This is a genomic window from Pseudomonas sp. P7758, assembly GCF_013386485.1.
In the GTDB taxonomy this organism is placed as follows: Bacteria; Pseudomonadota; Gammaproteobacteria; order Pseudomonadales; family Pseudomonadaceae; genus Aquipseudomonas.
On record NZ_JACARS010000101.1, the window covers coordinates 1 to 43,693 of the forward strand.

Below are 43,693 nucleotides of genomic sequence, written 5' to 3' on the forward strand. Positions count from 1 at the left end.
GGTTTAGCCGCGCCGGGCCATGGATGGCCCGTGCGGCGGCCCGCGGAGCAATGCCGGAGTGAGGGAACGCCGAGCCACAGCGAGGCGCCGACAGGCGGGGCAGAGCGTTTTGGTTACTTTTGCGCTTTTCAAAAGTGACCCGCTGTAAGAGCGGAACCCATAGTCGCCATTACAAAAATAACGGATATGCCCCCGATTCATCGCGCCCACCCCGGCCTGCGCTTCTGCACAAACGCCTGAGTCCCCTCAACCCCTTCCTCACCACAAACCGCCTCGGCAAACCACTCGGCAGCCTGGTCCAACAACGGCCCCAACGCCTGCTCACCACTGGCCAGCAGCAACGCCTTGGTCCGCGCATTAGCCCCCGGAGCACACCGCAAAACCTGCCCCAACACCTCATCCAGCCGCTCCGCCAACGCCTGCGGATCGTGCTCCACAAAATGCACCAACCCCAACCGCAGCGCCTCAACCCCATCAAACCGCGCCGCCGTCAAAGCCAGCCGCCGCGCTTGGGTCAGCCCGATACGCTTCACCACAAACGGCGCAATCTGCGCCGGCAATAACCCGAGGCCGGTCTCCGGCAACCCAAACTGCGCCTGATGATCCGCAATCGCCACATCACTGACACACACCAACCCAAACCCACCGCCCAGCACGGCACCCTCAAGCACCACAATCACCACCTGCGGCAGCGCCTCCACTTCCTGCAACAGCGTACCGAACGCCCGGTTCAACGCCTGCAAGCCGCCCGCGGCTCCCGCGCGAGCCATGTCCTTCACATCGCCACCGGCCGAAAAATGCCCACCCGCGCCGCTGATAACCAACGCCCGCACGCTCTTGTCCCCAGCCACATCGGCCAGTACCGCACGCAGTTCGTTGACCATTTCCAGGCTCATGGCATTGCGGCTGTCCGGCCGATTGAGGGTCACATGCAGCACCCCGTTATGCGGTTCCAGCAACAACGTGTTCACGACTTCTTCCCCGGCAGGGTGCCCATCAATTTGCAGATGATCCCCAGCATGATCTCGTCCGCCCCACCACCAATCGACACCAGCCGCACATCGCGATAAGCCCGGGCCACCGGGTTGTCCCACATGAACCCCATGCCGCCCCAATATTGCAGGCAACTGTCGCTGACTTCGCGCCCCAGGCGCCCGGCCTTGAGCTTGGCCATGGAGGCCAGGCGCGTCACGTCCTGGCCCTTGATGTACTGCTCGGTGGCCTGGTATACCAGCGCCCGCAGGCATTCGATTTCGGTGGACAGTTCGGCCAGGCGGAAGTGGATCACCTGGTTGTCGATCAGCGCCTTGCCGAAGGTCTTGCGTTCCTTGCAGTAATCGATGGTGCTGTCGATGCAGTACTCCAGGCCCTTGACCATATTGGCCGCGCCGAACAGCCGCTCTTCCTGGAACTGCAGCATCTGCATCATGAATCCCGCACCTTCATGGCCGATGCGGTTGCGCTGGGGGATGCGCACGTCGTCGAAAAACACCTGGGCGGTTTCCGAGCTGTGCATGCCGAGCTTTTCCAAGGGCGGGCTGACGCTGATGCCGGGGGTGTTCATCGGCACCATGATCAGCGACTTGTTGATGTGCGGCTTGTCGTCCGAGGTGTTGGCCAGCAGGCAGATGAAGTCGGCGCTCGGTGAGTTGGTGATCCACATCTTGCTGCCGTTGATCACGTAGTCAGTGCCGTCCTTGCGGGCATGGGTTTTCAGCCCGGCCACGTCGGAGCCGGCGCCGGTTTCCGAAACGCCGATGCAGCCCACCTGTTCGCCGCTGATGGCCGGGCGCAGGAATTCTTCGCGCAATTCATCGGAGCCGAAGCGGGCGAGGGCCGGGGTGCACATGTCGGTCTGCACGCCGATGGACATCGGGATGCCGCCGCAGCGAATGCTGCCGAACTCTTCGGCGGCGACGATCGAGTAGCTGTAGTCGAGGCCCATGCCACCGAATTTTTCCGGCTTGGAGATACCCAGCAAACCGAGGTCGCCGGCCTTGCGGAAGATCTCGTGGATCGGAAAGCGTCCGGCCTTTTCCCACTCATCCACATGCGGGTTGATCTCGCGCTCGACAAAGCCACGGACGGTGCGACGCAGTGCTTCGTGTTCCTGGGTGAAGATCATTTTTATTGTTCTCCCTATGGGGACGCGGGGCGTCCCGGGCTGCATTCCCACGCGGAGCGTGGGAACAATCATCAAAACCGCGCTGCACCAAAGCTGTTGGGCTGTAGTTGCCGCACCTCGGCCTCGTGGCAGATGTCCAGCAGAAACCCGAGCAAGGTCCGTGTATCCCGTGGGTCAATCAGCCCGTCGTCCCACAGGTTCGCGCTGCCATAAAGGGCGGTGGACTGGCTGTCGAGTTTCTGTGCGGTGACCTGTTCGAGCATGTCGAGCACCTTGGGGTCGGGCACCAGGCCGTCTTTCAGTTGCTTGGCTTCGGTGACGATCCGCAGCACCTTGCCCGCCTGGGCGCCGCCCATCACGGCGGTGCGACTGTTGGGCCAGGCGAAGATAAAACGCGGGTCGAGCCCACGGCCGCACATCGCATAGTTGCCGGCACCGTAGGAGCCGCCGACGACGATGGTCAGTTTCGGCACCCGCGCATTGGCCACCGCCTGGATCATCTTCGCGCCGTGCTTGATCACGCCTTGCTGTTCCGACTCGGTGCCCACCATGAAGCCGGTGGTGTTGTGGAAGAACAGCAGCGGTGTCTGGCTCTGGTCGCACAGCTGGATAAATTGCCCGGCCTTGCTCGCACCCTTCGGGGTGATCGGCCCGTTGTTGCCGATAAAGCCACAGGCGCGGCCCTGGATATGCAGGTGGCCGCAGACGGTGTGCGGGTCGAACTCGCCCTTGAATTCGAGGAAGTTGGAAGCGTCCGCCAACCGCGCGAGGATTTCGCGCACGTCGTAGGGCTTTTTCGGATCGTCGGGGATCAGCCCCAACAGCTCGTCAATCGGGTACAGCGGCTCGCTGTAAGCGCGCTTTGGCACAGGCGGCAAGCGGTCATCCCACGGCAACAGGCTGACAATCTCACGCACGATGCGCACGCCGTCAGCGTCGTTTTCCGCCAGGTATTCAGCGGTGCCGGCGGTTTGCGCATGCATCTCGGCGCCGCCCAGTTCTTCATCGGTGGCGACTTCGCCGGTGGCGGCCTTGAGCAGCGGCGGGCCGGCCAGGAACAGCTTGGCCTTGCCACGCACCACCACCACGTAATCCGAAAGACCCGGCTGATAAGCGCCGCCCGCCGTGGCCGAGCCATGCACCACGGTGATCTGCGGCAGGCCCATGGCCGACATCCGCGCCTGGTTGGCGAAGCTGCGGGCGCCTTCGACGAAAATCTCGGCGGCGTAGTTGAGGTTGGCGCCGCCGCTTTCTGCCAGCGTCACCACCGGCAGTTTGTTTTCCATGGCGATCTGTTGCAGGCGCAGGGATTTTTTCAGGCCCGAGGGGGAAATGGTCCCGCCCTTGATCGCGCTGTTGTTGGCCACCACCAGCATGCGCACGCCGCTGACGTAGCCGATGCCGGCGATCAACCCGCCCCCAGCGGCGCTGCCGTCTTTGTCATCGTGCAGTTTGTAGCCGGCCAGGCTCGCCAGTTCAAGGAACGGCGCGCCGGGGTCGAGCAATAAATTCAGGCGTTCCCGTGGCAGCAGTTGCCCGCGCTTGTCAAACCTGGCCTTGGCTTCGGCGGCCTTGCCCAGCAGGTTTTGCTCCAGCTGGCGCAATTGATTGACGCCCGTGAGCATCGCTTCGCGGTTCTGCGCGAATTGCGGGCTGTGGGCGTCGAGTTGCGAGTCGATCACCGGCATGGCTTATTTCTCCTCCTTGAGCACGTCCGGCAAGTAAGCCCGGTGGAAACCATTAAAGGACACGCTCGGCGGTTGCGCCTTGTGCAGCGGCCAGGCGCGGCTGCCCAGGCTGGCGGCGCCGTCGATGCGCAAGGTGCTGCCGCTGACGAACGCGGCGGCGGGGCTGAGCAAGAACACAATCGCCGCGCTGACTTCCGATTCGGTGCCGATGCGCTTGAGCGGTACATGCTCGCGCAAGGTCGGGATCACCGCCTTGAATGCGCCTTCGTAGGTGTCCATGCCGCTGGAGGCAATCCAGCCCGGCGCCACGGCGTTGACCCGCACCCCGGCGTAACCCCATTCAACGGCGGCGGTCTTGGTGAGGTTGTCCATGCCCGAACGTGCCGCACCGGAGTGGCCCATGCCGGGCATGCCGCCCCACATGTCGGCGAGCATGTTGACGATGGACCCGCCGTGCTTGCTCATGCTCTGGTTGAACACTTCCCGGGCCATCAGGAAACCGCCCACCAGGTTGGTGCGCAACACGGTTTCAAAGCCCTTCTGGTTGATCGACGCGAGCGGCGAGGGGTACTGGCCGCCGGCGTTGTTCACCAGGCCATGAATCGGGCCGTGCTCCTGCAGGACCTGGCCGACCAGCGCCTTGACCGCTTCTTCATCACGAATATCGCAGGCCTGCCAGCTGGCGCGACCGCCGTCCTCACTGATCTCCGCCGCCACCGTTTGCAGTTTTTCCGGCTTGCGCCCCACCAGAATCACATGGGCGCCGAGGGCTGCCAGCTCGTGGGCGGTGCAACGGCCAATGCCACTGCCGCCGCCGGTAACGATGATGGTCTGCCCCTGGAACAGGTCTTCTTTGAAGATCGAGTCGAAGGCCACGGCGTGGGTCCTTTAAGTGAATTGATCGGCAATGTGCTGCGGCACGGCAATCGGGATTTCCAGCAACTGTTGGGCGAAGGCCTTGCCTTGGGGATCGATGCGCAGGCTGGCAATCCCGCCGCCACCCAGGGCGTTTTCCAGCAGGAAGTTCAGGCTGTGGCTGCCGGGCAAATACCAGCGCTCGACGCGGCCGTGGATCGGGTCGAGCACGTGGCTCATCCAGTCGACGATCACTTCGGGCGTCAGCGCCTCGGCGATCCACGGCAGGTACTCGGGCTCGCGGGCGATCACCCCGATGTTGCTGTGGTTGCCCTTGTCGCCGGAGCGGGCCACGGCCAGCTTGACCAGCGGCACGTTGGCGTCGGCGCGGCCTTGGGGTTTGGGCGGGTCGATCAATGCGATCGAGGTGTTCAGCGGTTTGGCGACGGGCAATTCGCAGGCATGCCGTTCGCCAAGGAAGTCGACCTGCAATTGGCAGGCGCTTTTATCGATCAGGAATGAAAACAACCGAATCAGCGGGTACACCGTGGGTCGCCCGCCGACGATCCCGGTGAGCCCCGGCGCCATGCCGGTGGCCGCCTGGGCAATCTCCCGGGCGAACACCACCAGCGCCTGTTTGCTGGGGTGACGCACCGCCAGTTTCACCACCACTTCGCGGCAGTCCTGGCGTTGGGCATGGGGGCCGTAGGTGGCTTCGCTGCCCAGCAGTTCGATGTTGATGTCGGTGTAGGGCGCCCAGCCGCGCTGGCTGAACAGCTCTGAGGTCTTGTTGATGATCGCCTGGCTGACCCGTTCGGCCTTGGCCACCGCGTCGATCCCGGCGATCAGGCAACTGGCGGTGCAGCGAAAACCATCCGGGTAGGTGGCGCTGATCTTGTACTGGTCGGTGGGCGGCAGGCCTTTGGCGCCGTGCAGGTGCACGCGGTTTTTGCCTTGTTGCCGGAGCTTGACCTGGCTGAAGTCGCAGATCACGTCGGGCAACAGGTAGGCGCGCGGGTCGCCGATTTCATACAGCAGTTGCTCGGCGACGCTCAGTTCGCTGATCAGTCCGCCGGTGCCCTCGACCTTGCTGACGGTGAACTGGCCGTCGGCACTGACCTCCACAATCGGGAAACCGATGTGTTCGTAGTCCGGCACCTCCCGCCAATCGGTGAAGTTGCCGCCGGTGCACTGCGCGCCGCATTCGATGATATGCCCGGCCAATGCCGCCTGGGCCAGGCGGTCGTAGTCCTGCCAGGACCAGTTGAATTCATGCACCAGCGCCGCGCTGACCACTGCGCTGTCGACCACACGGCCGGTGATGACGATATCGGCGCCCAGCTTCAACGCCTGCACGATACCGGGCGCGCCGAGGTAGGCGTTGGTGGATACGCACATCGGCGGCAAGGGCGCGCCGCTGAACATGTCGGTGACGCCGTGCAGTTGCTTGAACTGCGGTAGCAGGTCATCCCCCAGCAGTACGGCGATCTTCAACGGGATTCGGGCCTGGTCGCAGGCCGCCTGCAACGCGGCGGCGCAGGCCTGGGGGTTGATCCCGCCGGCGTTGCTGATCACGCGGATGCCCTGGCGCTGGATATCCGCCAGCAGCGGCGTCAGCACCTCGACGAAATCCGTGGCATAGCCGGCCTGGGGATCTTTCATTCGCGCTCCGGCGAGGATCGACAGGGTGACTTCCGCCAGGTAGTCGAACACCAGGTAATCCAGCGTGCCGCCGTGCACCAACTGCGCAGCGGCGGTGCAGGTGTCGCCCCAGAAGGCGCTGGCGCAGCCGATGCGTACCGTCTTGTTCATGGGGCGTCCTTCCTCTGGTTTGCTGATACCAACACTACCAAGCAAGCGCTTGGTTTGTAAACTCTGGTCATAACTTTGCCCCAAGCGCTTGCTTGGTTGGCTGCCACGGCCTAAATTGCCGCCCAAGACGTAACCAGAAGTTAAGGAGAGCAGCATGGATGAGCAAAAAGCCCTGCGGGTGATGCGCACCATGGTCGACGCCGGCCAATTGACCGACCCCGACAGTGCCCGTGGCAAGCTGCTGCAAACCGCGGCCCACCTGTTTCGCAACAAGGGTTTTGAGCGCACCACCGTGCGTGACCTGGCCGGCGCGGTCGGGATCCAGTCCGGCAGCATCTTTCATCACTTCAAGAGCAAGGACGAAATCCTGCGGGCGGTGATGGAGGAAACCATCCACTACAACACCGCCCTGATGCGCGCTTCCCTGGCCGAGGCGAGCAACGTGCGCGAGCGGGTGCTGGCGCTGATTCGTTGCGAATTGCAGTCGATCATGGGCGGCAGTGGCGAGGCCATGGCGGTGCTGGTGTATGAATGGCGTTCCCTGTCGGCCGAGGGCCAGGCCCAGGTGCTGGCCTTGCGCGATATCTACGAAGAGATCTGGTTGCAGGTGCTGGGGGAGGCGAAAAACGCCGGTTACATCAAAGGCGATGTGTTTATCACGCGGCGTTTCCTGACGGGCGCCTTGTCCTGGACCACCACCTGGTTTCGCGCCCAGGGCAGCATGACCCTCGATCAACTGGCCGACGAAGCCTTGCTGATGGTGTTGAAAGCTGACTAGCCCTTTCGCGCAAGCTATTAATTGTGTGGCAGAAAGTTGTCTCGATAGACAAAAACGCCTAGCTTAGCGGGATCAAAGTTTTCGACGGTGTGTGCCTTGATGTTTTCGCCTTGGCGATTGGCTGCAGGACTCTCAATATGGGCACTTGGCGCACTGTGGCTGATGCCTGCCTCGGCCGCCCAACTGGTGAGGGTCGGTGCTGCGCATTTCCCGCCATACACCGTGCGCCCGGAGCAGGGTGCCGACACCGGGTTGCTGCCGCAACTGGTGGAAGCCTTGAACGCCCTGCAAACCGACTACCAGTTTGTGCTGGTACCCACCTCGATTCCCCGGCGTTTTCGCGACTTCCAGCAAGGTCGGGTGGACATGGCGATCTTCGAAAACCCCAAGTGGGGCTGGCAGGATATTGCCCACACCGATGTCGACATGGGCCTGGAGGATGCGGAAATCTTCGTGGCCCAACAGGAGCCCGGTCGCGACCAATCGTATTTCGCCGACCTGACCGGCAAGCGCCTGGCGGTGTTCAGCGGCTATCACTACGCGTTCGCCAATTTCAACCCCGACCCCAAGTACATGGCGGAGCACTTCAACGCCACCTTGACCTATTCCCACGACAGCAACCTGCTGATGGTCGCCCGGGGCCGGGCCGACATTGCCCTGGTGACGCGTTCCTACCTCAGCGATTTCCTGGTGCGCAATTCCGATACGGCGGCGCAGTTCCTGGTGTCCGAGCGGATCGACCAGGTGTACCACCACTATGCGTTGCTGCGGCCCAAGGCGCCGATCTCGGGGCCGGCGTTCGCCGGGCTGCTCAAGCAGCTGAGGGACAACGGCCAGTTGCTGAAGATCTTCGAGCCTTACCGCATCGATGTGATGCCGGTACCGTGATCGTCTAAATTTTTGCCCTCGGCTCACGTCACTTGTTGAACTGTCGACGATTCGTGAGCCCATCCCATGTCCAATCTGAATGACCTGTCAGTGCTGCCCTTGCCGGCGGGACCCGCCCTGAATGCTGATGAAACTGATAGCCGCCTGAGCCTCACCCTTGAGGGCCAGCCGCTGATTCGCCTGCGCCTTGAGCGGGGTGATGAGGTGCAGGTGCATTTGCAGGAGCCCGCCAGTGTGCCGGCTGCCCGTGCCTTGTGGGCTGCGTGTTATTGGCTGTTTGCCAGGGAGCCCGGGCGTCAGCGACTGGTCTGGTGTCTTGAGCATGCGCCGGAAGATGCCTTGCGCAGTGGGTTGCTGGTGGCGACCGGGGTTGCCGGGCAGTTTCATTGCGAGCGCACGTTGTTCTGGCAGTTGCCGCAACCGTGGCTGGGGCAATCTCTCACGGGGACTTATCCGCAGCAGATGATCATCAGCGGCGGCAAGCGTCATCCTGCCCGTGCGCCGAAGCCGCGGGGCGAGGTGTATCGGCGGTTTGATGCGCGGCTGGGGGCGTGGATTTCACTGCGTACGGTGGAGATTGATGTTGATCTGGCGCGCTTCAATCGTTGGCAGAACAGTGCGCGGGTGGCGAATTTCTGGCAGGAAACCGGCAGCCTGGAACAGCATCGGGAGTATCTGGACAAGCTGGAAGCGGATCCCCATGCGTTGACGTTGATTGGCTGTTTCGATGATGAGCCGTTTGCTTATTTCGAGGCGTATTGGGCGAAGGAGGATCGGATTGCGCCGTTTTATGACGCGGCGGATTACGATCGCGGGATTCATATGCTGGTGGGCGAAGAGCACCACCGTGGTCCGCACAAGGTAGCGAGCTGGTTGTCGGCGCTGGTGCATTACTTGTTTCTCGATGATCCGCGTACGCAGCGTGTGGTGGCTGAGCCTCGGGCGGATAACGGGAAGATGATTGGGCATATGCAGAATCAGTGTTTCCACTGTGAGAAGGAGTTTGATTTTCCTCATAAGCGGGCGGCGTTGATGATTCTGGGGCGGGAACGGTTTTTTGAGCGGTGTGGGTTGGTTTGACTGAGCAAAAAATCTGAGTGCACGAAGATCAAATGTGGGAGCGGGCTTGCTCGCGAAAGCGCAGTGTCAGTCAATGCATGTGTGACTGACCCACCGCTTTCGCGAGCAAGCCCGCTCCCACATGGGATGTGTGGCGCGTCAGGCCCGCCGCGCAAACGTGTCGCTATGGGTCCCGGAAACCTTCCGGCAATGCACCAGCGCATCGCGAATCATAAAGTTCACCAACGTCGGTGAAACCCCCAGCTCCTTGGCAATATCCTTCTGCGGCACCCCGTGCAGCCGGTACATCTCAAACGCATAACGCGTGCGCTGAGGCAACTCGGTCAAGGCGTCGGCAATGTTCTCCAGCGTCGAAAAGTTGATGTGCGAGGTCTCAGGTGAAGCGCCGTGAATAACCACATTCAAGCCTTCCTCTTCCGTGCCGGAATATTTCAGCTCCAGCGCCTGCTTGCGGTAGTGATCAATAGCCAGGTTGCGCACGATCTGGAACAGGTAACTGAGCTGCGCCTTGAACGATGACGTGATGGTGGGGGCCGATTGCAACCGGAAGTAGGCGTCTTGCACCACGTCTTCGGCGCGGGATCGGCAGCCGGTAATACGCGCTGCGATCTTGACCAGGATCAGTCGATTGTCGACGAAGGCCTGGAGTAGGGGTGAGTCGCACCTGCCTGTGGATACTTGTTCCGTCATGGAAATCACCTTGTTGCAAGAGAAGGTTGGGGGAGGGCGTCCTTGCTGAGGCCTCCTACACATCGGGCAACAAATTATGCTTAATGATAATGATTGTCAAATGAGAAGACGAACTAATCTTATGCTTTATCGAGAGGTGTGAACGGCGTCTCGCTGACTAATTATTTCCCGGTGCCATCCGTTCTCATGGGTGAAAGGCCAGTTAACAAACCGGCCAAGGATCAGCGCCTGGAGGAGGACAAAATGGGTTTTTATCGTGTGAGCGGGAGTGGTCTGAAATGAACACGCCGGCTCGATTACGCCTGTTTTGCCTGCCTTACTCCGGCGCCAGCGCCATGGTCTACAGCCGCTGGCGACGGGCGCTGCCGGAGTGGTTGCAGGTGCGGCCGCTGGAGTTGCCGGGGCGCGGCATGCGCATGGACGAGCCGTTGCAGCGCGATATCAAAAAACTGGCCGGGCAACTGGCTGATGAGATCCGCGCCGAGCTGGACGGCCCCTACGCCTTGTTCGGCCACAGCCTCGGCGGCCTGCTGGCCTTCGAGCTGGCCCATGCCCTGCGCGAACGGGGTGCGCCGCCGCCATTGGCGCTGTTTGCCTCGGGTACCGCCGGCCCGGCCTGTCGCGATGTCAGCGAATACGCCATCGAGAAAAACGACGAACAACTGATCGCCCGCCTGCGAGAACTCAAGGGCACGGGCGAAGACGTGCTGGCCAACGCCGAACTGATGCAGTTGATGCTGCCGATCCTGCGGGCCGACTTCCTGCTGTGCGGCAGTTTCGAATACGGCGAGCGTGAGCCGCTGAGCCTGCCCATCCATGTATTCGGCGGCAAGCAGGACACGGTGCGCGCCGATCAACTGCTGGACTGGCAGCAAGACACCGCCAGCGGTTTCTCCCTCGACATGTTCGACGGTCACCACTTCTTCCTGGTGCAGCACGAGAGTTCCGTACTGCGCTGTGTGCGGCGTTACGCCGACGAACACCTGGCCCGCTGGCGCAACGACGCCGCGCGGCAGATGGCCCGGGCGACCGGCTGAACAAGCCCCCGGCCACACATTCCCCGATTTCCCAGTAAGCCGATTTCAGGCAGGAACCCCATAATGGACGCCTTCGAACTTCCCCGCACCCTGGTTCAGTCCCTTCAACGCCGCGCCGCGCAAACCCCGGATCGACTGGCGTTGCGCTTCCTTGCCGAGACGGCCGAACAGAGCGTTGTCCTCAGTTACCGCGACCTCGACCTGCGCGCCCGCACCATCGCCGCCGCCTTGCAGGCCGACGCCGGGCTGGGCGATCGTGCGGTGCTGCTGTTCCCCAGCGGGCCGGATTACGTCGCGGCGTTCTTTGGTTGCCTGTACGCCGGGGTCATCGCGGTGCCGGCCTATCCGCCGGAGTCCGCCCGCCGCCATCATCAGGAGCGGCTGCTGTCGATCATTGCAGACGCCGAGCCGCGGTTGCTGCTGACCACGTCCAGCCTCGGTGATTCGCTGGCGCAACTCGAAGGCGCGCCGCAGTTGCTGTGCGTTGACAGTCTCCATGTTGAAATCGCGGGCAATTGGATCGCGCCCAACTTGCAGGACGATGACATCGCCTTCCTGCAATACACCTCCGGCTCCACTGCGTTGCCCAAGGGCGTGCAAGTGACCCACGGCAACCTGGTGGCCAACGAATTGCTGATCCGTCGCGGCTTCGGCATCGACCTGAACCCCGACGACGTGATCGTCAGCTGGTTGCCGCTGTACCACGACATGGGCCTGATCGGCGGGCTGCTGCAGCCGATCTTCAGCGGTGTGCCGTGCGTATTGATGTCGCCGGCGTACTTCCTTGGCCGGCCATTGCGCTGGCTCGAAGCGATCAGCGAATACGGCGGCACCATCAGCGGCGGGCCGGACTTCGCCTATCGCTTGTGCAGCGAGCGAGTCAGCGAATCGGCATTGGATCGCCTGGACCTGAGCAAATGGCGCGTGGCGTATTCCGGCTCCGAGCCGATCCGCCTCGACACCCTCGAACGCTTCGCCGAGAAGTTCGCCGCCTGCGGTTTTACTCCGAACAATTTCTTCGCCTCCTACGGCTTGGCGGAGGCCACCTTGTTCGTTGCCGGCGGCACCCGTGGCCACGGCATCCCGGCCCTGCGCCTGGACGAACAGGCTCTGGCCGCCAATCGCGCCGAGCCAGGGCAGGGCGCGGCGATCATGAGTTGCGGCACCAGCCAGCCCGAGCACGCGGTGCTGATTGTCGACCCCGCCACCCTGGCGACGCTCCCCGACAATGCCGTCGGTGAAATCTGGGCCACCGGCCCGAGCATCGCCCATGGTTATTGGCGCAACCCTGAAGCCACCGCCAAGACCTTCGTCCAGCACGAAGGCCGTACCTGGCTGCGGACCGGCGACCTCGGGTTTATCCGCGAAGGTGAAGTGTTCATCACCGGCCGGCTGAAAGACCTGCTGATCGTGCGGGGCCACAACCTGTATCCCCAAGACATCGAGCAAGCCATCGAGCGTGAAGTGGAAGTGGTGCGCAAGGGCCGGGTCGCCGCGTTCGCGGTGAATGACCAGGGCCTGGAAGGCATCGGTATTGCTGCCGAAATCAGCCGCAGCGTGCAGAAAATCCTGCCGCCGGAAGCACTGATCAAGGCGATTCGCCAGGCGGTGGCCGAAGCCTGCCAGGAAGCGCCGAGCGTGGTGGTGTTGCTCAACCCCGGTGGCTTGCCGAAAACGTCCAGCGGCAAGGTGCAGCGCTCGGCCTGCCGCACACGCCTGGCGGACGGCAGCCTCGACAGTTATGCGCAGTTCCCCGGCGTGCAGGCGCCGGTCGGCGATGCTGTCCTGCAATCCGAACTGCAAAACCAGATTGCCGCGATCTGGTGCGAGCAATTGCAGGTGACGCAGGTCGCCGCCGACGATCACTTCTTCCTGCTGGGGGGCAACTCCATCAGCGCCACCCAGGTCGTCGCCCGGCTGCGGGAAACCCTCGGCTTGGAACTGAACCTGCGCCTGTTGTTCGAAGCGCCCACCCTGGCCGCCTTCGCCACCAGCGTCGGGCAATTGCAGCAGGACGGCGGCGTGGCCCAAGGCGCAATCCATGGGTTGTCGCGACAGGAAGACCTGCCGCAATCCCTCGCGCAAAACCGCTTGTGGATCACCTGGCAACTCGACCCGCACAGCAGCGCCTACACCATTCCCGGCGCCTTGCGGTTGCGCGGCGAGCTGGATGAAGACGCGGTGCGCTCAAGCTTCCAGCAATTGATCCAGCGCCACGAAGCCCTGCGCACGCGCTTCTTCGAGCGCGATGGCCAAGCCTTACAGCGGGTCGACGCCAAGGCTGATTTCGACCTGCAAGTCATCGACCTCAGCGATTTGCCTGCCGCTGAGCGGGAAGCCCGCGCCAAGCAGATTCGTGAAGACGAAGCCCGCACCCAGTTCGACCTGGAGAAAGGCCCGCTGCTGTGGGTAACGCTGGTACGCCTGGATGACGAAGACCACCAACTGCTGGTGACGATGCACCACATCATCGCGGACGGCTGGTCGCTGAACGTGTTGATCGACGAATTCTCGCGACTGTACGCCGCTGCGTCCCAGGGCCAACCCCTGGAGCTGCCAGCGCTGGCCCTGCAATACGCCGACTACGGAAGTTGGCAGCGCCAGTGGCTGGCCGAAGGCGAGGGCCAGCGGCAACTGGCTTACTGGAAACAACAACTGGGCGACGAGCACCCAACCCTGAGCCTGGCCACCGATCACCCGCGTTCGGCGCAGCACCTGCGCAGTGCCTCGCGTCACAGTGTGCGTGTGAGCACGAGCCTCGGCGAAGCCATTCGCAAGACTGCCCAAAGCCACGAATCCACGCCGTTCATGCTGTTGCTCGCGGCGTTCCAGAGCCTGCTCTATCGCTACAGCGGCCAGCGCGATATCCGCATCGGCGTGCCCAACGCCAACCGTCCGCGCCAGGAAACCCAAGGCCTGATCGGGTTCTTTATCAACACCCTCGTACTGCGCGCCGAACTGGATGCGCGCCTGCCCTTCGCCGAGTTGCTGACGGCAACCCGCACCGCAGCGCTGGGCGCCCAGGCCCATCAGGACCTGCCTTTCGAACAACTGCTGGAAGCCTTCCCCCAAGCTCGGGAACAAGGCCTGTTCCAAGTGATGTTCAACCACCAGCAACGTGACCTCGGCGCCCTGCGCCGCTTGCCGGGCCTGCTTGCCGACGAGCTGGCATGGCACAGCCGCGAAGCCAAGTTCGACCTGCAACTTCACACTGAAGAAGACCGCAACGGGCGCCTGAGCCTGTCCTTCGACTACGCCGATGAGCTGTTCGACGCCGCCACCATCGAGCGCCTGGCCGGGCACTTCATCAACCTGCTGCAAGCCATCTGCGAACAGCCGCAACAGGCCATCGGCGACCTGAAGCTGTTGCACGCCGACGAGCAGCGCCAACAACAGCAGTGGAGCGCTGCGCCGTGCACACCGGCGCAGCGCTGGCTGCCGGAACAACTCAACCAACACGTCTCGGAACGCAGCGCAGTGGTGTGGCAGGACGGCAGCCTGACCTTCGCGCAATTGCACACCCAGGCCAACCGCCTGGCCCATTACCTGCGGGACAAGGGCGTCGGCCCGGACGTGTGCGTGGCCATCGCCGCCGAGCGTTCGCCGCAACTGCTGATCGGCCTGCTGGCAATCATCAAGGCCGGCGGCGCCTATGTGCCGCTGGACCCGGATTATCCCGCCGAACGCCTGGCCTACATGCTCAAGGACAGCGGCGTGCAACTGCTGCTGACCCAGACTTCACTGCTGGAACAACTGCCCACGGCGCAAGGCGTGTGCGTCATCGCCATGGACAGCCTCAAGCTCGAAAGTTGGCCGACCCACGCGCCGGGTTTGCACCTCAATGGCGACAACCTCGCCTATGTGATCTACACCTCCGGCTCCACCGGCCAGCCCAAGGGCGTGGGCAACACCCATGCCGCGCTGGCCGAGCGCTTGCAGTGGATGCAAGCCACCTACCAATTGGATGAAACCGATGTGCTGATGCAAAAGGCGCCCATCAGTTTCGACGTGTCGGTGTGGGAGTGTTTCTGGCCGCTGATCACCGGTTGCCGCCTGGTGCTGGCCGGCCCCGGCGAGCATCGCGATCCCCATCGCATCGCGCAGTTGGTGCAGGAACACGGCGTGACCACCCTGCACTTTGTGCCGCCGCTGTTGCAGCTGTTTGTCGACGAACCGTTGGCTGCCGAATGCACCAGCCTGCGTCGCCTGTTCTCCGGCGGTGAAGCGCTGCCTGCCGAGTTACGCAACCGGGTGCTGGCGCAGTTGCCGGCGGTGCAGTTGCACAATCGGTATGGCCCCACCGAAACCGCGATCAACGTGACGCACTGGCATTGCCAGGCCGAGGACGGCGAGCGTTCGCCGATTGGCCGGCCGCTGGGCAATGTGATTTGCCGGGTGCTGGATGATCAGTTCGAGCCGCTGCCGGCGGGTGTGCCGGGTGAGTTGTGCATCGGTGGCATCGGCCTGGCCCGGGGTTACCTCGGGCGTGCGGGGCTGACCGCCGAACGCTTTGTCGCCGACCCGTTGGGTGAGGCGGGCGCACGCCTGTATCGCACCGGTGACCGCGTGCGCTGGAGCACCGACGGTGTGCTGGAATACCTCGGGCGCCTGGATCAGCAGGTCAAACTGCGTGGCTTCCGTGTCGAGCCTGAAGAAATCGAAGCCCGCCTGCTGGCTCTCGACGGCATCGCCCAAGCGGTGGTGCTGGTACGGGAAACCGCAGCCGGTGCGCAGTTGATCGGTTACTACACCGCCAGCGAACCGTTGGATGAACAGGACGTAAAAACCGCCCTGGCCGCCGAGCTGCCGGAGTACATGGTCCCGGCGCAGTTGATGCGCCTGGACGCGATGCCCCTGAGCCCAAGCGGCAAACTGGATCGCCGCGCCTTGCCGGAACCGGTGTGGCAGGTACGTGAGCACGTCGAACCTGAAACAGCGCTGGAGCAGCAAATCGCCGCGATCTGGCGTGAAATCCTGGCGCTGCCACGCATCGGCCTGCGGGACGACTTCTTCGCCCTTGGCGGCCATTCGTTGCTGGCGACGCAAATCATCTCCCGCACCCGCCAGGCCTGTGACGTCGAACTGCCGTTACGCACGCTGTTCGACGCCAGCGAGCTGGGGGCTTTCGCCGAGCAGGTCCGGCTGATCCAGGCCGCCGGGCAACGTAACCAACAGCTGGCCATCGGCAAGGTCGACCGCAGCCAACCGGTGCCACTGTCCTATTCCCAGCAGCGCATGTGGTTCCTCTGGCAGATGGAGCCCGACAGCCCGGCGTATAACGTCGGCGGCATGGCGCGCTTTCGCGGGGTGCTGGACGTGGGCCGTTTCGAGGCGGCGTTGCAGGCCTTGATCATGCGTCATGAAACCCTGCGCACCACGTTCCCGAGCATCAATGGCGTGGCGCAACAGAAGGTTGCGGCGCAAACCGGCGTGCGCATGGATTGGCAGGATTTCTCGGCGTTCAGTGAGGCCGAGCGGCAACGGCGTGTGCAGCAACTGGCCGATCATGAAGCCCACACGCCGTTCAATCTGGAGACCGGTCCACTGCTGCGCGCCTGCCTGGTCAAGGCCGGCGAGCAGGAACATTACCTGGTGCTGACCCTGCACCATATCGTCACCGAAGGCTGGGCCATGGACATCTTTGCCCGTGAACTCAGCGCGCTGTACGAAGCGTTCATCGACGACCGCGAATCACCACTGGCGCCGCTGCCGGTGCAGTACCTCGACTACAGCGTGTGGCAGCGCCAGTGGCTGGAGTCCGGCGAACGCCAGCGCCAACTGGATTACTGGACCGCGCAACTGGGCACCGAACATCCGCTGCTGGAACTGCCGGCCGACCGTCCGCGGCCGCCGGTGCAAAGTCACCAGGGCGAGCTGTACCGTTTTGATTTGAGCGACGACCTCGCCGCCCGCGTGCGTGCCTTCAACGCCGAACGCGGCCTGACCCTGTTCATGACCATGACCGCCACCCTCGCGGTATTGCTCTACCGTTACAGCGGCCAGACCGACCTGCGCATCGGTGCGCCGGTGGCCAACCGGATTCGCCCGGAAAGCGAAGGGCTGATTGGCGCATTTCTCAACACCCAGGTGCTGCGTTGCCAGCTCAACGGGCAGATGAGTGTCGGCGAACTGTTTGACCAGGTTCGCCACACCGTGATCGAAGGCCAGTCCCATCAGGACCTGCCGTTCGACCATCTGGTGGAGGCCCTGCAACCAACCCGCAGCGCGGCGTACAACCCGCTGTTCCAGGTGATGTGCAACGTGCAGCGCTGGGAATTCCAGCAAAGCCGCACCCTGGCCGGGATGACCGTCGAATACCTGGCCAACGATGCCCGCGCCACCAAGTTCGACCTCAACCTGGAGGTCACCGACCTCGATCATCGCCTGGGTTGCTGCCTGACCTACAGCACCGACCTGTTCGACGAGCCGCGCATTGCGCGCATGGCGGCGCATTGGCAAAACCTGCTGGAAGCCTTGCTTGCCGATCCGCAACAGCGCCTGAGTGAGTTGCCGTTGCTGGAGGCTGGCGAACAGCGCGCCCTGCAAGACAGCCTCGGCATTGAAGCCGGCGAGCATCGCCTCGACCAGTGCATCCATCATCTGTTCAGCGAGCAGGCCCTGGCCCGTGCCGATGCACCGGCGTTGACCTTTGCCGGGCAGACCCTGAGCTACAGCGAACTCGACAGCCGCGCCAATCGCCTGGCCTGGATGCTCCGCGAGCGCGGCGTGGGCCCGCAGGTGCGGGTCGGCCTGGCGTTGCCGCGTTCGCTGGAAATGGTCGTCGGCCTGCTGGCAATCCTCAAGGCCGGCGGCGCCTATGTGCCGCTGGACCCGGAATACCCGCTGGACCGCCTGCACTACATGATCGAAGACAGTGGCATCGGCCTGTTGCTCAGCGATGCCGCGATGTTCGACGCATTGGGCGAACTGCCTGAGAGTGTCGGCCGCTGGTGCCTGGAAGATGACCTGCTGACCCTGGCGGACTACCCGGCAAGCGAGTTGCCTTTCATCAGCCTGCCGCAACATCAGGCCTACTTGATCTACACCTCCGGTTCCACCGGCAAGCCCAAGGGCGTGGTGGTGTCCCACGGCGAAATCGCCATGCATTGCCAGGCGGTGATCGAGCGCTTCGGCATGCGCCCGGATGACTGCGAGCTGCACTTCTATTCCATCAACTTTGACGCTGCCACCGAGCGTCTGCTGGTGCCGTTGCTCAGTGGTGCCCAGGTGGTGTTGCGGGCCCAGGGCCAGTGGGACGCGGAAGAAATCTGCGGGCTGATTCGTCGGCACCGCATCAATATCCTGGGCTTCACCCCAAGCTATGGCAGCCAGTTGGCGCAATGGCTGGCCACGCAAGACCAGACCCTGGCGGTGCGCATGTGCATCACCGGCGGTGAGGCCCTGACCGGCGAACACTTGCAGCGCATTCGTGCGGCATTCAAGCCGGCGCTGTTTTTCAACGCCTATGGCCCGACTGAAACCGTGGTGATGCCGTTGGCCAGCCTGGCCCCGGAAGCCCTGGAAGAGGGCGCCGGCAGCGTGCCGATCGGCAGCATCATCGGCGCGCGTGTGGCCTACATTCTGGATGCGGATCTGGCGCTGGTGCCGCAAGGCGCGACGGGTGAGTTGTACGTCGGCGGTGCCGGCCTGGCCCAGGGGTATCACCAGCGTCCGGGGATGACGGCGGAGCGGTTTGTCGCGGATCCGTTTGCCACGAACGGCGGTCGCCTGTATCGCACCGGCGACCTGGTGCGCCAGCGTGCCGATGGCCTGGTGGAATACCTAGGTCGTATCGACCATCAAGTGAAGATTCGCGGGTTCCGCATCGAGCTGGGGGAAATTGAAACCCGCCTGCTGGAACACCAGGCGGTGCGTGAAGCAGTGGTGTTGGCGCTGGATTCCCCGAGCGGCAAACAGTTGGTGGCCTACCTGATCAGCGACGAAGAACACGGTGCACTGCGTGAATCCCTCAAGGCGCATTTGAAAGGGCAGTTGCCGGACTACATGGTGCCCGCGCACCTGATCGTTCTCGACAGCATGCCGCTGACTGCCAACGGCAAACTCGACCGCCGCGCCTTGCCGCAGCCGGACCCCGAGGCGAATCGTCAACAGTACGTGGCGCCGCGCAACGAGCTGGAGCAAACCCTGGCGGTTATCTGGTGCGCGGTACTGAACGTGCAACAGGTAGGCCTTGACGACAACTTCTTCGAGTTGGGCGGTGACTCGATCCTGTCGATCCAGGTGGTCAGCCGGGCCCGGCAGGCAGGGATTCATTTCAGCCCGCGTGATTTGTTCCAGCACCAGACCGTGCAAACCCTGGCCGCCGTGGCAACCTGCAGCGAGCAGGTCAGCGCCGAACAAGGCGTGTTGACCGGCACGTCCGGGCTGACGCCGATCCAGCACTGGTTCTTCGACACCGACATCCCGGAGCGCCAACACTGGAACCAGGCATTGCTGCTGGAGCCGGTTCAGGCCCTGGAACCTCATCGCCTGGAGCAAGCGTTGCTGGCGGTGCTGGAACATCACGACGCCCTGCGCCTGAGCTTCACCCAGCGCGACGCCCAATGGCACGCCGAACACTTGGCTGTGCCGGAAGGCGGCCTGCTGTTGCAAGCCCAGGTAGCGGACATGGAGCAGTGCAGCGCGCTGTTCACCGACACCCAGCGCAGCCTCAACCTTGCCCATGGCCCGTTGTTGCGCGCGTTGCTGGTGGACGGCCCGCAAGGCCAGCGCCGGCTGCTGATCGCGATCCATCACCTGGTGGTGGACGGCGTTTCCTGGCGGGTATTGCTGGAAGATTTGCAAACCGTGTATCGCCAGTTGAGCGACGGCCAGCCGGTCAACCTGCCGGCCAAGACCAGCGCCTTGCGCGACTGGGCGGCGCGGTTGCAGGCGTATGCCGGCAGCGAATCCCTGCGTGAGGAGCTGCACGTGTGGCAGCAACAGTTGGCCGGCCCTGCCGTTGAATTGCCGGTGGATCGCCCACAGGGTTCGCTGCGCAATCGCGACGCGGATACCGTCAGCGTGCGCCTGGATGCCGAGCGCACCCGCCAGTTGTTGCAGCAGGCGCCAAGTGCCTACCGCACCCAGGTAAACGATTTGCTGCTGACCGCCCTGGCCCGTGTGCTGTGCCGCTGGAGTGGCCATGAATCCGCATTGATCCAGCTGGAAGGCCACGGCCGCGAACCGCTATTCGACGAGATCGACCTGACCCGCAGCGTCGGCTGGTTCACCAGCGCCTACCCGCTGCGCCTGACCCCGCTGCATATCGAAGAGGCCGCCGGGCAGGGCGCCTCGATCAAGGCGATCAAGGAGCAACTGCGCGGCGTGCCCCACAAGGGGTTGGGTTATGGCGTGCTGCGCTACCTGGCCGACGACCTGTGCCGCCAGACCATGGCCGCGTTGCCGACCGCCAGTATCACCTTCAACTACCTCGGCCAGTTCGACCAGAGCTTTGGCGCCGACGCACTGTTCCACCCGCTGGACGAGTCCGCCGGGATCGCCCACGACCAGGACGCGCCGTTGCCCAACGCGCTGAGTGTCGACAGCCAGGTGTACGGCGGTGAGCTGGTGCTGCGCTGGACCTTCAGCCGCGAGCGTCACCACAGCCAGACCATCGCTGAACTGGCGGACGCTTACCTGGCGGAACTGCAAAGCCTGATCGAACATTGCCTCAAGGCAGACGCGGGCGGCCTTACGCCGTCGGACTTCCCGCTGGCGCACCTGACCCAGGGGCAACTCGATGCGCTGCCGGTGCCGGCCAATGCCATCGAAGACGTGTACCCGCTGACCCCGATGCAGGAAGGCTTGCTGCTGCACACCCTGCTGGAACCGGGCACCGGCCTCTACTACATGCAGGACCGCTACCGCATCAACAGCGCCCTGGACCCCGAGCGTTTCGCCCAGGCCTGGCAGGCGGTGATCGCCCGTCATGAAGCCTTGCGCGCCTCGTTCTGCTGGAACGTCGGCGAAGACATGTTGCAGGTTATCCACAAGCCCGGCAGCACGCCGATCGAGTACCTCGACTGGAGCCAGGAGCCGGAAAGCGAGCAGGAACCGCGCCTGCAAGCGTTGCTGAAAAGCGAGCGTGAAGCCGGTTTCGATCTGCTTAACCAGGCGCCCTTCCACCTGCGGCTGATCCGCGTAGGCGAAGCCCGCTACTGGTTCATGATGAGCAACCACCACATCCTGATCGATGCGTGGTGCCGCTCGCTGCTGATGAACGATTTCTTCGACATCTACATGGCCCTCGGCGAAGGTCGCGAAGCGCAACTGGCGACGCCACCGCGTTACCGCGATTACATCGCCTGGCTGCAACGCCAGAACCTCGCCGAGGCGCGCCAGTGGTGGCAGCAGAACCTGCAAGGGTTTGAGCGCACCACACCGATTCCGAGCGACCGGCCGTTCCTGCGCGAGCATGCCGGCCACAGCGGCGGCATGGTGGTAGGCGACTGCTACACCCGCCTGGATGTGCGCGACGGCGCGCAATTGCGCGAGCTGGCCCAGGCTCATCAATTGACGGTGAACACCTTCGCCCAGGCGGCATGGGCCCTGGTGCTGCGGCGCTTGAGTGGCGATCGCGACGTGCTGTTCGGCGTCACCGTGGCCGGGCGCCCGGTAGAAATGCCCGAGATGCAGCGCACTGTCGGGCTGTTTATCAACAGTATCGCCTTGCGGGTCAAGCTGCCGGAGGACGATCAGCAGTGCAGCGTGCGCCAATGGTTGAGCGGCCTGCTCGACAGCAATATGCAACTGCGTGAGTACGAGTACCTGCCGCTGGTGACCATCCAGGAGCACAGCGAACTGCCGAAAGGCCAGCCGCTGTTCGACAGCCTGTTCGTGTTCGAGAACGCCCCGGTGGAAGTCTCGGTACTGGACCGTGCGCAAAGCCTGAATGCCACCTCGGATTCCGGTCGCACCCACACCAACTTCCCGCTGACGGCCGTGTGCTACCCGGGCGATGACCTGGGCTTGCACCTGTCCTACGACCAGCGTTATTTCGATGAAACCACCGTGCAAGGCATGCTCGCTGAATTCAAGCGGCTGCTGCTGGCGCTGGTGCAGGGCTTCCATGGCGACATGGCCGACTTGCCGCTGATTGGCGAGCAGGAGCGTGAGTTCCTGGTGGACGGCTGCAACCAGAGCGAGCATGAATATCCGCTGGAGCGCAGTTACATCGAGCTGTTCGAAGCCCAGGTGGCACAGCATCCACAGCGGATTGCCGCCAGTTGCCTGGATCAGCAATGGACCTACTCTGAGCTGAACCGGCGCAGTAACCGCCTGGGCCATGCGCTGATTGCCGCGGGTGTCGGGCTGGACCAACCGGTGGCGTTGCTGGCTGAACGTAATCTGGATTTGCTGGGCATGATCATCGGCAGCTTCAAGGCCGGTGCCGGTTACCTGCCGCTGGACCCGGGCCTGCCGACCCAGCGCTTGAGCCGGATTATCGACTTGAGCCGCACGCCGCTGTTGGTGTGCACCGAAGCGTGCCGTGAGCAGGCGCAGGTGCTGCTGGAAGAGTTTGCCTGCTGCGGCCGGCCGAAGTTGCTGGTGTGGGAGGAGATGACTGGCTCGCAGGAAAACCCCGGTATCTACAGTACGCCGGACAACCTTGCCTACGTGATCTACACCTCGGGCTCCACCGGCTTGCCCAAGGGCGTGATGGTGGAGCAGCGCGGCATGCTCAATAACCAGTTGAGCAAAGTGCCGTATCTGCAACTGACTGAGCACGATGTGATCGCCCAGACCGCCTCGCAAAGTTTCGATATCTCGGTGTGGCAGTTCCTCGCGGCACCGCTGTTCGGGGCGCGGGTGGACATTGTGCCGAATACCATTGCCCATGATCCGCAAGGCTTGCTCGCTCACGTCCAGGCCCAGGGCATTACCGTGCTGGAAAGCGTGCCGTCACTGATCCAGGGCATGCTCGCCCAGGAGCGCATGAGCCTGGATGGCTTGCGCTGGATGCTGCCGACGGGTGAAGCGATGCCGCCGGAACTGGCGCACCAGTGGTTGCTGCGTTATCCGCAGATTGGCCTGGTCAACGCGTATGGCCCGGCGGAATGTTCGGACGACGTGGCGTTCTTCCGCGTCGACCTGGCGTCGACCCGTGGCACTTATCTGCCGATTGGTACGCCGACCGACAATAACCGGTTGTACCTGCTGGACGGTGCGCTGGAACTGGTGCCCCAAGGCGCCGTCGGCGAGTTGTGCGTGGCCGGGACCGGCGTGGGTCGTGGTTATGTCAGCGATCCGCTGCGCACGGCGCAAGCGTTTGTGCCGAATCCATTTGGTGCGGACCGGTTGTATCGAACAGGGGATTTGGCCCGCCGTCGCAGCGACGGTGTGTTGGAGTACGTCGGGCGCATCGACCATCAGGTGAAGATTCGCGGTTACCGGATCGAGCTGGGTGAAATCGAAGCGCGCCTGCATGAGCAGCCTGAAGTGCGGGATGCGGCGGTGGGCGTGCAGGAGGGCGTCAACGGCAAGCATCTGGTGGGCTACCTGGTGGCGGCGGATGCGCAGCTCAACCCGGGTGAGCGCCTCGATCGCATCAAGCAACGCCTGCGGGCCGAGCTGCCGGAATACATGGTGCCGTTGCATTGGTTGTGGCTCGACCGGTTGCCGCTGAACGCCAACGGCAAGCTGGACCGCAAGGCCTTGCCGGCACTGGAGATCGGCCAGTTGCACAGCCAGGAATATCTGGCGCCGCGCAATGAGCTGGAGCAGACGCTGGCCGGGATCTGGGCCGAGGTGCTCAAGGTCGAGCGCGTCGGCGTGCAGGACAACTTCTTCGAACTGGGCGGGCATTCGTTGCTGGCCACGCAGATAGCTTCACGGGTGCAGAAGACGCTGCAGCGGGATGTGCCGTTGCGGGCGATGTTCGAGTGCAGCACGGTGGAGGCGTTGGCGGGGTATATCGACGGGCTGGCGGCGAATGAGATCAGCGCCGAGAAGGTGGATCGGTTGAGTGATTTGATGGCGGAGCTGGAGGGTTTTTAACTCGGATCGCAACGCGCCACTCGTCGGGTGGCGCGGTTGTTAAGGTTCGAACTGTGAATTCTGACAGTAGGCAAGGGGGGCATTTCGGCGTGTGATGGGCAACACCATCACTCGTTGAAATGGAGTTCTATCATGCCCAAGTCATCACCGTTGACCCTTGACCTGCCCAAGCCACAGTTGGTCGAAGCCGAGGGAGAGCCCCGGGTTGACCCGCTCCAGTTGCTGGAGGGGGCTACTGTCCGGGTGTTTTACGAAGGGATGCTCAGCACCGACAGTATTGCGTTGCGCTGGGAGTCGACACCGGGGGAATACGCGCCGATTGCCTCCCAGGATGGCGTCGAAGCGGGCTCGGTCGAGTTCCACGTACCCCCGTATTACGTAGGGCTGCGCATTGATAACTTCGCGCTGTTTTCCTATGTCGTTACCCGCGATGGCGAGGAACATCCTTCCCCCGTTGCCGACGTGTTCATCAAGTTGCCGTCCAATTTGCCGCAACTGCAGATCTTTCAAGCCTCAGGCGGTGTTCTGGACCTGTCCTTGTTGTGCGGTGAAGACCCGGTTCTGCATGTCGACGCCTGGCCGTTCATCGACCCGGTTCAAGTGGCTCAGGTCTATATCGGGGGGATTTACCCTGATGGGTCCAAGGCCAGTCTCTACCCTTATGAAGATGCACCGGTAACAGAGGAGGACGTGCGCCACGGCTGGACCCGAAAGTTGTCCCGTGCCGAGCTGGCCACGCTCGAGCATGACAGTGAGCTTTATATTGCGTTCTACGTTGAGTTTTTGCCGCGTGCGGGTTCCAGGCCGGTGTATCGGCTGATTTCTGGTTTGGTGTTGACGTTGCTCATCGAGCCTCATTTGGATCTCGTAGCGCCCACAGTGGTGGAAGCCACGCAAATCACACCTGAAAATCTTGTATTGAATCCGGTCAATACCCGGGACGGTGCGACCATCCGGGTCAGCTATGAGCATATGTGCCCTTGCGACTGGGTTTGCGCCTTCTGGGAAGGGACTGCCGGGGCAGGCACTCCGGTACTCGAGTGCAAGCAGGCCGACAATCGGGACGTTGTTGATTTTAATGTGCCGGCGTCAGCCATCAGCGCCAATTTCAATAAGCAGGTGTCGGTCCGCTACACCGTCCGACGGGAAGGGCAAACCTGGTCGGCGCTGCCGCGACCGGTAAAAATCCTGAATATCTCCGGCCTGCCCAAGCCGCAGGTGGAACAGGCCACGGGCAGTACGCTGGACCTCAATACGTTCCAGGGGGACGCGCAACTGACGGTGGCGGCCTATGCCTACGGCGCCTTGGGGCAGCCCTGCTGGATGTGGGTAACCGGTGAGCGGGAAGATGGCGCGCCTTATCGCTTCGATGTGCTGGACGGCGAGCCGCTCTCCGAGCAATGGCTGCAGGAGGGCGTCAGTACGCTGCTGTCCCGCCGCGATCTGCAAAAGCTGGCCGATTGCAGCCGCTTTGACGTGCATTTTGCGGTGAACTTCGATGGCCGGTCCGACAGGGCCAGCGCCGAGCCGTTTCCTGTGCTGCACCTGGATATTCATCAGGAAGACCTGGTCCTGAAACCCTTGACCATTCGGGAGGCCGTGGGCTCGCAGTTGACGGTATGGAATGGCCGTGATGGCGTGACGGCACGGGTGGAATATGACCACATCAGTGCTCATGACGAGATCAGCGTGTGTTGGACACAATCGGACGGTAGTTGCCTGCCGTTGCCACCCAAGCCGGGTAACACTGATCCGAAGTACGTTGACTTCACCATTCCCCGCGAGGCTGTAATCGCTGGAAGCGGCAAAACAGTGCCCGTCAGTTACAGCGTCGCGAGCGCATGCAAGCACGTCACGTCAGCTGACCTGGAGCTACAGATCAGTGTCCCGCAGCGCTTGCCTGCGCCAGAGGTACCGCAGGCCACTCAATTGCCCGGTGGCCAGGGGACACTGGACTTGCGCACCTTTACCGGGGATGCCGAGATTACGCTGCAAGCCTGGTGGTTCATCCTGGCGGGGCAAAAGGGCTGGCTGGAATGTACGGGAACCTTGCTCGACGGGTCGTCCCATACCCTCAAGCTGCTGGTCAATGAGCCGATCACGCAAGAGCAGGCAAACCATGGGTTGTCGCACGTTCTGCCTCGTGAGGAACTGGAAAAGTTTCGCCACAGGTCCGTATTGAACATCGTGTTCAAGGTTACGGCGGACGGCAGCTCCCATGTGAGCGAAGCAATTGTGTTCCCTGTGCTGATGCTGCTGTTGCGCAAGCAGTACAGAGACCTGACGGATTTCAACGATCAGACCTTGGGTTTATGGACCGTAGGGTCAGGCGCACCCGATGCCAGGGATATCAGCATTGAATATATGGGGACGGGACCTGACGGCAAGCCCGATTACGCAGTCAGGAATTTCACATTTACCAATAACAGTTTCGGCCCGATCCTGCAGCGGCGCTTCTTGGATTTGGAGAGCGGTTTTACTTACCGGTTTTCCGTACGGGTTCGACGGTACAGCGTTGCGTTCGCGACGCCCAAGTTATCGTTGCGCAAAGACTCCATTCAACAAACACCGGTGGAAGAGTTGGTTGACCTGAACTGGCACACACTGAGCTTCACCTTTACGCCAACCATCGCTCCCGTGCTGCTGGAAATCTATAGCCATGAAGGCGCTACGAGCGGCAACGATTGGTACATGGATGATTTCCTGGTCGAGGGGATTTAATCCGCGCTGAAAAGACAATGCCCGCTTCGATGCGGGCATTGTCTTTTCAGGCTAGGGCTGATTATTTCGGACCGAGAATCTTCACCAGCTTATCCGGCGACGGCGCTCCTTGCTGTTGCTGCAACCCACCCTTGTCATCCAGATAGAAAATTGCCGGCGTGGCCGACAACTCCAGTTCGTCCATCAGCTTCATATTCGAATCAAGCTTGGCCTGGATATCCGCCGGGATCTTCTCCAGCGCCTGCAACTTGCTGCCTTTACCGGCCGACTCATGGGCTTCCAAGGCCTGTTGCGGGTCCTTGGCGGCAAACAGCGCGGCCGACTTGCCCGGGCTGTCTTCACGGATAATCCCCACCATGATGTGCCGCAACTGCACCTTGCCCGACTTCACCCAAGGCCGCGCCTGCTCCCAGAACATATTGCAGTACGGGCAGTTCGGGTCGCTGAACAGGTACACGATGCGCGGCGCGTCCTTGTTGCCGTCCTGGATCCAGTTGCTGTGTTCCATCTTGGCCCAGACTTCCTTGGCCATCGGCGCATACACCAGTTTCTCCAGCGGCGCGGTGCTCAGGTCATTGCCATCGGCGTCGTACAGGTTGCCGGCAATCACGCTTTTGCCATCGGCAGTCAGGTACAGCGCCATGCCACGGTTCTGGTATTGCGCCGCGTAACCTGTGAGGCCGCTGGGCGCATCGAACTTGCCGATGATCTTGGCCCCCTTGGCCTCGATGTTCTTGATCGGCGCCGGCCAGTCTTCGGCGTGGACCAGGCTGGCGGCCAGGGTCAGGGGCAGGAGTGTCAGCAGGTGGCGGAGGCGGAGCATGGCGAATTCCTTGTGGTGGCCGGCAAGGCCGGTTTGGCGGGGATCGGCTCGAAGCGTTCCATGGCGCGGGCCAGGCTGGCCTGGGACAACTCGCCCAGGTGGCTGTTGATCAGGCGGCCGTCCGGTTGGTAGAACAGGGTCGTCGGCAAGGCCATGGAGCCGACGGCCTGGCCGAGGCGGCCGCTGGCGTCGAACAGCACGTTGTCCAGGTTCAGGCCCTGGGTCGCCAGGTAGGTGGCGACGCTTTGCATGCTTTCGGCCTGGTTGACGAACAGGAAGGTCACGTCCGGGCGCTGGCGCTGGGCACTTTCCAGTACCGGCATTTCGCGTCGGCACGGCGGGCACCAGGTGGCCCACAGGTTGATCACCAGCGGGCCGCCCTTGTAGTCGGCCAGTTGCACGGTTTCGCCATTGGCGTTGCGCAGGGCAATGTCCGGCAGGTGCGTGCCTTTTTCGTAGAGGGTCAGGGACAGGCTGGTCAAGGCCCAGAACGCCAGGCCGGTGATCACACCGGCGCTCAGTGGCTTGCGCAGCAGCGGGCGGCGCCAGCCGTAGATCAGCGCGCCGATGATCAGCACGATCACGCCGGGCCAGGCGAGAAAACCGCCGTCGCGCAGGTCGACGATTTGCAGCGGGTCATTCTGGTAGTACGACCAGTACATCAATACGAAGCTGGCGCGTGCGGCGAGCATGCCCAGCAGAAACAGGGTGAACAGCACCGACTCGGGGTTCTCGCCGCCGCGCTTGGCCACCCGCCAGCCCACCAGGGTGGCGAGGATCAACGCCGTGATCAGCAGCAAGTGATTCAGGGCGATGGCGAAGGTGCCGATGGTCAGTGTCAGCATCAGAGGGCTTCCCGGGCTTGGGTCCAGCGTTGCAGGAAGGCGGCGGCGTCGACTTCGCCGGTGATGCGCTGGGCGCGGCGCTCTTCACCATCAGGGGCGATCCAGACGAAGCTCGGCGGGCCCGGGACTTTGTAGCGGCCCAGCAGCTCGCGGCTGGCGGCGTTGTCGGCGGTGACGTCGAGGCGCAGCAGGCGCACATCCTTGAGGGCGTCCAGTACCTCGGGTTTGCCGAACACCTGTTTTTCCATGATCTTGCACGACACGCACCAGTCGGCGTAGTAGTCCACCAGCACCCATTGGCCCTGGGCCTTGGCACTGTCGAGCTGGCTTTGCAGCACGGCCGGGTCGTTGATGGTCATGAAGGCTTCGTGGGCGGTGGGAGCACCGGCTGCCCGCGAGCCGCTGTAGACCTTCAGCGGTTGCCACAGGTCGTCGCTGCCGCCGGCCGCGCCGATCACCAATACGCTGCCCCAGAGGCCCAGCACCAGCGAACCGGCACCGAACAGCATGGCGGTACGCCCGAAATCGCGGGCCAGGCGCCAGCCGCAGTAGGCCATGACCAGCGCCAGCACACCCCACAAGCCGAGCCACAGGGTTTCACCGACCACCGGGCGAATCATCAGCACGGCGGTGGCGAGGAACAGGAAGCCGAAGATGCCCTTGAGGATATTCATCCAGGTGCCAGGCTTGGGCAGGAAGCGGTTGCCCACGGTCACCAGCAGCAACAGCGGCACACCGATGCCGATGCCCATGGCAAACAGGATCAAACCGCCGTGCAAGGCGTTGCCGCTTTGGGCGATGTACAGCAGCGCGCCGGCCAGGGGCGCGGTCATGCACGGGCCCACCAGCAAGCCGGACAGGGCGCCGAGCACGCCGGCGCCTACCAGGCTGCCGCCGCTTTGGTTGCGGCTGACGTTGTCCAGGCGATCGCGCAGGAAGGCCGGCAGTTGCAGTTCAAAGAAGCCGAACATCGGCAGGGCGAGAATCACAAACAACGCAGCGAAGCTGCCGAGGATCCACGGGGTTTGCAGCAGGGCGGCGAGGTTGCCGCCGAGCAGCGCAGCCAATACACCGAGCGCGGCATACACCAGCGCCATGCACACCACGTAGCTGGTGGCCAGGGCAAAGCCGCGCCGTGGGCTGGCGCCGCTGCCGACCACAAGGCCGGCGAGGATCGGCAACATCGGCAGGGAACACGGGGCGAAGGCCAGCAGCAGGCCCAGGCCGAAGAACACCAGCAGGCTCCAGCCCAGGCTGCGTTGTTGCAGGCCGCTGGCCAGGCTTTGGTCCTGGGCCTGGCCGGTGGCGGCGACGGCAGGGTTGCCGCCCAGGTCCACGGTGATCGATTGCGGCGGGTAGCACAGGCCGGCATCGGCGCAGCCTTGCCAGCCGAGTTTGACCTGGCCGGTGGCGCCGGCGGGAATCTTCACTTCCAGGCCCTGGCGATAGACTTGCTGCTCGCCGAAGAACTCGTCGCTGTGGGCTTCGCCCTGGGGCAACGTCGGCTTTTCGGCCAGGCCATCGAATTTCATGCGCTGCTGGTACAGGTAGTAACCGTCGGCAATCTGCCAATACAACTGGGTTTCGCCGGAGGCCAGACGCTCGGAGGTAAAGGTGAAGGCTTTGCCTACCGGGAGGAAGTCGGGTTTGGTCTCGAATGGATTGTTGCCAGGCGCGGCCTGGGCGAATCCAGCAAACACTACCAGCAGAAAGATAAACAGATGCCGCATGATCAAGCCTTAGTTCGAAGCAAGTGGGACACACAATGTGTGGCGTTGATTAACCGATGATTAACCGGGCTATCCTAGAAAGAAGCGATTATCCGGGATTCTTGGCGTTGGCGGCATAATGCACGCTTAATCCACTGCCTTTTTAATCACCCTCACATTTTGCAAAGGGTTCACCATGCACGTACTGGTCTGTGAAGACGACGAGCTGATCGCCAGCGGCATTGTTGCCGGGCTCAGCGCCCAGGGCCTGACGGTCGAGCGCGTCGGCACGGCTGCGGCTGCCCGGGCGATGCTCAAGGTGGCGGAATTCGACGTGATGGTACTCGACCTCGGCCTGCCGGATGAAGACGGCTTGAAGCTGTTGCAGCAACTGCGCAGCCAGGGCCTGGAGATTCCAGTGCTGATCCTGACCGCACGGGATTCGGTGACCAACCGCGTCGACGGCCTGCAGGCCGGTGCCGACGACTACCTGCTCAAACCCTTCGACCTGCGCGAACTCGCCGCACGCCTGCACACCCTGTTGCGCCGGGTGGCTGGGCGCAGCGTCAACCTGATCGAGCACGGGCGCCTGACCTACAACCCCAGCAGCCGCGAAACGTTGCTGGGCGGTGAGTCGGTGGACCTGTCCCGCCGCGAGCAGGCGCTGTTGCAGGCCCTGTTGCAGAACCGCGGCCGGGTGCTCTCCAGCGAGCAGCTCAAGGACAGCGTCTACGGCCTGAACGACGAACTGGAAAGCAACGCCCTCAACGTGCACATCCACCACCTGCGGCGCAAACTCGGCAACGGCATCGTCGAAACCGTGCGCGGCCTGGGCTATCGCCTGGGCCCGGCTGACGGTGGAGAGGACGCTTCGTGATGAGCCTGCGCCTGCGGCTGACCTTCAAGCTCGGCGCAGCTTTCGTGCTGATCTGGGTCCTGGCCGCCGCGTGGATGCTCAACGACCTGCGCAACCAGATGATGTTTTCCCTCGACCAGCGCCTGGTGGCGTCGGCGCGCATGGTGGCGGGGCTGATGGAGCAGATGCCCGGCCTCTCCAGCACGGGGGAGGGCGCGCACTTCAGCGCCGAACAATTGAATGTGCCAGGCGGTATGGCGTGCCAGGTCAGTTCCTTGCGCGGCGTGGTTTTGGCCCGCAGCCACACCACGCCGGACCAGGGCCTGGAGTCGCGCAAGAGCGGCTTTCGCGACCAGATGATTGATGGCGTGGGCTGGCGCAGCTTTACCCTGTCCCGTGGCGATTTGTTTATCACCACCGCCGACCGGCAGGTGGAGCGTGAAGCGTTGAACCTGTCGATCCTGCTGGCCGCCTCGGTGCCGGTGGGCGTGGCATTGTTGGGCTGCCTGTGCCTGTTGTGGCTGGGGATCGGCCAGAGCCTGTTGCCGCTCAACCGCATGCGTGACGCCTTGATGCGCCGCAGTGCCGACTCCCTCGAACCGTTGCAGATCAGCCCGCTGCCCAGCGAACTCAAGCCACTGCTCGACACCCAGAACCAGTTGCTGCAGCGCATCGCCAAGACTATCGAGCGCGAACGCCGCTTGACCGGTGACGCGGCCCACGAATTGCGCAGCCCGTTGACCGCGATCAAGACCCACCTGCAAGTGGCGCGCATGACCGAAGGCGCCGCCCGTGACCAGTCCCTGGCCCACGCTGAAGAGGGCGCCGACCGCTTGCACCGCACCCTTGAGCAGTTGCTGCTGCTGGCGCGGGTCGAAGGCAGCCTGTCGTTTGATGACGGCCTGCAATCGAGTGCCGAGCAAGTTGCGCAACTGGCGATCCAGGATGCCAACGGCGGCGACAATCAGCGTATTGACCTGATCCTGGCAGACGGTTTGTCCGAAAAACCTTTGGAAATGCCGGTGGGCCTGGCCGTCGCGGCCCTTCGCAACCTGCTGGACAACGCGTTGCGCCACACCCCGGCCGATACCCGGGTGGAGCTGAGTGTGTCCAGCGCTGGCGACAATGTGGTGTTCCGGGTGCGTGACCATGGCGCGCCGATTTCCAGCGAAGACTTGCAACACTTGACCCAGCGCTTCTGGCGCAACGGCAACAGCCCGGGTTGCGGCCTGGGGTTGGCGATCGTCCAGGCCATCGTGCAGCGCTGCTCGTGCTCCCTGAAATTCGACAGCCAGGCCGATGGCATGCGCGTCGACCTGGGCATGCCGTTGCGGCGCTGAAACCTTCTTTTCACAGCACACATAGCTACCGCCATCCTCAAGCGCAACGCTTCAGGATGGCGGTAATTTTTTTGTGTTTGAACCGGCTGAATGACTCGGCCTGTGTTGAAAAGGACAGCCCCTATGTTGGTTATCGATTCCACGTATCCCGCAAACGACTTCAATGAGCGCAATGGCCAGGCCGTGCGCCAGGTGATTGTGCATTACACCGCCGCGCCCTTTGCCTCGTCATTGCGTGCACTGACCCGCGACGGTTTCAGTGCCCACTACCTGTTGGCCGACCCCCATGACGCCAGCTACCGCGCCGCCGGCTATGACGAGTTGCGGGTATTTCGCCTGGTGGACGAAGCGCAACGCGCCTGGCACGCCGGCACCAGCCACTGGGCCGGGCGCGATAACCTCAACAGCCGCTCCATCGGCATTGAAATCGTCAACCAGGCCCGGGATGACGCCGGTGTGTTGACCTTCCCGGCCTATGGCGCAGAGCAGATTGACGTGTTGATCGCTTTGATTCGTGACATTCAGGTGCGTTACCCGGCGATCGGTCCTACCGACATCCTCGGGCATTCCGACATTGCCTATTGGCGCAAGAGCGACCCCGGCCCCCGCTTGCCATGGCGCTGCCTGTTCGAGGCGGGCGTGGGAGCCTGGTATGAAGAGGTGGCCAAGATGGCCTATCAACGTCGGTTCGACATCGGCCTGCCGCCAGAGGTTGAGGTGGAGCGGGCGTTCCAGCGCTACGGTTATGCCCCGGCGAAAAATCGCCTGGGTTTCCAGCAACGTGTCCGTGCGTTCCAGATGCATTTTCGGCCCTCTGACTACAGCGGGCGGCTGGATGCGCAGACCTGCGCGATCCTGTATGCGTTGAATGAAAAATACACCGGGGTGGCCGGGTAAATCCGCTAAAGCTGTTTTTAACGACCACAGGTGTAAATCCTCCCTTCGCTGATGCGTTTCCAGAACAGGAAATCCGTGCGCGGCCCTTGGGCCTGGCGCCAACGGGTGGGCAGTTTGGTCACCATCATCAGCGTATTGAGGGATCGAGAGATGTCAGTCGCTACCAGCCGTATCGAAGAGACCCAGGCGGTCCCTGCGGAAACGCTTTACCAGTTCGATGAAACCCCGCTGCTGGCCCGCCAGCGCCAGCAGGAATCCAATGCCCGCAGCTACCCACGGCGCATTCCCCTGGCGCTCAAGCGCGCCCGCGGGATCTATGTCGAGGACGTCGAAGGCCGCAGCTTTATCGATTGCCTGGCCGGGGCCGGCACCCTGGCGCTGGGGCACAACCACCCGGTGGTGATCGATGCCATTCGCCAGGTGCTGAGCGATGAATTGCCGTTGCACACCCTGGACCTGACCACGCCGGTCAAGGACCAATTCGTGCAGGACCTGTTCGGCCTGCTGCCGCCGGCGCTGGCGCAGGAAGCCAGGATCCAGTTCTGCGGCCCCACCGGCACCGATGCGGTGGAGGCCGCGCTGAAACTGGTGCGCACCGCCACCGGGCGGAGCACGGTGTTGTCATTCCAGGGCGGTTATCACGGCATGAGCCAAGGCGCCCTGAGCCTGATGGGCAGCCTGGGGCCGAAGAAGCCACTGGGCGCCTTGCTCGGCAATGGCGTGCAATTCCTGCCATTCCCGTACGACTACCGTTGCCCGTTCGGGCTGGGCGGCGCGGAAGGGGTCAAGGTCAACCTGCATTATCTGGAAAACCTGCTCAACGATCCCGAGGCCGGTGTATTGCTGCCGGCGGCGGTGATCGTCGAGGTGGTGCAAGGCGAGGGCGGTGTGATCCCGGCTGATCTCGACTGGCTGCGCGGCCTGCGGCGCATTACCGAGCAGGCTGGTGTGGCGCTGATCGTTGACGAAATCCAGAGCGGCTTTGGTCGCACCGGCAAGATGTTTGCCTTCGAACATGCCGGCATTGTCCCGGACGTGGTCGTGCTGTCCAAAGCCATCGGCGGCAGCCTGCCACTGGCGGTGGTGGTGTATCGCGACTGGCTCGACACCTGGTTGCCGGGCGCCCATGCCGGGACCTTCCGTGGCAATCAGATGGCCATGGCGGCCGGCTCGGCGGTGATGCGTTACCTCAAGGACCACGACATTCCCGCCCACGCGGCCGCCATGGGCGAGCGCCTCGGCGAACACCTGCGCATCCTGCAGCGCGACTTCCCGCAGTTGGGAGACATTCGTGGCCGTGGGCTGATGCTCGGTGTGGAACTGGTGGACCCCGCCGGTGCGCCTGATGCCCAGGGCCACCCGCCGGTGCATCGCCAACTGGCGCCGCTGGTGCAGCGTGAATGCCTCAAGCGCGGGTTGATTCTCGAACTGGGCGGGCGACACGGCAGCGTCGTGCGTTTCCTGCCGCCGCTGGTGATTACTGCCGCAGAAATCGACCGTGTGGCCGAGATTTTTGGTCGCGCCCTGGCGGCGTCAGTCACCAGCCTCTAATTTTTTATCGGGCTGGCACGTTCCTTCTTACATCAGCTGTGCGTGGTGCGCAGCCAGCCTTACACCGACGGAGAACAGCAATGACCTCAGTATTCGACCGCGAAGACATCCTGTTTCAGGTAGTGGTCAACCATGAAGAACAATATTCCATCTGGCCCGACTACAAGGCCGTGCCGGAAGGCTGGCGCACCGTGGGCAAGAGCGGGATGAAGAAGGAGTGCCTGGCCTACATCGAAGAAGTGTGGACCGACATGCGTCCGCTGAGCCTGCGCCAGAAGATGGATAGCCAGGCACTTGCCGGCTGACCCGGACCTCGGGCATAACACCGACTCAAATGTGGGAGCGGGCTTGCTCGCGAAGGCGTTGTTTCAGTCACCGTATGTGTTGACTGTCACACCGCATTCGCGAGCAAGCCCGCTCCCACATTTACTGTGTTTCGCCGGTGAGAGGCGCGTTACAGCGCCTTGATCACCTGATCCACATTGCCTTCCAGTTCCGCCACCGGGTCGGCGCCATCGGTGCCCAGCACCAGCAACTTCGCCCCGCCCGCCGTGACCGCCGCCTGCACTGCATCGCTTGGCTTGCGGTGATGCAGCACCACGGCCACCTCATTCTCCTTCAAGCCTTCGCTCAGTTGCTGCAACGCCTCGGGTGTCCACTCGGTATCCGCCCTTGCATCGGTGCTGACCAGCTCCAGGTTCAAGCCACTGACGAGATAACCAAAGTGATCGCTCAAGCTGGCCACCGTCAGGTTATCGGCCTTGGCCAGTCGCGCTTCGCTGTCGGCGGTGAGCTTGAGCAGGCGTTGCTTGAGCGCGGCCAGGTTGGCTTCGATCTGCGGCTTGGCCTCGGGCGCCAGGCGGCTCAGGTCGGCGGCCATCACATCGGCCATGCGCCCCATGTTGTTGCTGGCTTGCCACGGCTGGCTGTTCAGGCCGTCGGTGGCGCCCGGCTGCACGGCAATCCCCGGCAAGCCGCCGTCCACCGGGCGCGCGGCGTCGACTTCGACGATGCGGATATTGCTGCGCCGGGCCACCGGGTACAGCGGGTCGTCGGGCCACAGCGAGCGCAGGCCGATGGCTGCATCGGCGTCCAGCGCCAGGGTGTTCAGCGCCTGTGCGCCGCGCCCGGTGAAATAGGCGACTTGCCGCGAGCCGGGCAGGTTGGCCGGTGCCGCGCGCTCAAGCTGTACGTCAGTGCCTTTGAGCAACACCTGCGCCAAGCCATAGGTGATCGGCAAGGCGGCGAGGACTTTTACCGGTTTTGTCGCCTTGGCCTGGTTCAAGGCAGCATGGCCAACGCCTTGGTTGGCGGTGATCTGTAGCGGCTTGACGCCGTCGGCGGCGAATGCCGGTGTGGCAATGGCCAGGGCCAGAAGCAGTGGTCGAAACATCGGGCGCATTATCCAAGATTCCCTTTCAGGCTGGGGACCGTGCCGCGGGCGATGGCGGCGAGGGCGAAGGCGATACCGGCTACTAGGATGATCGCGGCACCGGACGGAATCGGCAGGTCGAAGATGATCGGCAGCAGGATCCCGCACAGGGTGCTGACGGTGGCGATCACCACCGAGATCCAGAAGAAGCCCTTGAGCGACTGGCTCAACAGGCGTGCGGCGGCCGCCGGAATCACCAGCAACGCACCCACCAGGATCGCGCCGATGACCTTGACCGCCGCCACGGTGATCAGGGTCACCAGGATCACGAACAGGTAGTCCAGGGTCTTCACCGCCACCCCGCGCACCGCCGCCAACTGCGGGTTGAAGCTGGCGAGCATGATGCGGTTGTACAGCGGCAGGGCCAGGGCCATCACCAATGCGCCGACAATCGCCAGCACCAACAGGTCATTGCCGTTGACGGTCAGCACCGAGCCGAACAGCACGTTTTCGAGAATGTGCACGTTGATCTTGCCCGCCAGAATCAGCAGCAGGCTCGCGCCCAGGGCCAGGGACACCGAGAGGAATACACCGATCAGCGTGTCCGGCGCCAGGCCGGTACGGTTGCGCAGGTAGTTGAGCAGGATCCCGAACAGCAGGCAGTAGCCGAACAGGCTGCCGTAAGGCCCGGTGTAGGGTTCCCCCAGCAGAATGCCCACGGCCACGCCGGTCAGTGCGGCATGGCCCACGGCTTCGGAAAAGAACGCAAAGCGCTTGACCACCACCAGGGTGCCCAAACCGCCCAGCACCGGGCCGATCAGCAGGCCGGCGAGCAGGGCGTTGACTACAAATCCATAGGCCAGCGCTTCCGGCAGATACCCGGAAGACGCCCAGCCCTGGACCATCAGACGAAAGGCTTCATAGCTCATAAGGCCGGGCTCCGTGGGTGGGTGGAGAACAGGGTCAGCAGGCGGTCCGGGGTCAGTGCCTCTTTCGGCGTGGCGTCGAACAGCACACGGCGGTTCAGGCCGGTGACGCGATCGGCCAGGCGGCCGACGGCTTCCAGGTCGTGTTCGATCCACAGCACGGTGATCCCGGCCTGGCGCCAGTCGTTCAGCAGCCGCTCGAACACCTGGATCCCGGCTTCGTCCAGCGCCGACATCGGTTCGTCCAGCACCAGCAAGTGCGGTGCCGGGATCAAGCCCTGGGCCAGCAGCACCCGCTGGCGTTCACCGCCAGACAGGGCACCCATGCGCCGCTTGCGCTTGTCCTGCATGCCGACCCGTTCCAGTGCGTCGCCAATCGCGGCGGCGTAATGTTTGGACAGCCCGAGAAACGCCGGACGCCGCTGGCACATCGCGGCCATGAAATCGTCGACGGTCATCGGCAAGCCCCGGTCGAACTCCAGCGCCTGGGGCACGTAGCCGATGGTGCCGGGTGCATCCGGCCAATGCAGGCTCAACTGACCCTGGTGCGGCGTTTGCCCCAGCAGGGTCTTGATCAGCGAGCTTTTGCCGCCGCCGTTGGGGCCCACCAGCGCATGGATGCTGCCGGGTTGCACCTGGAAACTCACTGCATCGAGGATCACCGTACGGCCCAGGGTCAGCGCGACGTTATCGAAGTCGAGGGTCGGGCCAACGCTGGCCACACTCAGGTGTTCAGCCGCCGTCATGCCCCGGACTCCTGAATCGCCCGCGCCACGGTGTTGAGGTTGCCGGTCATTTCCACTTCGTATTTTTCCGCGCTGTAGTCGCCATAGGAAATATGCGACAGCGGGTACAGCTTCACCCCGGATTCACGCTGGATGGTGTCGACGTAGCTGGACGGGAAATCCATCTCCGAGAAGATCACTTTCACGTCCAGTTCCCGCAGTTGGTCGATGGTTTTCTTCAACTGGCTGGGGCTCGGCTCGATGCCGTGGGCCGGTTCCACCACGGCGGTGACTTCCAGGCCGAATTCCCGCAGCAGGTAGTCATATGCCGCGTGCACGGTGGCTACCCGCAGGTCGGGGTTGGGCGCGCTGGTGAGCTTGGCCAGGGCGTCGGCGCGCATCTGGCGCAGGCGCTTGCCGTAGGCGCGGGCGTTCTGGGTGTAGGTCTTGGCGTTGTCCGGGTCGAGTTTGCCCAGTTCCCGGGCAATGTTGTTCACCTGGGCAATCGAGGCGCTGATGGACAGGAAGGTGTGCGGGTTGACCACCTTGCCCGCACCGCGCGCAGCGTTGCCGGTGGCGGCCAGCAGCGGCACGTTGGCGTTGGCCTCGATCACCGGGATGTCCGGGCGCTCGCTGGTGGCGATCATGCGGTCGGCGAAATCGTCATGGCCGACGCCGTTGAGCACGATCACATCAAGGGTGCCGATGCGTTTGATGTCTTCGGCGCGGGGTTCGTAGGCATGGGGATTGAAACCGGCCGGGATCAGCGGGACAACTTCAGCCTTGTCGCCGACGATATTGGCGACGTAGCTGTAATACGGGTGCAGGGTGATGCCGATGCGCAGGCGCTTTGCCGGGTCGGCACTGGCGAACGGGGCCAGCAGCACGGTGATCAGGCCGACCAGCACCAGACGTAATAATGGAGATGAAATAGACATGGTCTTCTCTCGGCTGCAACGTGAATTCAGTGACGATGCTGGCGGGTGACACCGGCATCGAATTGCGCGACTACCTGCTGCCAGCCCGCGCTGATCAGCGCCTGGTCAGTGAGGTCGGTGGGGGCGGTGAGGTGGGCGCTGCGGTTGAGCCAGATATCCGGCTCGGCGCCGCGGATGCGCATCAACAGCGAACCGCTGAGGTCCGGCGTCTGGCTCAGGCCCAGATAGGCCGCGTCCAGCAACTGCCAGCGGTGGTCGCCACGGCTCACCGAACTGGCGTCCTGGGCGAAGGGCGCGAAGCCCTCTTCGGCCAGCTGTTCAGGCGTCGGCAGGGCGCTGTGTTCCTCCTGCAGCAAGTGGATTTCATCCAGGGTCACCCGCAGGTCGGCGTAGATGCCTTGCTCGGCGGCGCTGAGGTCGCGGCGGGCGTCCAGTTGGTGGCTGGGCACGGCGGCGATCTCCTGGCTTTCACCGCGCAAGGCCACCACCGTGCCGGCAACGGCGAGGATGATCAGGCACAACAGCAGGACATACAGGGTTTCGTGCCCGGCACCGGCCGGGCGCACGACTTGGGTTGTACGGCTCATTGGGGCTGGATATCCGCTTGGTCGATTTCCACCACGTGGCCGGGGCCGGCATCAAACAACACGTAGAACTCGGCGGAGGGTTTCTTGAAGGTCAGCTTCGAGTCTTCTCCCAGCTTGCCTGGCACCAGGATGGTCTCGTCGTAGCCGATCACATCCAGGGTCACGCCGGGGGCACCGCTGCCATCGGAGAAACCACCGGTGCACTGGATCTGCTCGCCGGCGATTTCCTTGCATTCGCACATCGGGTTGTGGGCGAGGGCGACGGTACTGAAACCGGCACTGAGGATCAGCGCGCCAACGGTGCGGGCCAGTTGCGGCAAAGTCATGGTTTAACTCCTCGTTTTTTCAGCCAGTCGATGGTGGCCGGCGATGCCTGGCTCAAGGGAATGGAGGCCTGGTGCATGGCGCCGTCCCAGCCTTCCATGGTGATCCACACTTCGGCGTCCAGCGGGGTGCGCTCAGGGATCGGCAACGCGGCGCCCATGCGGTATGGGGTGCCGAAGAAAATCACCCCGGCCGCCCGCAGGCTGCGGGGCTTGCCGATACGCAGGTAGGTCGCCTTGACCTGGTCGATGCACGTGGCACACAGGGCAGCGTTGAAGGATTTCATCGGGCCTGCCGGGTCCGGGCGCGGCGGCTCGTTGCGTAGCTCGGCGAGCTTCAGGCTCCAGGGGCCGACCTGTACTTCGCCGATCTCCCGTTCACCCAGGCCGCTGTCGCCGCGAAACAGTGCCGCGTCGGCAAAGTACTTGGGCATGAAGCCCAGGGGCACCAGCAACAGCAGGATATTGATGTGGAAGCGCCATTTGAGCCAGAAGGCCCGCAGGGGCGAGGGGGGTTGAACCGTCATGGCCTTGTTCATGGGGTGGCCTCCGTGGTCTCAGCCTGCAAGGCCTGGGTTTTCGCCGGTTGACGGGCTGCCTTGGCTTCGCGTTTCAGCGCATTGAGGGTGGCCAGGGCCGTGCGTTTGGTCCAGATCAGCAAGCCGCTCAAGACCATCATGCTCAGCACCAGGCCGAAGAAGGCCCAGATCAGCTTGATCCAGATCCCGCCAAAGTCCCCGGTGTGCAACGGGCGCATGGATTCGGTGACGAACTCCAGGGCCGAACGGTCGGACAGCAGGTGCGAGGCGGCGATTTCGCCGTTGTACGGGTTGATTTCCGCGGTCTGGAACATCAGCGGGTACCAGCCACGCCCGCCGATGCGCAGGTGGCTGTAGGCGTTGCTGGGCAGGCTCACGAAGCTGGCCTCAAGCCCGGGAATGCGCTGGGTGGCGATGTTGATCGCCTCGTCCAGGGGAATCATGGGCGCCGGTACGCCCGGGGCGGACATCGGCACTTTGTCGCGGGCAATCGCCGGGACGATCGGCTCGCTGGAAATGGTGATCTGGTTATCACCCAGGATCGCCTGGATCAGGAACCAGGTGCCTGTGATGGAAATCACCGCGATAAACCAGATCGACCAGATGCCACTCAACCGGTGGAAGTCGCCCCAGAAAATCCGCGCACCGTGACGAATGCGCAGGGTCGGCCTGAAAAAACCTTTCCAGAAACGCTTGTAGACCACGAGGCCGGTGACCAGCGAGGCCAGCAGCGGCAAGCCCAGCAGCGAGACCAGGTACCAGCCCCAGCTGTAGCCATTGGTGAAAGGCACCAGCCACCAGCCATGCAGGGCACGGGTAAATTGCTGGAAGTTGAACGATGGGCTGATGCCCTGGATCACCCCGGTGTATGGGTTGACGTAGACCTCCAGCGAGCGCCCGTCGGGGTAGCTGAGGTCGGCGCTGAGGGCGAAGTGCGATTCGTCCGGGCGGCTCAGGGATTCGACGATCACCTGGGGTTCGGCGCGCTTGATGGCGCCGATCACCTGGTCGTAGGTGAGCGGTTCGGCATCGTCCGACGGCTTGCTGGCGCGGATGTCCGGGTTGGCCAGCCAGACGATCTCCTGGCTGACCACCGCCAGGGTGCCGGTGACGCAGACGATCAGCACAAAGAACCAGATGGGCAATGCCAGCCAGCTGTGCACGAGAAACCAGAGTTTTGAGCGTGACTTCTTCGACATGTGAATGAGGGTCTTGATCGGAGGGAGGCGGTAAAGGCCCGGAAAACGCCACCCGTAGCTTTTGCTGACGCGAGCGGCTGTATCTAAGTTAAGACGGATGAGAAACACAAAACCCTAAGGCGGATATGAAAGTAAATGTTTCAGATACGCATTCATGCAACACGAAACATGTTCCGAGCCATCACCAAGGCGGGATTGATGGGGCGGGGGCGCTGCCTATGATGGGGTCATACCGTTGAGCGAGCCCCATAATGACTTCTGCCAGAACCCTCTACGACAAACACATCGATTCCCACACGGTGTGCCGCCTGGATGACCAGGGCCATGTGCTGCTGTACATCGACCGCCAGGTGATCAATGAATACACCAGCCCGCAAGCTTTCAGCGGCTTGCGCGAGGCGGGCCGTGGTGTGTGGCGGCCCGGTACGGCGCTGGCGGTGGTCGACCATGTGAACCCCACCACGCCCAAGCGCATCGCGACCATGCCGGATGCGGGCGGCGCGCGCCAGGTGTCGTACCTGGCGGAAAATTGCCGGGATTTCGGGATCGAGCTGTTGGATATCCTCGACAAGCGCCAGGGCATCGAACACGTGATCGCCCCGGAACAGGGTTTTATCCTGCCGGGCATGGTGATCGCCGCCGGCGACAGCCACACCACCACCTACGGGGCCTTGGGCGCGTTCGGCTTTGGCATTGGCACTTCGGAAATCGAGCATTTGCTGGCCTCGCAAACCCTGGTCTACAAGCGTTTGAAAAGCCTGCGTGTGACCGTGGACGGCGAACTGGCCCGTGGGCTGACCTCCAAGGACGTGATCATGGCGCTGATCGGCAAGATCGGTGCCTCGGGTGCCACCGGCTACGCCATTGAGTTTTGTGGGTCGACCATCGATGCCTTGAGCGTCGAGGCGCGCATGACCATTTGCAACATGGCGGTGGAAGCCGGCGCACGTGGAGCGTTCATGGCGCCGGATGAAAAAGTCTTCGCCTACCTCAAGGGCAAGCCACGCGCGCCGAAGGGCGAGTTGTGGGAACGCGCCCTGGTGGGCTGGCGCCAACTGCACTCGGATGCCGACGCGGTGTTCGACCTCGAAGTGCAACTGGATGCCAGCGCTCTTGAGCCGATGGTCACCTGGGGCACCAGCCCCGACCAGGCCGCCCCCATCGGCGCCCGCGTGCCGGACCCGCAAGACATCAGCGACCTGATCCTGCGCCAGGACATGCGCCGCGCCTTGAACTACATGGGCCTGGAAGCCGGCATGCCGTTGAGCGACATTGTGATCAGCCACGCGTTTATCGGCTCCTGCACCAACGCCCGTATCGAAGACCTGCGCGACGCCGCCAGCGTGGTGCGCGGCAAGCACGTGGCCGACCATGTGCGGGCGATGATCGTGCCGGGCTCCACCGAAGTGCGTGACCAGGCCGAAGCCGAAGGCCTTGCCGCGATCTTTATCGACGCCGGGTTTGAATGGCGCCAGTCGGGCTGCTCGATGTGCCTGGCGATGAACGACGACGTGCTGGAGCCGGGCGACCGCTGCGCCTCCAGCACCAACCGCAATTTCGAAGGCCGCCAGGGTGCGGGTGCCCGCACGCACCTGATGAGCCCGGCCATGGTCGCCGCTGCGGCCATCACTGGCCGGCTGACAGATATTCGCCACTTTGGAGACCGCACATGAGCTTGCAACCCTTCACTCGGATCACCGGCAAGGCGGCGCCGATGCTGGCGGCCAATATCGACACCGACGTGATCATGCCCAAGCAGTTTCTCAAGGGCATCGACCGCAACGGGCTGGACCGCGGGTTGTTCTTTGATTTGCGCTTTTTGCCCTCGGGGGAGCCTGACCCGCAATTTGTGCTGAACCAGCCGGCCTGGCAGGGCGCGAGCTTTATGGTGGTGGGGCCGAACTTCGGCTGTGGGTCCAGCCGGGAGCATGCGGTGTGGGGCTTGAAGCAGATGGGTATTCGCGCGTTGATCGGCAGCAGCTTTGCGGGGATTTTCTATGACAACTGCCAGCGTAACGGGGTGTTGTTGATCACGCTGGAGGAGGCGGTGTTGCAGCGGTTGGGGCAGATGGTGAGTCAGCCTGAGCAGGCGCAGATCAGTGTGGACCTGGAGGCGCAGGAGATCCTTTTGGCGGACGGGCAGGTGATTGCGTTCCAGATCGATACGTTGCGCAAGACTGCGTTGTTGTTGGGGTTGGATGCTATTGGCACGACGTTGCAGCGCAGTGAGCAGATCAAGGCGTTTGAGCGTGAGCATTTGGCGGCCAATCCCTGGCTCGGGTGATGGGGCTGTAGTTGCAGGTTGGCTGCTGCGCACTGCCTGCGTTCGGCCTCGGGCTGGATGGGGTAGTCAGATCAAAATCAAGAGCCCAGCGGCCTCCCGGCCGGCT

At 63.3% G+C, this 43,693-nt stretch carries 30 protein-coding genes; 13 read left to right on the forward strand and 17 right to left on the reverse strand.

The features are described 5' to 3' along the window. Nucleotides 1-197: 197 nt before the first annotated feature. The 5 genes from HX873_RS21270 to HX873_RS21290 form a co-directional block, all read right to left on the reverse strand. Nucleotides 198-971 (reverse strand): enoyl-CoA hydratase/isomerase family protein, encoded by a 774-nt coding sequence (locus HX873_RS21270; protein ID WP_087695083.1) that lies wholly within the window; start codon nucleotides 969-971, stop codon nucleotides 198-200. Beyond that, complete coding sequence (gene atuD, locus HX873_RS21275) at nucleotides 968-2,125, reverse strand: citronellyl-CoA dehydrogenase (protein WP_003209038.1); 1,158 nt, start codon at nucleotides 2,123-2,125, stop codon at nucleotides 968-970. The genes HX873_RS21270 and atuD overlap by 4 nt, the downstream gene beginning before the upstream one ends. 71 nt (nucleotides 2,126-2,196) lie before the next feature. Continuing rightward, nucleotides 2,197-3,813, reverse strand: coding sequence for a geranyl-CoA carboxylase subunit beta (atuC, locus tag HX873_RS21280; protein ID WP_177123166.1), 1,617 nt, complete (start codon nucleotides 3,811-3,813; stop codon nucleotides 2,197-2,199). 3 nt (nucleotides 3,814-3,816) lie between these two features. Continuing rightward, a complete protein-coding gene (locus tag HX873_RS21285; protein WP_177123167.1) occupies nucleotides 3,817-4,689 on the reverse strand; it encodes an SDR family oxidoreductase in 873 nt (290 codons plus the stop codon). Nucleotides 4,690-4,701: 12 nt separating this feature from the next. Further along, nucleotides 4,702-6,480 carry an acyclic terpene utilization AtuA family protein gene (locus tag HX873_RS21290; RefSeq protein WP_177123168.1) on the reverse strand — a complete coding sequence of 593 codons (1,779 nt, stop codon included), beginning with the start codon at nucleotides 6,478-6,480 and terminating at the stop codon, nucleotides 4,702-4,704. A gap of 154 nt (nucleotides 6,481-6,634) precedes the next feature. Between HX873_RS21290 and HX873_RS21295 the strand changes: the two genes are divergently transcribed. The 3 genes from HX873_RS21295 (at nucleotide 6,635) to HX873_RS21305 (ending at nucleotide 9,226) form a co-directional block, all read left to right on the forward strand. Beyond that, nucleotides 6,635-7,258, forward strand: a complete 624-nt coding sequence (locus HX873_RS21295; protein WP_177123169.1) for a TetR/AcrR family transcriptional regulator — start codon at nucleotides 6,635-6,637, stop codon at nucleotides 7,256-7,258. Nucleotides 7,259-7,357: 99 nt separating this feature from the next. After that, entirely contained in the window at nucleotides 7,358-8,146 is a 789-nt protein-coding gene (locus HX873_RS21300) for an ABC transporter substrate-binding protein (RefSeq protein WP_177123170.1), read from the forward strand. 66 nt (nucleotides 8,147-8,212) lie between these two features. Beyond that, on the forward strand, nucleotides 8,213-9,226 hold the full coding sequence (locus tag HX873_RS21305; protein WP_003209026.1) for a GNAT family N-acetyltransferase: 1,014 nt from the start codon (nucleotides 8,213-8,215) through the stop codon (nucleotides 9,224-9,226). Between the two features lie 138 nt (nucleotides 9,227-9,364). Here HX873_RS21305 and HX873_RS21310 read toward each other — a convergent pair whose 3' ends face one another. Beyond that, nucleotides 9,365-9,916: an RNA polymerase factor sigma-70 gene (locus HX873_RS21310; protein WP_003209024.1), complete on the reverse strand. Its 552-nt coding sequence runs from the start codon at nucleotides 9,914-9,916 to the stop codon at nucleotides 9,365-9,367. A gap of 278 nt (nucleotides 9,917-10,194) precedes the next feature. Between HX873_RS21310 and HX873_RS21315 the strand changes: the two genes are divergently transcribed. The 3 genes from HX873_RS21315 to HX873_RS21325 all read left to right on the forward strand — a co-directional run bounded on the left by HX873_RS21315 (nucleotide 10,195) and on the right by HX873_RS21325 (nucleotide 26,673). Beyond that, nucleotides 10,195-10,953, forward strand: a complete 759-nt coding sequence (locus tag HX873_RS21315; protein WP_177023348.1) for a thioesterase II family protein — start codon at nucleotides 10,195-10,197, stop codon at nucleotides 10,951-10,953. 60 nt (nucleotides 10,954-11,013) lie between these two features. Continuing rightward, entirely contained in the window at nucleotides 11,014-23,952 is a 12,939-nt protein-coding gene (locus HX873_RS21320) for a non-ribosomal peptide synthetase (protein WP_177123179.1), read from the forward strand. A 132-nt stretch (nucleotides 23,953-24,084) separates the two neighbouring features. Next, nucleotides 24,085-26,673: a hypothetical protein gene (locus HX873_RS21325; RefSeq protein ID WP_177123171.1), complete on the forward strand. Its 2,589-nt coding sequence runs from the start codon at nucleotides 24,085-24,087 to the stop codon at nucleotides 26,671-26,673. A gap of 61 nt (nucleotides 26,674-26,734) precedes the next feature. On the opposite strand, the gene dsbG is transcribed toward HX873_RS21325, so the two are convergent. The 3 genes from dsbG to dsbD are packed head-to-tail and all read right to left on the reverse strand — an operon-like array spanning nucleotide 26,735 to nucleotide 30,071. Then, nucleotides 26,735-27,496, reverse strand: a complete 762-nt coding sequence (dsbG, locus tag HX873_RS21330; protein WP_003209017.1) for a thiol:disulfide interchange protein DsbG — start codon at nucleotides 27,494-27,496, stop codon at nucleotides 26,735-26,737. After that, nucleotides 27,472-28,341, reverse strand: a complete 870-nt coding sequence (locus HX873_RS21335; RefSeq protein ID WP_177123172.1) for a TlpA disulfide reductase family protein — start codon at nucleotides 28,339-28,341, stop codon at nucleotides 27,472-27,474. Before HX873_RS21335 ends, dsbG begins: the two co-directional genes overlap by 25 nt. Then, nucleotides 28,341-30,071, reverse strand: a complete 1,731-nt coding sequence (gene dsbD / locus HX873_RS21340) for a protein-disulfide reductase DsbD (protein ID WP_177123173.1) — start codon at nucleotides 30,069-30,071, stop codon at nucleotides 28,341-28,343. The genes HX873_RS21335 and dsbD overlap by 1 nt, the downstream gene beginning before the upstream one ends. 175 nt (nucleotides 30,072-30,246) lie before the next feature. Between dsbD and HX873_RS21345 the strand changes: the two genes are divergently transcribed. From HX873_RS21345 to HX873_RS21365, 5 genes are all read left to right on the forward strand, one after another. After that, a complete protein-coding gene (locus HX873_RS21345) occupies nucleotides 30,247-30,927 on the forward strand; it encodes a response regulator (protein WP_003209011.1) in 681 nt (226 codons plus the stop codon). Then, on the forward strand, nucleotides 30,927-32,246 hold the full coding sequence (locus HX873_RS21350) for an ATP-binding protein (protein WP_008431673.1): 1,320 nt from the start codon (nucleotides 30,927-30,929) through the stop codon (nucleotides 32,244-32,246). Before HX873_RS21345 ends, HX873_RS21350 begins: the two co-directional genes overlap by 1 nt. Nucleotides 32,247-32,369: 123 nt before the next feature. Beyond that, entirely contained in the window at nucleotides 32,370-33,143 is a 774-nt protein-coding gene (locus tag HX873_RS21355) for an N-acetylmuramoyl-L-alanine amidase (protein WP_003209007.1), read from the forward strand. A gap of 150 nt (nucleotides 33,144-33,293) precedes the next feature. Next, entirely contained in the window at nucleotides 33,294-34,694 is a 1,401-nt protein-coding gene (locus HX873_RS21360) for an aspartate aminotransferase family protein (RefSeq protein WP_177123174.1), read from the forward strand. Between the two features lie 80 nt (nucleotides 34,695-34,774). After that, nucleotides 34,775-34,999, forward strand: coding sequence for an MbtH family protein (locus HX873_RS21365; protein WP_003209001.1), 225 nt, complete (start codon nucleotides 34,775-34,777; stop codon nucleotides 34,997-34,999). A gap of 149 nt (nucleotides 35,000-35,148) precedes the next feature. Here the strand turns inward: HX873_RS21365 and HX873_RS21370 are convergent, their stop codons facing one another. The 8 genes from HX873_RS21370 to HX873_RS21405 are packed head-to-tail and all read right to left on the reverse strand — an operon-like array spanning nucleotide 35,149 to nucleotide 41,303. After that, nucleotides 35,149-36,096, reverse strand: coding sequence for a metal ABC transporter solute-binding protein, Zn/Mn family (locus HX873_RS21370; protein ID WP_003208999.1), 948 nt, complete (start codon nucleotides 36,094-36,096; stop codon nucleotides 35,149-35,151). Continuing rightward, nucleotides 36,096-36,995 (reverse strand): metal ABC transporter permease, encoded by a 900-nt coding sequence (locus HX873_RS21375; RefSeq protein ID WP_003208998.1) that lies wholly within the window; start codon nucleotides 36,993-36,995, stop codon nucleotides 36,096-36,098. Before HX873_RS21375 ends, HX873_RS21370 begins: the two co-directional genes overlap by 1 nt. After that, nucleotides 36,992-37,738, reverse strand: a complete 747-nt coding sequence (locus HX873_RS21380) for a metal ABC transporter ATP-binding protein (RefSeq protein WP_177008988.1) — start codon at nucleotides 37,736-37,738, stop codon at nucleotides 36,992-36,994. The genes HX873_RS21375 and HX873_RS21380 overlap by 4 nt, the downstream gene beginning before the upstream one ends. After that, entirely contained in the window at nucleotides 37,735-38,655 is a 921-nt protein-coding gene (locus HX873_RS21385; RefSeq protein ID WP_177123175.1) for a metal ABC transporter substrate-binding protein, read from the reverse strand. Before HX873_RS21385 ends, HX873_RS21380 begins: the two co-directional genes overlap by 4 nt. 26 nt (nucleotides 38,656-38,681) lie before the next feature. Then, the gene (locus HX873_RS21390) at nucleotides 38,682-39,242 is read right to left on the reverse strand and encodes a DUF6162 family protein (protein ID WP_102605703.1); all 561 of its coding nucleotides are present in this window, start codon (nucleotides 39,240-39,242) and stop codon (nucleotides 38,682-38,684) included. Next, a complete protein-coding gene (locus tag HX873_RS21395; RefSeq protein ID WP_003208992.1) occupies nucleotides 39,239-39,568 on the reverse strand; it encodes a hypothetical protein in 330 nt (109 codons plus the stop codon). The genes HX873_RS21390 and HX873_RS21395 overlap by 4 nt, the downstream gene beginning before the upstream one ends. Further along, the gene (locus HX873_RS21400) at nucleotides 39,565-40,104 is read right to left on the reverse strand and encodes a hypothetical protein (RefSeq protein WP_008431660.1); all 540 of its coding nucleotides are present in this window, start codon (nucleotides 40,102-40,104) and stop codon (nucleotides 39,565-39,567) included. The genes HX873_RS21395 and HX873_RS21400 overlap by 4 nt, the downstream gene beginning before the upstream one ends. Further along, on the reverse strand, nucleotides 40,101-41,303 hold the full coding sequence (locus HX873_RS21405) for a PepSY domain-containing protein (RefSeq protein ID WP_008431658.1): 1,203 nt from the start codon (nucleotides 41,301-41,303) through the stop codon (nucleotides 40,101-40,103). The genes HX873_RS21400 and HX873_RS21405 overlap by 4 nt, the downstream gene beginning before the upstream one ends. Nucleotides 41,304-41,554: 251 nt before the next feature. Between HX873_RS21405 and leuC the strand changes: the two genes are divergently transcribed. Together leuC and leuD are read left to right on the forward strand one after the other, a co-directional pair. Further along, the gene (gene leuC / locus HX873_RS21410; protein ID WP_003208986.1) at nucleotides 41,555-42,976 is read left to right on the forward strand and encodes a 3-isopropylmalate dehydratase large subunit; all 1,422 of its coding nucleotides are present in this window, start codon (nucleotides 41,555-41,557) and stop codon (nucleotides 42,974-42,976) included. Further along, entirely contained in the window at nucleotides 42,973-43,587 is a 615-nt protein-coding gene (gene leuD / locus HX873_RS21415) for a 3-isopropylmalate dehydratase small subunit (protein ID WP_003208984.1), read from the forward strand. The genes leuC and leuD overlap by 4 nt, the downstream gene beginning before the upstream one ends. Nucleotides 43,588-43,693: the final 106 nt, after the last annotated feature.

Bases quoted from the DNA above. Each gene is read 5' to 3' on its own strand.
- atuD (WP_003209038.1), bottom strand. From the start codon at position 2,125: ATGATCTTCACCCAGGAACACGAAGCACTGCGTCGCACCGTCCGTGGC.
- atuC (WP_177123166.1), bottom strand. From the start codon at position 3,813: ATGCCGGTGATCGACTCGCAACTCGACGCCCACAGCCCGCAATTCGCG.
- HX873_RS21290 (WP_177123168.1), bottom strand. From the start codon at position 6,480: ATGAACAAGACGGTACGCATCGGCTGCGCCAGCGCCTTCTGGGGCGAC.
- HX873_RS21295 (WP_177123169.1), top strand. From the start codon at position 6,635: ATGGATGAGCAAAAAGCCCTGCGGGTGATGCGCACCATGGTCGACGCC.
- HX873_RS21300 (WP_177123170.1), top strand. From the start codon at position 7,358: ATGTTTTCGCCTTGGCGATTGGCTGCAGGACTCTCAATATGGGCACTT.
- HX873_RS21305 (WP_003209026.1), top strand. From the start codon at position 8,213: ATGTCCAATCTGAATGACCTGTCAGTGCTGCCCTTGCCGGCGGGACCC.
- HX873_RS21310 (WP_003209024.1), bottom strand. From the start codon at position 9,916: ATGACGGAACAAGTATCCACAGGCAGGTGCGACTCACCCCTACTCCAG.
- HX873_RS21315 (WP_177023348.1), top strand. From the start codon at position 10,195: ATGAACACGCCGGCTCGATTACGCCTGTTTTGCCTGCCTTACTCCGGC.
- HX873_RS21325 (WP_177123171.1), top strand. From the start codon at position 24,085: ATGCCCAAGTCATCACCGTTGACCCTTGACCTGCCCAAGCCACAGTTG.
- dsbG (WP_003209017.1), bottom strand. From the start codon at position 27,496: ATGCTCCGCCTCCGCCACCTGCTGACACTCCTGCCCCTGACCCTGGCC.
- HX873_RS21335 (WP_177123172.1), bottom strand. From the start codon at position 28,341: ATGCTGACACTGACCATCGGCACCTTCGCCATCGCCCTGAATCACTTG.
- dsbD (WP_177123173.1), bottom strand. From the start codon at position 30,071: ATGCGGCATCTGTTTATCTTTCTGCTGGTAGTGTTTGCTGGATTCGCC.
- HX873_RS21345 (WP_003209011.1), top strand. From the start codon at position 30,247: ATGCACGTACTGGTCTGTGAAGACGACGAGCTGATCGCCAGCGGCATT.
- HX873_RS21350 (WP_008431673.1), top strand. From the start codon at position 30,927: ATGAGCCTGCGCCTGCGGCTGACCTTCAAGCTCGGCGCAGCTTTCGTG.
- HX873_RS21355 (WP_003209007.1), top strand. From the start codon at position 32,370: ATGTTGGTTATCGATTCCACGTATCCCGCAAACGACTTCAATGAGCGC.
- HX873_RS21360 (WP_177123174.1), top strand. From the start codon at position 33,294: ATGTCAGTCGCTACCAGCCGTATCGAAGAGACCCAGGCGGTCCCTGCG.
- HX873_RS21365 (WP_003209001.1), top strand. From the start codon at position 34,775: ATGACCTCAGTATTCGACCGCGAAGACATCCTGTTTCAGGTAGTGGTC.
- HX873_RS21370 (WP_003208999.1), bottom strand. From the start codon at position 36,096: ATGCGCCCGATGTTTCGACCACTGCTTCTGGCCCTGGCCATTGCCACA.
- HX873_RS21375 (WP_003208998.1), bottom strand. From the start codon at position 36,995: ATGAGCTATGAAGCCTTTCGTCTGATGGTCCAGGGCTGGGCGTCTTCC.
- HX873_RS21380 (WP_177008988.1), bottom strand. From the start codon at position 37,738: ATGACGGCGGCTGAACACCTGAGTGTGGCCAGCGTTGGCCCGACCCTC.
- HX873_RS21385 (WP_177123175.1), bottom strand. From the start codon at position 38,655: ATGTCTATTTCATCTCCATTATTACGTCTGGTGCTGGTCGGCCTGATC.
- HX873_RS21390 (WP_102605703.1), bottom strand. From the start codon at position 39,242: ATGAGCCGTACAACCCAAGTCGTGCGCCCGGCCGGTGCCGGGCACGAA.
- HX873_RS21395 (WP_003208992.1), bottom strand. From the start codon at position 39,568: ATGACTTTGCCGCAACTGGCCCGCACCGTTGGCGCGCTGATCCTCAGT.
- HX873_RS21400 (WP_008431660.1), bottom strand. From the start codon at position 40,104: ATGAACAAGGCCATGACGGTTCAACCCCCCTCGCCCCTGCGGGCCTTC.
- HX873_RS21405 (WP_008431658.1), bottom strand. From the start codon at position 41,303: ATGTCGAAGAAGTCACGCTCAAAACTCTGGTTTCTCGTGCACAGCTGG.
- leuC (WP_003208986.1), top strand. From the start codon at position 41,555: ATGACTTCTGCCAGAACCCTCTACGACAAACACATCGATTCCCACACG.
- leuD (WP_003208984.1), top strand. From the start codon at position 42,973: ATGAGCTTGCAACCCTTCACTCGGATCACCGGCAAGGCGGCGCCGATG.